This is a genomic window from Streptosporangium sp. NPDC001559, from assembly GCF_042893955.1.
In the GTDB taxonomy this organism is placed as follows: domain Bacteria; phylum Actinomycetota; class Actinomycetes; order Streptosporangiales; family Streptosporangiaceae; genus Streptosporangium.
In genome coordinates, this window is record NZ_JBIAVG010000004.1 from 415696 (window position 1) to 471522 (window position 55827).

Below are 55827 nucleotides of genomic sequence, written 5' to 3' on the forward strand. Positions count from 1 at the left end.
CCCGTGCGCGAGAACCTCGCAAAACACAACACGTCCGCCGACCATCCCAAGTTATCCACAGCCGTTATCCACAGACTGTGTGTTCGAGTGTCGCCTTCCGCCGAAGAATCACCCTTGAAGAGGACTGCAAGACCAACCAGAAATACGTATTCTTCGCCACATGTCCCACCAGTACGGTGCCCCGTGGCACAACCAGCCGCCACCTCCTCGATCGAATACGGGGCTGAGTGTGGTGTGGGCACTGGTCCCCCTGTTCACCTGTGGCATGGGGACGCCCCTGATCATGGCGCACGCCGCCCGCAGACTGCGCAGCCCGCTCCACGCCCTGGCCGCGGTCTTATACGCCCTGGGCATCGGGGTGTTCATCGTCGCGATCTCCATCTACGACGACACCGACCTGATGCCGGGCTGGCTGGACGCCATCACGACGATCGGGCTCTTCGGCAGCTGGCTCGGCGGCATGGGGCACGCGCTGATCATCAGAGGATCGGTCTTCAGGCAGGACCCCCACAACGCGCAGGGCCCGCGGAACATGCCGAACTACGGCGTGCAGTCCTTCAACGCGCCCCCGCCTCCCGTCCAGGCCGTGCCGTACCCGACCGCCCCGACCGTCGCCTCGAACATCCACCCGCCCGTCCACCGGCCGGTCCAGCACGCCGTACGGCCCCAGCCCCAGCCTCACCTCCAGCACTCCCAGCCGTCCCGCCCGCAGCCGGCTCCCACCCAGCAGCAGAACCCGACCAAGGGCTGGCTGGGGCCGTACCGGCTGATCGGGGAGCTGGGCAAGGGCGGGCAGGGCACGGTCCACCTGGCCCTCACCCCGCAGGGGCAGAAGGTCGCGATCAAGCTCCTGCACCAGCACCTCACCGGCGACCAGATGGTCAGGGAGCGGTTCCTGCGGGAGGTCGAGGCGACGCGCAAGGTGGCGACCTTCTCGACGGCCAGGGTGCTCGACGTGAACATCACCGACGACCAGGCCTACATCGTCAGCGAGTTCGTGGACGGCATCTCGCTGGAGCAGCTCGTCCGCGACCAGGGTCCCCGCAACGAGGACGGCCTGACCCGGCTCGCCCTGGCCACGGCGGGCGCGCTCGCCGCGATCCACCGGGCGGGGGTCGTGCACCGTGACTTCAAGCCCGCGAACGTGCTGATCGGCGCGGACGGCCCCCGGGTGATCGACTTCGGCATCGCCCGCGCCCTCAACCAGGTCACCGCGACCTCGGGCAACATCATGGGCACCCCCGCGTACATGTCCCCCGAGCAGCTCGCCGGGGGGAACATCGGCCCGGAGACGGACGTGTTCAGCTGGGCGGCGACCATGATCTTCGCCGCGTCCGGGCGTGTGGCCTTCGGCGAGGACACGATCCCGGCGATCCTCAACCGGGTGATCAACCAGCAACCCGACCTGTCGGCGCTGCCCCAGTCGTTGCGCCCGCTGGCCTCGGAGTGCCTGGACAAGCAGCCGGGCAACCGGCCGACCGCCGCCGACATCATGCTGCGCATCGTCCAGTGAACACGGCACCGGACATACCGATCTATGTCCGGAAAACGCATTAGGGTTGCGCCATGGCACCCGGGGACGGCCTGAACGGCGGAGACGGATACTGACATGTCCAACCTGATCGCTGTTTTCGCCACGATCGTCAACGCCTATCTCGTCGCGCTCTTCGCCAGGAGGACGCTCGGCGTGCCGGTCGGCTGGCCGCGTGCCCTCGTCATGGGCGTGGTCCTGGGCCTGAGCGTCGCGTGGGCGGCCACCGAGGTCGGCACGCTGACCGGCGTCTACGCCAACGGCAGGATCAACGCCCCGCTCAGCGTGGTCTTCGCCGTCATGGCGCTGGTCACCGCGTGGACCTTCGTGATCGGCCTGATCGTCCTGGTCCTGCTCGAACTGTTCGTCCCGACGGGCACGCTTCCCTCGCCCTCGGTGCTCCTGCGCGGCTGGAAGGCCCGCAGAAGCAGGGCTCGGCGCTACACCCAGGTCATGCGGATCGCCGCCAAGCACGGACTCGGCGGCTACCTCGGACGGCGCAGCAGGGCCGGGGAGAGGCCGGCCGCGGTCGCCCGTTCGCTGCGCGACGCGCTCAACGAGGGCGGCGTCACCTTCGTCAAACTCGGGCAGATGCTCTCGACCAGGCGCGACCTGCTGCCCGAGGTCTTCGTCGACCAGCTCGCCACCCTGCAGACCAGGGCGGAGCCCGAGCCGTGGGAGCAGATCGAGCGGGCCATCGAGGAGGAGCTCGGCAGGCCGCTCACCGAGGTCTTCCAGACGGTCGATCCCACCCCGCTCGCCTCGGCCTCGGTCGCGCAGGTCCACTCCGCCCGGCTGCTCGACGGCAAGCCCGTCGTGCTCAAGGTGCAGCGCCCCGGGGCGCGCAAGCAGGTCACCTCGGACGTCGAGATCATCCTGAGGCTGGCCGCGTGGCTTGAGCGGACGACGCCGTGGGGCAGGTCGCTGCGGGTGTCCCGGCTGGCCGAGGGCTTCGCCGCCTCCCTCGACGAGGAACTCGACTACACCGTCGAGCTGGACAACCTGCGGGGTGTCGCGGCCACCCTGGGCGACGGGATCAGGGTGCCCGTCGCCCACGAGGGGTACTCGACCGGCAGGCTCCTGGTCATGGACCGCCTCGACGGCACCCCGGTCGGCGAGGCGGGCGAGCTGCTGGCCGCGCTGCCCCCGGCCGAGCGGGAGGAGATCGCCGGACGGCTGCTCGGCGAGATCCTCAGGCAGCTCGTGCACACCGGTGTCTTCCACGCCGACCTGCACCCGGGCAACATCCTCCTGACCGAGGACGGCAGGCTCGGGCTGCTCGACTTCGGCTCGGTCGGCCGTCTCGACCAGTCGACCCGTAACGCGCTCGGCATGCTGCTGCTGGCCATCGACAACAACGACGCGATCGGCGCGACCGACTCCCTCATCGAGATGCTCGACCGGCCGGACGGGCTGGCCGAGCGGGAGCTCGAACGCGACCTGGGCCAGCTCATGGTCCGCTACCGCTCGGGGTTCGGCAGGAACGGCAGCGCGGGCCTGTTCGCCGCGCTGTTCAAGCTGATCCACGCGTACGGCTTCGCCGTACCGCCGCAGATCGCGGCCGCCTTCAGGGCGCTGGCCGCGCTCGACGGCACGCTCACCCTGATCAGCCCCGACCTCGACGTGGTCGGCGCGGTCAGGAGGCAGGGCAGGGAGATGATGCGCGAGTCCCTCTCTCCCGAGGCGGTGCGCGCCGACCTGGAGAGCCGTCTCGCCGGTTTCCTGCCGATCCTGCAGCGGCTGCCCAGGCGGCTCAACAAGCTCACCGAGGACCTCGAGCACGGCAGGATCTCGATCAACATCAGGCCGCTGGCGGACGAGGGGGACCGGCGTTTCCTGACCGGCCTCGTGCAGCAGGTGGTCGTCGCCGTCCTGGCCGCGGCGGCGACGCTGGGGGCGATCGTGCTCATCGCGGCGGACTCGGGACCGATGGTGACGCCCGAGCTGCGGCTGTTCGCGCTGGTCGGCTTCGCGTTGCTGCTGGTCGGCTTCGTGCTCGCGCTGCGCTCACTCGCGCTGGTCTTCCGCCGGGAGTGACCCGGCCGACGCGTCAGAGGACCCTGACGACCCCGGTCAGCGCGAGCTGGAGCAGCGCCAGCGGCACCAGGGCGACCCAGGCGAGCCGTTGCAGCTGGTCCTCACGGAGTCTGGGGTAGCTCACCCGCACCCAGATCACCACGAACACCAGCAGGGCCGTCTTCAGCAGCGTCCACACCGGCCCGGGCAGCAGGGGGCCGTGCCAGCCGCCGAGGAACAGCACCGTGGTCAGCCCGCAGAGCACGATGATCCCGGCGTACTCGGCCAGCATGAACAGCGCGAACCGCATGCCGGTGTACTCGGTCATCGGGCCCATGATGATCTCGGAGTCCGCGATCGGCATGTCGAACGGCGGGCGGCGCAGTTCGGCGAGCCCGGCGACGAAGAAGACCACCGCGCCGATCGCCTGCCAGGGCAGCCACCACCACTGCCAGGCCTCCACGATGCCCGGCAGGGAGAGCGTGCCCGCCGCCATCGCGACGCTGGAGGCGGCCAGGACCAGCGGCAGCTCGTAGGCCATGAGCTGGGCGGCCGAGCGCATCCCGCCCATGAGGGAGTACTTGTTGCCCGAGGACCACCCGGCCATGATCGAGCCGAGCACGCCGACCCCCATCACGGCCAGCGCGAAGAACAGGCCCGCGTCCAGGTCGGCTCCGACCAGGCCGGGACCGACCGGGATGACGACCATGACCAGCAGGTACGGGATCAGCGCGACCGCGGGCGCCAGGCCGAAGACCCGGCGGTCGGCCGCGGCGGGGATCACGTCCTCCTTCTGGGCGAACTTGACGCCGTCGGCGATCAGCTGGGCCCAGCCGTGGAAACCCCCGGCGTACATGGGGCCGAGACGGGACTGCATGTGCGCCATGACCTTGTGCTCGGCCTGGCCGGCGACCAGCGGCAGCACCAGGAAGGCGGCGACGACCAGAAGGAGCCTGAGGGCCGCCTCCAGCACCTCAGCCATCGCGCCCCCAGTCGGCGGGCACGCCAGGGGGGAGCGTCTTGCGGCGGCTCGGCGAACCGTGTTCGGACTCGCCGGGCTCCTTGGCCCCCGGCCACGCCTTGGCGACCCTGGCGGCCAGCACGAAGTCCTTGCGCAGCGGGTGGCCCTCGAAGCCCTCGGGCAGCAGCAGCGGGACGAGGTTCGGGTGCCCGTCGAAGACGACGCCGAACATCTCGAAGGTCTCCCGTTCGTGCCAGTCGGCGCCCCTGAAGACGCCGACCGCGCTGGGCAGGCGGGGGTCGGCGCGCGGCACCCGGGTGCGGGTCAGCAGCCGCCGGTGCGAGACGGGGTCGAGGAGGTGGGCGACGACCTGGAAGGCGTCCGGCGGGTCGTCGACCGCGGTGAGCCAGTCGAAGAACTCGTATCCTCCGGCGCGGGCGAAGGCGAGCAGGTCGAGCCAGTCGCCCGGCTCGACGTCGGCCGTGGTCTCGCCGAAGGACTCGGAAAGCCGCACGCGCGGGCCGTACCGTTCCACGAGGGCCTCACGCACGGTGGTCCTCCATGCCCTCGGCGGCGATCTTCTCCTGGAGGAGCATGATGCCGTTGAGCAGCGCCTCGGGGCGGGGCGGGCAGCCGGGCACGTAGACGTCGACCGGGATGATCTGGTCCACCCCCTTGGTCACGCAGTAGGAGTCCCAGTAGGGGCCGCCGGAGTTGGAGCAGGCGCCGAAGGAGATGACGTACTTGGGGTCGGGCATCTGCTCGTAGAGCCGTTTGACGGCCGGGGCCATCTTGTCGGTCACCGTGCCGGAGACGATCATCAGGTCGGCCTGTCTCGGGCCGTTCGCGAACGGGATGACCCCGAACCTGATGAAGTCGTGACGGCTCATCGAGGTCGCGATGAACTCGATCGCGCAGCAGGCCAGCCCGAAGTTGAACGCCCACAGCGAGTAGCGCCGTCCCCAGTTGAGAATGAAGCGCATGGGTTTCGGGGCCAGCCGTGAGGCCGGTCCGACGGTGGGTGCCCGGGTGGGCATCGGAAGGTCCGCCATGTTGTTCATTGTCCCCCACCTGCTCGGCGGTTCTCAGGCCCAGGCGAGCACGCGTTTGCGCCAGGCGTACAGCACGCCGAGCGCGACGAAGCCCAGGAAGACGAACATCTCGGCCAGCGCGGCCGTACCGAAACCGGGGTCGGCGAAAACCGTCGCCCACGGAAAGACGAAGACGGCGTCCACGGCGAAAACGACATAAAGGTAGGTGAAGACGTAGTAACGCACCTGGGACTGCGCCCAGCCCTCGCCGACCGGGTCGACGCCGCACTCATAGGTCGCCAGCTTCTCCGGGGTGGGACGGCTCGGGCGCAGGAGGCGGTTGACCAGCAGCGCTCCGGACACGATCACGACGCCCAGCGCGAGCAGCGCGCCGACCACCGCGTAGGGGCCGTAGTAACCGTGCATGACTCCCCCTCTCCACGGGGTTTCCCGAAGTCTCTCCGAGTACGGCGAGGCCTTCCCCAACAGCTATAGCAGCACCGTCTTTCCCCGTCATGCGACCCTGCCGTCAACCCCAAACTCTGCACCCTTTAACACCAAGCATCCGTAAATACCCCACTTTTTCAAGTAATGTGCCGTTTATGCCTAAAATCCGGTTTTCCGGAGGGATCGCGCTTATCGCCGTGCTGGCCGCAGGGTGCGGCACCGCGACAGCGACACCCAGGGCGCAGGAGCCGATCCCCTCGGAACCCACACTGATCGATTCCGTGGACCCGGCCGACGTCCCCGGACTCACCATGCACACCGTCACCGAAGGGGAGACCGGCGGCCTGCGTGCCCACGCCGTCTACCCGTCCGTCAGCGACGCGCCACGCCTGACGGAGAAACTGCACCGCACGATCACCGAGCATCTGCGGTCGTTCAACCAGGCCTACAAGGGCGGTGCCGGAACCGGCCCCGAGCCCGAGTTCAATGTGGACTGGCAGCTGCCGACGGTCTCGACCCAGATGATGGGCGTGAACCTCACCATCGGCAGAACCGTCGACTCCCGCTGGTCGGAGGAGCGCACCACCGTCTGGTACGACCGGGTGGACAAGCGTGTCCTCGACTCCGCGGACCTGCTGAAGGACAAGGCCGCGCTGGGCGAGCTCGCCAGGCTCACCCGTGACCGGCTGGGCCGGTCGGGATCCGGGATCGACCCCGAGGCGATCACCGCAGACGCGACGCTGTTCGACTCGCTGGCCTTCAACCGCCGCGGCGACCTCGTGGCCGAGTTCGACGACCGGCAGGTGGGGGGCGCCTCCCTCAGCAGGGTCGCCGTACCGGCCGCGAAGGTGAAGGGGCTGCTGTCCCCCGCCGGTGAGCGGGCACAGCGCTCCGCGGTCGAGTTCGGCGCCGGGGTCGACCACCGGGCCGAGCGGATGGCCAAGTACAAGGAGTACGCCGCCCTGCCGGTCGCCGAGAGCACCGCCTACGGCAGCGTGGACTGCGCCAAGGTCAAGTGCGTCGCGCTCACCTATGACGACGGTCCCGGCCCGGGCACCGGGAGGCTGCTGGACGCGCTGAACGCCCAGCGTGCGAGGGCGACGTTCTTCGCCGTCGGCACCAACTCCATCGCCCACACCGCGCTGCTGCGGCGGATCATGCGGGAAGGTCACCTCGTCGGCGACCACACCTGGTCGCACCGTGACCTGACCACCCTGGACGACAGCAGGATGGGCGACCAGTTCGGCCGCGCCCAGTGCACGCTGGGACGGGCCATCGGACGCCATCCCGGCCTGGTGCGCCCGCCGTACGGGGCGGTCAACGACCGGGTGCCGCCCGTCGCCAGGCAGTACCGCCTGGCGCTGGTGCGCTGGAACGTCGACGCCAAGGACCTGCAGACCCGGGATCCCAAGGCCGTCGCCGACCGGGTCGTCTCGCAGACGAGGCCCGGATCGATCGTCCTCATGCACGACGTCGGCGGCACCGCCGCGAAGGCGACCCCCGAGATCCTGCGACGACTGCGCGACAAGGGCTACACCTTCGTCACCGTCCCCGAGCTGTACGGCAAGGCCGGCATGAGGCCGGGCGAGGTCTACGACTCGGGCGAGGGCCCGCGCGACGTGGTCTCGGCCGGCGGCTCACAGGGCTGAGGAGCTGGGCGAAGACGCCCTCCGGAGGACGCGAGGACCGGCGTCCCCGGAGGGCGTCTCCATGTCACCCCATAGCCGCCGGCTATGAGTACATAGCCATCGGCGATGAGGCCGCCTTCCTGGCGGGACATATAGTTAGGCATCGTGACCCTTACCGTCCTGTTCGGCCGCCTGCACGTGGATCTGTGTCGGCTTGCCGCCGGGCTGTGTCGGGCCTGCCGTTCGCGATCATGACCTCCTTCACGGCCGCCGCCAGGCCGCCACGCGCGTCTTCACCGCGCCCGGACTTCGACTCGGCCTCCACCGAGGGATCTGCGACATGCGTCACACTCCTCCGCCGAGTGGAACGCGAAGCCACTACGGGTTATCCCCAGGGATCTAGCATGGAACTGAGAACATGCCACCATCAACGGCGCCTTTTCGCGTCGAGGAGGACTGAGCTGTGACCAAGCAGGTTCAGCAACTCGATCGCGTCATCATCCGCTTCGCCGGTGACTCCGGCGACGGTATGCAGCTGACCGGTGATCGCTTCACATCGGGCACGGCGGAGTTCGGCAACGACCTGTCGACCCTCCCCAACTTCCCGGCGGAGATCCGCGCCCCCGCAGGCACACTGCCGGGCGTTTCGAGCTTCCAGCTCCACTTCGCCGACCACGACATCCTCACCCCCGGTGACGCGCCGAACGTCCTGGTGGCGATGAACCCCGCCGCGCTGAAGGCCAACCTCGGCGACCTGCCGCGCGGGGCCGACATCATCGCCAACACCGACGAGTTCACCAAGCGCAACCTGCAGAAGGTCGGCTACGACGCCAGCCCTCTTGAGGACGACTCGCTCGCCGAGTGGCGGCTCCACCCGGTGCCGCTGACCTCGCTGACGGTCAAGGCGCTCGAGGGCTTCGACCTGTCGAAGAAGGACGCGGAGCGCTCCAAGAACATGTTCGCCCTCGGCCTGCTGAGCTGGCTCTACCACCGGCCGACCGAGACCACGATCAAGTTCCTCGAGACCAAGTTCGCCAAGCGGCCCGACATCGCCAAGGCCAACATCGCGGCCTTCCAGGCGGGCTGGAACTACGGCGAGACCACCGAGTCCTTCTCGGTCTCCTACGAGGTCAAGCCCGCCCAGCTGCCGCCGGGCGTCTACCGCAACATCTCCGGCAACCAGGCGCTCGCCTACGGCCTGATCGCCGCCTCGGTCCAGTCGAAGCTGCCGCTGTTCCTGGGGTCCTACCCGATCACCCCGGCCAGCGACATCCTGCACGAGCTGTCCAAGCACAAGCGCTTCGGCATCCGCACCTTCCAGGCGGAGGACGAGATCGCCGGTGTCGGCGCGGCGCTCGGGGCCTCGTTCGGCGGCGCCCTCGGCGTCACCACGACCTCCGGGCCGGGTGTCGCGCTGAAGGCCGAGACCGTCGGCCTGGCGGTGACCACCGAGCTGCCGCTGATCGTGGTCGACGTGCAGCGGGCCGGGCCGAGCACCGGAATGCCCACCAAGACCGAGCAGACCGACCTGCTGATGGCCATGTACGGCCGCAACGGCGAGTCGCCGCTGCCCATCGTGGCGCCCGCGACCCCGTCCGACTGCTTCGACGCCGCGATCGAGGCGGCCCGCCTGGCGGTGAAGTACCGCACGCCGGTCATGCTGCTGTCCGACGGTTACCTGGCCAACGGCTCCGAGCCGTGGCGGGTGCCCGGCAGCGCCGAACTGCCGGACATCTCCACCGAGTTCGCCGACGGCCCCAACGGCGAGGACGGCGTGACGTTCCTGCCGTTCAAGCGCGACCCGGAGACCCTGGCCCGTCCCTGGGCCATCCCGGGCACCGCGGGTCTCGAACACCGCATCGGCGGCATCGAGAAGGCCGACGGCACCGGCAACATCTCCTACGACCCCAACAACCACGACAAGATGGTCCGGCTCCGCCAGGCCAAGATCGACGGGATCGCCCAGGACATCCCGCCGCTCGACGTCGACGACCCCGACGGCGACGCCCGGGTGCTCGTTCTCGGCTGGGGCTCGACCTACGGGCCGATCGCGGCGGCCGTACGGCGGATCAGGAGGGCGGGGGGCAAGGTCGCCCAGGCCCACCTGCGCCACCTCAACCCGCTGCCCGCCAACACCGGCGAGGTGCTGCGCGCCTACGACAAGGTGCTGCTTCCGGAGATCAACCTCGGCCAGCTCGCGCTGCTGCTGCGCGCCCGTTTCCTGGTCGACATCATCAGCTACAACCGCGTGCGCGGGCTTCCGTTCAAGGCCGAGGAGCTGGCCGGCGTGATCCAGGACGTGATCGACAGTGAGTGAGATCCAGAACGGCAGGGGCCTGTCCCTGGTGCCGAAGTCCGACGTCAAGCTGGGGATGAAGGACTTCAAGTCCGACCAGGAGGTCCGCTGGTGCCCGGGGTGCGGTGACTACGCCATCCTGGCCGCGGTCCAGTCCTTCGTTCCCGAGCTGGGCCTCAAGCGCGAGAACATGGTGTTCGTCTCGGGCATCGGCTGCTCGTCCCGGTTCCCGTACTACATGAACACCTACGGGTTCCACTCGATCCACGGGCGTGCCCCGGCGATCGCGACCGGCCTGGCCGCCTCCCGGCCCGACCTGTCGGTCTGGGTGATCACCGGTGACGGCGACGCGCTGTCCATCGGCGGCAACCACCTGATCCACGCGCTGCGCCGCAACGTCAACCTGAACATCCTGCTGTTCAACAACAGGATCTACGGTCTGACCAAGGGCCAGTACTCCCCGACCTCCGAGGTCGGCAAGATCACCAAGTCCACCCCGATGGGCTCGCTGGACAAGCCGTTCAACCCGATCTCGCTGGCTCTGGGCGCCGAGGCCTCCTTCGTGGCCAGGACCATCGACTCCGACAGGAAGCACCTGCACTCGGTGCTGCGCCAGGCGGCCGAGCACAGGGGCACCTCGCTGGTCGAGATCTACCAGAACTGCAACATCTTCAACGACGGGGCCTTCGACCAGCTCAAGGATCCCGACCAGCGTGACTCCATCACGCTGCGCCTTGAGCACGGCCAGCCGATCGTCTCGGCCACCAAGGCCGTACGGCGCAGGCCCGACGGCGGCATCGAGGTCGTCCCGCGCGCCGAGGCGAGCGAGGAGGAGATCCTCGTCCACGACGTCAGCCGGCCTGACCCGACGCTGGCCTTCGCCCTGTCCCGGCTGGACGAGCCCGCCTTCGAGCACGTCCCGATCGGCGTCTTCCGCAGCGTGGACCGCCCCTCCTACGACGAGCTGATGGCCGGCCAGCTGGCCGAGGCGGCCGGCAAGGGCGGCCCCGGTGACCTGGACGACCTGCTGCTCGCGGGAGACACCTGGCGCATCGGCTGACCCCGGCTCCCGGGACCTCCCGGACGGGGGCGTACCGGAGGAGTTCCGGAAAGCCCGGAAAGCAGGAAAACGGGGTCGCTCACCTGAGCGACCCCGTTTGCTTTTCCGGAAATCCAGGTTAGTTTCAGGTGAAGTTGATATCTTCCACATTTGCCTGTCAGGCGAGGTATGGGGACAAAGACCCGTACACAACGTGTCACCGTGTTTCGGGAGACATACCCTATGTGGCAGGGTCTGACGGAAAGCATCCGACGAACTCGTCCCATGCGAGGAGAACGCCAATGCTCACGGTTCCGTTAGCCGGAGATCGACTCACCTCCGGGCAGGAGGACTTCAGCCGGTACAGCGGATCACGCGTCCTGGTCACGGGTGCGACCGGCTTCATCGGGACCCATCTGGTGCGGCGCCTGGGCGAGCTGGGCGCTCGGGTGCACGCCGTGAGCCGTACCCCGAGGCAGGACTCCGACGATCCCGCGACCTGGCACGTCGCCGACGTCGGGGACGCCGAGACGATCGGCGCCCTCATCGCCTCCCTGCGTCCCTCGGTCGTCTTCCACCTGGCCAGCGAGGTCACGGGCACCAGGGATCCCGGTGTCGTGCGCGCGATGCTGGACAGCAACCTGGCCAGCGTGGTCAACCTGCTGACCGCGGTCGCCGAGCATCACCCGGAGACCCGGACGGTGCTGGCCGGGTCGCTTGAGGAGCTCAGGCCGGAGGAGGGCGGCAAGGCTCCCTCCTCCCCCTACGCGGTCGCCAAGTGGGCGGCCAACGGCTACGCGCGGATGTTCCACCAGTTGTGGGACGTGCACGCGACCACTCTGCGCGTCGGAATGGTCTACGGCCCCGGGGACATGAACCACCACAGGCTGGTGCCGTACGTCACTCTCTCGCTGTTGCGGGACGAGGAGCCGGCCATCGGCAGCGGGACGCGCCTGATCGACTGGATCTACGTGGACGACGTCGTCGACGCCTTCCTGGCGGCGGGCAGGAGCCCGGGCTCGGCGGGTCTGAGCCTGGACGTGGGCACCGGGACGGCCACCTCCATCCACGACACCGTCGAGGCGCTGGTGCGGATCACCGGCAGCCCGCTGCGCCCCCGGTACGGCGCGCTCCCCGGCCGCCCGCTGGACGGCGCCAGGATCGCCGACATCGCCCCGACGACCGAGGTGCTCGGCTGGCGTCCCACCGTCGGCCTTGAGGAGGGGCTGGAGCTGACCGTGGAGTGGTACGCGAAGCATCTGTAACGGTCCAACCAAAAATACGATGTCTACCAAGACACCGGACATAAGTCAGCACCCTTCTACGATCAGGGTGCCGAGTCAGAAACGAGGCAGTCGGTGCATTCGGTCGTCAATCTCACGGTGCACGGCATCGGTCCGACCGACCGTGAGCTCGACCCCGGCGAGGACCAGACCTGGGTCAGCGTCGAGCAGTTCGAACAGGTGCTCGACGCCGTGGTCGGCCGGGAGGACGTCCGCATCACCTTCGACGACGGCAACGCCTCGGATCTGGAGATCGGCCTGCCCCGCCTGCTCGAACGCGGTCTCACCGCGGAGTTCTTCGTGCTGGCGGGGCTGCTCGGCGAGCCGGGAAGGCTCGACGAGGCCGGAGTGCTGGAGCTGCAGGCCGCGGGCATGCGGATCGGTTCGCACGGCTGGGGGCACCGCGACTGGCGCAAGCTCGACGCGGAGCAGGCCGTCCAGGAGATCGCCGAGGCCAACCGGTTCCTCGGCACGCTCACCGGACGGCCGGTCTCGCGGGTCGCGATCCCCTTCGGCTCCTACGACAGGCGCGTGCTCAGCAGGCTGCGGCAGGCGAACGTGACGCGCGCCTACACCAGCGACGGAGGCCGCGCCAGGCCCGCCTCCTGGCTTCAGGCCCGCAACAGCCTGCGCCACGACATCGACGCGACATGGGCTCCTCGTGTCCTGGACGGGACCCCCCCTTTGCCTGTTCGTGCGCGCCGCATAGCCTCTCGGACATACAAACGCGTTCGCGGCTGAACACGTCTGTAAAGGTCATCTACTGATGACCTGAACGTGAGTGCGAAAAGGGGAATCCGGCCGCCAAAGCGGGCGCCGGGCCAGGTGCTGGACAGGCGGGAGCGTGATTTGGAACGTAGTAACGGCGTCACGCCGGTCGACGATGACCCGTGTATGACGCCTGGTCCCCCCCGGATCGCCATAGTGATCGTCACCTACAACAGCGCTCAGGTGATCGAAGGCTGTCTGCGATCCCTCGGTGAGGGCGCGCGCGGCGTCAACCTCGCACACGTGGTCGTGGCCGACAACAACTCCAAGGACGACTCCCTCAAGGTCGTCGGCGAGGTCACCGACCTTCCCGTCCAGATCGTCCAGGTCGGAAGGAACGCCGGATACGCCGCGGCGATCAACGCGGGCGTCGAGGTGCTGGACGTCTCCTCCCTCGACGCCGTCCTGGTGCTCAACCCCGACTGCAGGCTGCGCCCCGGCTCCCTGCTGCCGCTCGCGGAGTCGCTGCGACGGCCGGGACGCGGCATCGCCGCCCCGCTCCTGGTCAACCCGGACGGCAGCCTGCAGCCCTCGCTGCGCCGGATGCCCGCCGTCGGCAGGGCCGTGGTCGAGGCGGTGATCGGAGGCAACCTCGCGGGCCGGATCGGCACTCTGGGCGAGATGGTCACCCACCCCCGTGAGTACGCCAAGGCGGGCGAGGTGGCCTGGGCGACCGGTGCCGCCATGCTCATCTCGACCGACGTCATCAAGAAGATCGGCGCCTGGGACGAGTCGTTCCTGCTCTACAGCGAGGAGACCGAGTTCTCGCTGCGCGCCCGCGACCACGGCTGGATCACCTGGTACGAGCCCGCCTCGGTCGTCGAGCACATCGGCGGCGACTCCGCGATCAACCCGATGCTCGCCTCCCTGCTCATCGTGAACAAGGTGAAGCTCTTCCGCAGACGAAGGAGCACCCCCGCCTTCCTCGCCTACTACCTGGCGGTCGTCCTCGGCGAGGCGCTTCGCGCGCTCATGGGACGCCGCATCTCCAAGGCCTCGGTGGTGGCGCTCCTGCGCCCCTCACGCCGCGTCCACAAGCTCGCGGACTGACCCCGCCGCCTTCGAGAAGAGAGACGACGATGAGCATGCCCGCGAGCACGGAGCCCGCGCGGGTGCACGCCGTACGGACGGTCCGCTTCGACGCGCTCACCGCGGAGGAACTGGAGACCTGGCACCGGCTGCGGGAGGCCAACCCCGCCCTGGACAGCCCCTACTTCCACCCCGGCTTCGCGCAGGCCGTACACGCCAGCGGGCGGCAGGTGACGGTCGCCGTCGGCAGGGACGGGACGGGCGCGGTCAGGGCGCTGCTGCCCCACCACCGTGAGCGGTCGTTGATCAGGCCCGCGGGCTGGCCCGCCGCCGACTTCCAGGGGCCCGTGCTCGCTCCCGGCACCGGCTTCCCGCCGCTCGGGCTGCTCACCGACGGGGTGCGTGGCTTCGCCTTCGACCACCTCGTCGAGGGCTGCGCGGACTTCGAACCGTGGATCGAGTCCCGCAGGCCCTCGCCGTTCCTGGACGTCTCCGGCGGCCTCGACGGCTATCTGGGACGCGCCTCGCGCAGCGGCAAGGACAACATGGGCCAGGCCCGCCGCCGTGCCGCCAAGGCCGAGCGGACCCACGGCCCGGTGCGCTTCGTCGCCGACAGCACCGACCAGGACGTCCTGGAGAGGGTGATCGAGCTCAAACGCGCGCAGTACGCCGCGACCGGCGCCAAGGACTACTTCGCCGCGCCCGACCGGCACGAGCTGATGGGCGGGCTGCTGCGCACCCGGGGCACCTCCTTCGCGGGCGTGCTGTCCACGCTGCACGCGGGCCCGCACCTGCTCGCGGCGCACTTCGGCATCCGCTCGGGCTCGGTGCTGCACTGGTGGTTCCCTGTCTACGACCCCGACTTCGGCAACCTCGCCCCCGGCTGGATGCTGCTGCGTGAGCTCGCGATCGCCGCCCCGGCGATGGGAATCACGCGCATCGACCTCGGACGAGGCGACGATGAGTACAAAAGGCGTGCCAAAACCGGCGAAACGCTGGTATGCCAAGGAATGGTGACACGTAGCTCGGCCCGGCAGACACTGCGGCGGGCGCGCGACTCCGTGGTCGAGACGGCGAAGTCGTCCGCTCTCGGCCCCGGCCTGCGAAAGATCGTCCACGGCCTCCGGAACCTGAACCGCTAGCCACGCCGGGACCCTGACGATGAACCACCACACAGAACGCAACGACCACAAGGAATCATCCGGCCGTCGGGTGAGTCGGGCGAGGCTTGGCAAGACGCCTCCTGCCTCGCGCCCGGCCGCACATGACGCGATGGAGGCAGCGCACAAATGAGAATCAGCGTGTTCGGGCTCGGCTATGTGGGCTGCGTGTCCGCGGCCTGCCTCGCGGCCAGCGGGCACGAGGTGGTCGGCGTCGACGTCAACCCCGTGAAGGTGGACCTCATCTCCCGGGGCAACGCCCCGGTGGTCGAGGAGCGGATCGGCGAGCTGACCGCGGAGGTCGTGGCCAGCGGCGCGCTGCGGGCGACCACCGACGTGGCGGAGGCCGTCGGCGCGACCGACATCTCCCTGATCTGCGTCGGCACCCCCTCGGCCCAGAACGGCAGCCTGTCGACCGTCTACCTGGAGCGGGTCTCCGAGGAGATCGGCCAGGCCCTGACCGCCAAGAGCGGGCGGCACACGATCGTCTTCCGCAGCACCATGCTGCCCGGCACCTGCACCGACCTGCTCATCCCGATCCTGGAGAAGGCCTCGGGCTACCGGGCGGGCGCCGACTTCGGCGTCGCGGTCAACCCGGAGTTCCTGCGCGAGGGCACGAGCGTGCGCGACTTCTTCGAGCCGCCAAAGACCGTCATCGGCGAGTTCGACGCCGCCAGCGGTGACGCGGTCGCCGCGCTGTACGAGGGCATTCCCGGCGAGGTCTTCCGGGTGCCCGTCGCGGTGGCCGAGATGACCAAGTACGCCGACAACGCCTTCCACGGCCTGAAGATCAGCTTCGCCAACGAGATCGGGGCGATCTGCCAGGCGCTGGGCCTCGACTCGCACCGGGTCATGGACGTCTTCCTCGCCGACCGCAAGCTCAACGTCAGCCCGGCCTACCTGCGCCCCGGCTTCGCCTTCGGCGGCTCCTGCCTGCCCAAGGACCTGCGCGGCCTGGTCTACGCGGCCAGGCGGGCCGACGTCTCGGTGCCGCTGCTGTCGCACGTGCTGCCCTCCAACGAGGACCACCTCAGGCGCGCCTTCGACCTGGTGACAGCCGCTGGCAGCCGCAAGGTCGGCCTGTTCGGGCTGTCCTTCAAGCCCGGTACGGACGACCTGCGGGAGAGCCCGCTGGTCGAGCTGGCGGAACGGCTCCTCGGCAAGGGCTACGACCTGCGCATCTACGACGCCAACGTCACCCTGTCGCGGCTCATGGGCGCCAACAGGGAGTACATCGACGGCAGGCTCCCGCACCTGGGCGACCTGCTGACCAACTCCGTCGAGGAGGTGCTCGCGCACGCCGACGTCTGCGTCGTCGGCTGCAAGGACCCCGCGGTGCTGAGCGCGCTCGACAACGCGGGGGACCGCACGATCATCGACCTCGTCCGCCTTCCCGACGCGGAGACGCGCCGGGCGCACCCTGGATACGTTGGCCTTGGCTGGTAAAGCACTCATCCTCGTCGAGAACCTCTCCGTCCCGTTCGACAGGCGGGTGTGGCAGGAGAGCACCACGCTGCGCGACGCCGGGTGGGACGTGCACGTCATCTGCCCGCAGGGCACCAAGCGCGACACCGAACCGTACGCCGAGATCGACGGGGTGAAGATCCACCGCTACCCGCTGAAGGCGGCGACCGGCGGCCCCCTCGGCTACGTCCAGGAGTACGGCTCGGCGCTGTGGCACACCTTCCGGCTGGCCAGGCGGGTCGGCCGGGTGGACGTGGTGCACGCCTGCAACCCGCCCGACCTGCTCTACCTCGTCGCCAAGCGGCTCAAGCGGCGGGGCGCGCGGTTCGTCTTCGACCAGCACGACCTGGTGCCCGAGCTGTACCTGTCACGCTTCGACCGGGGTGAGGACTTCCTCTACCGGGCGGTGTGCAGGCTCGAACGGCTCACCTATCGGACCGCCGACGCGGTGATCGCCACCAACGAGAGCTACCGCGACGTGGCGGTCAGCCGGGGCGGCAAGCGGCCGGAGAAGGTGTTCGTGGTGCGCAGCGCGCCCGCGGTCGAGCGCTTCCGTCAGGTCCCCGTCGAGGAGGGCCTCAAGAAGGGCAAGCCGTACATGCTGTGCTACCTGGGGGTCATGGGGCCGCAGGACGGCGTCGACTACGCGCTGCGGGCGCTGGCCAAGCTCCGCGACGAGGTCGGCCGCAAGGACTGGCACGCGGTCTTCCTCGGCGGCGGCGACACCTTCGACGAGATGGTCGCGCTCTCCCACCGGCTCGGCCTGTCCGACCAGGTGGAGTTCACCGGGCGTGTCTCCGACGAGGACCTGCTGCGCTACCTGTCGGCGGCGGACGTGTGCCTGGCCCCCGACCCGCTCAACCCGCTCAACGACGTGTCCACCATGAACAAGATCATGGAGTACATGGCGATGTCCCGCCCGATCGTCTCCTTCGATCTGAAGGAGGCCAGGGTCTCCGCCGGGGAGGCCGCGCTCTACGCCCCGGCCAACGACGAGTCGGAGTTCGCCAAGCTCGTCGCGCACCTGCTCGACAACCCCGCCGAGCGCAGGCGGATGGGCGAGATCGGCAGGGCCCGTGTCGCGGGCCCGCTGTCCTGGGAGCAGTCCTCCAAGGCGCTCCTGGCCGCCTACGAGGCCGCCGTCTCCTGACGCCGGGAAAGACAACGAGAGAGGAGCACCCCCGATGAGCGGGCTTCTGCTGAGCGTCACCACCGGCGAGCTGGCCTCCTTCGTGGAGGCCGGTGTCGAGGCCGCCACCGAGACCGCCGTTGAGATCACGGCCGGGGCCGGCGCCCTCCTCGGCGGGGTCGCCGGTGGGTTCAGGCGCCACTACCGGTCCCTGCGCAGCGGCGCCGTACGACTGCTGTTCGAGCGCCGGTACGGCGTGCGGACCTCCGACGTCGTGAGCCTGGAGAAGTTCGGGCTCGCGCACGAGGAACGGGTCTACTACTCGGCCGCGAACTGGCAGACCCTGCGCCGCACGCTCCCCCGCGACGCCGTCGGCCCGGACGACGTGTTCGTCGACCTCGGCTCCGGCATGGGACGCATGGTGCTCGAGGCGGCCTGGCGCTACCCCTTCAGGAAGGTGATCGGGGTCGAGCTGTCCGCCGAGCTGAGCGAGATCGCCAAGCAGAACGTCGCGGGCACCCGGCTGCGCCTGCGCTGCGCGGACGTCGAACTGGTCAACTCCGACGTGCTCGACTACGAGATCCCCCGGGACGTCACGGTCGTCTTCCTCAACAACCCCTTCAGGGGCGAGACCTTCGCGACCGTGATGCGCAGGCTGATCGCCAGCGTGGACGACAACCCGCGCGAGGTCACGGTGATCTACTTCAACCCCACGGAGGACGAGTTCCTGATGAGCACCGGACGCTTCCGGCACCTCAGGACCGTCAACCGGGGACGCCGGGACAAGCAGGACGGACCTTTCGGCACGATCAGGATATACACCATCACCGAGCGTGCCGGTGCCTGACGGGCCACGCCGTACGGCGGGGCGGCCTCTCGGGCTACCCCGCCTCGGAGCGGCTGCCGGTGTCGGTGCCCCACTGCACCTGGCCGCCCCGGGAGGTGCGCGCCTTGGTCATGGCACGGTCCATCACCAGGACCGCGAGGTAGCAGCCCGCGTCGAGCGGGCTCACCTTCCTTCCGGTCAGCAAAGCCCCCAGGGAGCCCAGGCGCAGACGTCCCTCGGGGGCGGAGCGGCCGAGTGCGGCGAGCTGGCGGTTGCCCAGGCGTACCCGCACCCGCCGCTTCAGGTGCGCGGACACGGTCCTGGCCGGGCGCACGAGCGACCTGGCCTGCGGCACGACGACCCGCTCGTGGATCGCGAAGCTGCCGTGCGCCCAGCCGTCGTCGGACAGCACGTCCGGGATGGGGAAGACCTTGGCGTGCCCCTCCTCGGTGAGCACGTAGACGCCGACCCCGGCCAGCGCCCTGAACGGGGCCACCAGCTCGTTGTGAACCTTGTGCATGCGCCTGGCCACCCAGCTCACCCCCGTCATGTCCCACACCGGGACGGGGGCGCAGGCCAGCACGCCGGGACGGTCGAGGGCGGCGACGAGCGCGCGCACGGAGCCGGAGTCGAGTTCCACGTCGGCGTCCAGATAGATCCTGGGGAAGGTCGCGCAGAGCTCGTCTCCGAGGCGCAGCGCGTTGGCCTTGCCGGGCACCGGGGTCTCGACGACACGCACGCCGGGCCGTACGGCCACCTCGGCGGTGCGGTCGGAGCAGGCGTTGGCCACCACGATCACGTCGAACTCGCCGGGTTCGGTGCCCGCGAGCAGCCGGTCGAGGTTGCCCGCGAGGACGGCCTCCTCGTTGTGGGCCGGGACCACGATGCTCACGATCGGCCTGGTGACGTCGTTCACCGGCCCGCCTTCCGCCTCTCGAAGGGATTCACAGCATGAGAGTAGAACGAACCGCCATCGACGGGGTGTTGTTGTTCATTCCGACGCCACACCGTGACGACCGGGGGCTGTTCACCAGGACCTTCGACAACGTCGTGGCCGAGAAGGCCGGGCTCGACCCGGCCCGCTTCGTGCAGGACAGCCAGTCCCGCTCACGGCAGGGGACGGTCCGCGGGATGCACGGCCGTTCCGGGCGGGGAGAGGCGAAGCTGGTGCGCTGCGCCCGCGGCGCCGTACAGGACGTGCTGGTCGACGCCCGGCCCGGTTCGCCGACCTTCGGCGAGCAGGTCTCGGTGCTGCTCGACGACGAGACGTTCGTCACCCTGTACGTGCCGCCGGGCATGCTGCACGGTTTCCAGGCGCTGACCGAGCAGACGGACGTCTGCTACCGCATCGACAGGGAACACGACCCCGCCGAGGATCTCTCCGTCCGGTACGACGACCCCGACCTGGATATCCGCTGGCCGCTTCCGGTCTCATCGATCAGCGGGAGAGACCTTTCCGCCGGTTCGTGGGCACAATTGCAGAGGCGGCTCATCGGCCCTGACGTTGCCCCTACCGCGACGGAGTGAAGATGCGACGGCTCATCCCGCTCGGTGTCCTGTCGGCGGCCGCACTGGCCCTGGTGACGGGGTGCAGCCCGTCGGGGGACACCCCGCCGGGGGCCGCGTCGCCGACCCCCAGCGACCTCTCCCGCCCCGCGGCCCGCTGCCCCGGCTATCCCACCCCCGCCTGCACCGGTGTGCCGCCGGGCACCAAGCTGGAGAAGCTGACGCTGACCGAGCCCGGCGCCTACCGCGTCACCGAGCCCGGGAGCGTGCTCGACGGCGTGCACATCACCGCCGACCTGCTGGTGGCCGCCAACGATGTGACGATCAAGAACAGCCGGATCGACGGGCTGGTCATCAACGCGATCGGCCCGAAGACCTTCAGATACACCATCGTCGACTCGACCGTCGGCCCGGAGACCGGCTGTCAGTCGCTGCCCGGTGTCGGCCAGGACAAGTACACCGCCCTGCGGCTGCACGTCCGCAACCACGGCGACGGCTTCCGGGTCGGGGGCGACGACGTCGTCATCCGCGACTCCTTCGTACGGCTCTGCTCCAACCCCAACGACCACTCCGACGGCATCCAGACCTACGGCGGGGGCAAGGGCCTGGTCTTCAGCCACAACACCGTCGACCAGCGAGGCGTCAAGGACATCACGGCGCCGATCTTCATGACCGACCCGAGGATCCTCAACGCGGAGGTCACCGACAACCTCGTGATGGGCGGCACCTACAGCATCCAGCTGCGCAACGGACGGGGCAGGCTCGTGATGCGGGGCAACAAACTCGTCGACGGATCATGGGTCTACGGGCCGGTCGACTCCGAGTGCAAGAAGATCGACTGGGCGGACAACACGCTGGTCACGATCGACTCCGAGTATCGCGTCACCTCGACCGTCGGCCCGCTGAAGTGCGTGGGGTGACCGTTTTCGATCTTCGTTTTCGGCCCCCGTCGTATACACGAAAACTTTGATCTTCGCATCGCCATCAGACCGATATGTCATAACACTTACGGATAATCATCTGAAAATGATGCGTATCTGTGGCCTCTGTCGTAACAATGTCCTCTGCACGAGGACCAAGCAGACATGTCGTCGAGCCGACCTCAGGTCGGTGCGGAGGTCAGAGAGATGGCCAGTACACACCCCCCACGCCGGGGTGAGGAACCCCAGAGTGGCTTATCCCCTCGCAAACGGATGCGGCCCGGTCTGGTGGCAGCCCTGATCGTCGCCCTGGTGGGGGTGTCCGTCCCGGTCGCCTGGGTCGTCACCCACAACGACGAGGTCACCGTCACGCCCGCGGCCGCGGCCAGGCCCGCCGCCCCCGAGGAGCCGGAACAGCCTCAGGAGACCAGTCTCTGGTCGTCGGAGGAGACGGTGAAGGCGCCCACGCACACCGACCGCTCCCCTGTCGAGCTCGGCACCCGCTTCACCGCCGCCAAGAGCGGCTCGGCGACCGGCGTCCGCTTCTACAAGGCCTCCGGCGAGAAGGGACGGCACACCGGCAGCCTCTGGGACGCCCAGGGCCGCCGCCTCGCCCAGGTCACCTTCCCCAAGGAGACCGCCTCAGGCTGGCAGGAGGCCCGGTTCGCCTCCCCCGTGCAGCTGCGGGCCGGCCAGGTCTACACCGTCTCGTACCACAGCGCCAACGGCACCTACGTCGGCTCCCAGGGAGCGGGATCGGCCACTTCCGGCCCGCTCAGCACGACGTCGCGCAACACCGGGGTGTTCGGGTACGGCACCAGCGCCTTCCCCAAGCGGTCCAACCCCAAGGGCTACAACTACTGGGTCGACGTCATCTTCCGCTGGCACGAGCGTCACCCCAGGCCGGGTGGGAGCAGGCCCCCGAAGCCGGTTCCGTCCTGGACCTCGACGTCCGTCCCGACGCCCACCCGCACCTGGACCCACCGGCCGACGCCCACGCGGACGTCCAGCCCCCGCCCCACCTGGACCGACTGGCCGACCGACCGTCCCACCAGGACGCCGACGGCGCTCCCCACGTGGACCCACTGGCCGACCGAGCACCCCAGCCCCCGGCCGACCTGGACCCACTCCCCCCGCCCGACCCGGACGCACTCTCCGCGCCCGACCTGGACCCACTCTCCTCGGCCCACGCGGACCCCGACGCCGACCCCGACCGAGACCCCGGAGCCGACGGAGAGCCCCGAGCCGACCGACCCGCCGGGGCCGGGGAACCGTACCTGTGACGGCCACCCGACTCCCGCGTGCACCGGTGTGCCGCCGGGCACGAGGCTGACCACCAAGCGCCTGAACGACGACGGCGCCTACCGGGTCACCGTCCCCGGGACCGTGCTCGACTCCGTGCGCATCCCCGGTGACCTGCTGATCACCGCCAACAACGTGGTGGTCAGGAACAGCCAGATCGACGGGCTGGTCATCAACGAGCTCGGCCCGAACACCTTCAGCTTCAAGATCTTCGACTCGACCGTCGGCGTCGAGGACACCTGCCAGAGCCTGCCCGGCGTCGGGGAGAGCAAGTTCACCGCCGAGCGGGTGTACGTCAGGAACCACGGCGACGGCTTCCGGGTCGGGGGCGACAACGTCATCATCCGCGACTCCTTCATCGACCTGTGCTCCAACCCCGATGACCACTCCGACGGCATCCAGACCTACGGCGGGGGCAAGGGCCTGGTCTTCGACCACAACACCGTCGACCAGCGGGGCGTCGAGGACATCACGGCGCCGATCTTCCTGACCGACCCGAAGATCGTCGACGCGGTGGTCACCAACAACCTCGTCATGGGCGGCACCTACAGCATCCAGCTGAAGAACGGGCGTGGCAGGCTGGTCGTCCGGGGCAACCAGATCGTCGACAAGACCTGGGAGTACCGGCCGGTCGAGGCCGACTGCGACAAGATCGACTGGGCGGACAACTCGATCGTGACCATCGACAGGAACTACAACGTCACCTCCGTCGTCGGTCCGCTGGACTGCGAGAAGTGACACGGGCTCATCGGAACCCCTAGACGGGGCTCCTGGTGACGGGGCGGGCGCGTACGCGCCCGCCCCGTCGTCGTGTCGCCGTCGTGTCAGGCCCCGGACGTCCTGACCGTCCGACGGCCGTACCGCCCGCGGGCGGCGCGGCCCCCGGGCTCAGCCCTGGGCCGCCGAGCGCCTCGACCGGCCGAACAGGCGCCGCATCCCCAGCTGCGCGGCCTCCCGCCAGGTGAGGCGGTGCGTACGGGGCCGTGGTACGGCGGTGCTCGCCGTGGAGCGCAGCAACGCGCCCGTCGCGCCGATCAGCACGAAGGACAGGCCGGTCACCGTCGCGAAGGACATCAGGTCGAAGGTCGCGGCCCCGATCAGCGGGACCACCAGGCAGGAGGCCAGGGTCAGCGCGAGGTCCCGGACCGCGGGGTCGGTGCTGAGGTAGCGGGCCCTGAGCGCCGAGTAGACGCCGCACGCGAACATCGCCACGACCGCCCCGATGCCGAGCAGTCCCGTCTCGACCGCGGACAGCAGGTACTGGTTGTCGAAGACCTGGTGCTTGGGGGCGTACCAGGTGCCCATCCCCCGGCCCAGCCACAGGTGCTTGGCCAGCTCGTAGGCGGCCACGTCGTAGTCGTGCGTGCGGTACTGGATGCTGTCGTCGCTGCCGGCGTTGGCGAACAGGTTGTAGAAGGTGTTGATGAGGCCGGGAACCGCGATCCGCATGCCGATCAGGAACACCAGCGCGACCAGCACCGCCTGGACACGCCGCCGGGCGGGCCAGCCGAGGAACAGCACGAAGGCGACGCCCGCCAGGCTCAGCACCGCCGAACGGGAGACCGAGAACATCAGGCCGAGCGCGATCAGGCCCGCGCACGCCCACCAGCGCAGGGCGGCCTGGGCGAGCTGGCGGGCCTTGAAGCCGTAGTGGGCGGCCAGCGGCAGCACCATCGCGCAGATGACGCCGAACTCGATGGGGTGGCCGGTGGTCGCGGCCACCCGGCGGAACTCGGACCTGGCGATGATGGAGGCGTCCTCCGAGGTGTACCGCAGGCCGGGCAGCGCGAGATAGCGGGTGAGGTCGAACTCGATCAGGAACTGCAGGGCGCCGACCAGCGCGACGGCGGCGCCGGTCACCACGACGGTCTTCAGCACGAAGTCCAGGCGGTCGGCGCCCCGGACCCCGTCGCACATCATCAGCCCGATCCCGGCGTTGGCCACCAGCAGGATCAGCGCGTGGTCGGCGAGGTTGAGCTCGTCGGAGGGCAGGTAGCCGTACGTGGAGTAGCCGAACGTGGCGATCATCGCGGTCAGGAAGACGAACAGCGCGGTGCGCACGGGGGTTCGTCCCTTGGCCATGCCCAGCGTGGTGGTGAAGTGCGCGAACACCCAGCAGAAGATGGCCAGCAGGGCCATGAAGTTGGCCGGGGTGAGCGAGAGCGGGATGCCGCGGAACACCAGGCGGGCCGGGATGATCGTCAGGGAGATGACGAAGAAGCTGACGAGGGTCGCGCCGTCGGCGTGCCTGGGCAGCGGCGGGGCGAGGTCGCGGGAGACGGCTCTCACGCTTCTGGTGGAGGTCGAGGAGGTCGCCACGGGTTCACGGCCTCGTGACGGGCGAGCCCGCGGGCAGGCGGCCGTTGAGCCGGCCCGCCACCGGCTCCGCGGGGGGCGTCGCCTTCCTGGAGGTCTCGGGCGGGGTGCCCGGGTCTCCCCCGGCCTTCGTCTCCGCCTCCTCACGGCGCCGCCTGCGGTTGGTGACGAAGCTCTCGACGGTGAACGCCATGAACAGGCTCGCGATCACCCCGACGCCCGCCGCCGCGGCGACGGCACGCATCTTGCGTCCGCGCTGGGCCAGCGGCTCGGTCGGCGGCACCGCCTCGTAGGCGCTGATGTAGGTCGCCTTGGGCGCCTTCACCGCCTCCTGGCGGTTGACCAGCTCAAGCTTCGTCCTGGCGATGACCCTGACCACGATGTCCTTGGCGGCCTGCGGCGTCGAGCTCTCCCCTTCGATGAACACGTACGGCCCGGTGGCCAGCGACTCGATGTTGCTGCTGCCGTTGTTGACCTTGAAGGCCGTGTCGCCGCCCTCGACCGCGCCCAACTGGGTCGCCATGTCGGGGGTGCCCATCGCGGCGATGAGGATGGAGGCCGAGATGCTCAGCCCCCGGTCGAAGTTCAGCATCGGGTTGGTCAGGCCGTTGGGCATGCGGGGGTTGGACGGCAGGCTGCCGCCGGTGGTCGGCGTGGTCAGGATGAGGACCGCTGAGGAGGTGTAGGTCGTGGGAACGGTCGAGTAGATCGCCGCCGCCGCGACCAGCGAGAGAACGAAGGTCGGCAGGACCACGTACCAGCGCCGGAACAGAACAAGGACTGTTCCCCAGAAGTCCACGCGCGCCTCCCCGAACCGGATCGCGGCCGCCGTGGCCGTGATCCGTCAATGTCATCGCCCGCACCGGCGGGCCGTTACTGTCCCGGCCTGCCGTACGGCGGGACCCCGTGGCCCCGGGCTTCCGGAGATGTCATTTCCGCTCGTCCCGCCAGCCGACCCGGGTGAAGACAACCGTGTCCGAGGCCTGGTCGTGCTGGTCCTCGTCGTCGACCACGACCACCAGACCGGCGGACTCGTCTTGGAACGGTCCTTCACCGGAGTCGGAGACGACGGGCGCGTGCGGCACCACCACGGGCGGGTCGGCGACCGGGGTCCTGCTCTCACGGCCCGCTCCCGCGGCCTCCCAGGCCTGCTCCTCCTGGGCCTCACGCTCGTCGCGCGCGGCCCCCGCGGAGTCCTGCGGAGGACGCCTGCGGCCTCCCCTGATCTGGGTCACGCCGTACACGATGCTCAGGCCGCCGAAGAGCACGAGGAACATCGTCGCACCCGCGGCGGTGAGCTTGCCGGAGATCTTCGCCGTCGGGACGGAGGAGGGCACGACGTCGACGACCGTGATGAAGGTCGAACGCGGAGCCTTGAGCGCCTGCTGACGGTCGGCGAGTTCCTTGCGGATGCGCTGCTTGGCGCGCAGTACGACGTCCTGGGCCGCGACGGCCGACCTGCTCTGCACCTCGACGTAGACGAACGGGCCGTTGGTGCTGATGCCCAGCAGGTCGGGGTTGGTCCGCCCGTCGTTGATCACGATCTGGGTGGGGCCGTTCGGGACGACGCCGAGTTCGGCCGCGACCTCGGGGGTGTTCATGGACAGGATGAGAATGCCCGAGGTGACGCGCAGGCCGTCACTGAACTGCAGGAGCGGGTTGGTCAGGCCCAACGGCTTGGTCGGGTCGGCTGAGAGCGTTCCACCGGTGGCCGGGGTCGTCAGGACCATCGACGCCGTGGACACGTAGTAGGTCGGCAGCAGGAAGAAAACCAGGCTCGCGGAGATGATGGACAGGACCGCCAGGGGCGGGCCGATGGCCTTACGTCTGGCGAGACCGAAAATGGTCTTCCAGAAGTCCATATGCCTCCGCCCCTCATTCACACCGGGGCACAGCGAACCCCCGAGACAACACAGTTACCCATCGCCGAGTGCGTACTTCCTGTTACATGATCGAAAGGAGGCCGAGCCTTCGGCGTCCTCTGGGGATGTTACGTCTGGGGACCATACAGCGATAGACCCGTTGATAGGCCAAGATAGGGTAGATATCAGGAGCCCGTGTGGGCCCGAGACGGGAGTTGATCGGATGGGGTCGTCCCACCAGGACGCCCAGGAAAGCCGGCCAGAGACTCCCGCCGAGACGCTCGCGGGTCGCGGTAGGCTCGCGGGACTGGACGGTATCCGAGGCGTGGCCGCCCTGTTCGTCATGCTCCACCACTGCTGGCTGATGGCCTTCCCGGGATTCCCGGCAAGCGCCGGACCGGTTTGGCTTGGTTTTCTCCTTTACGGACACTTTGCCGTAGTGGTATTCATTGTACTGTCCGGTTTCTCCCTCGCGGTCTCCCCCGCCCGGTCCGGATGGCAACTGGGCAGCCTACGGAGATTCGCCCGGCGACGCGCCTGGCGCATTCTGCCGCCTTACTGGGCGGCCCTGGTCTTCAGCCTGGTGATCGCCTGGACACTGGCCGCCCAGCCGGGTGAAGGAGCGCCGACCGCCAAGTCCGTCCTTATTTACGGTCTCCTGCTGCAGGACATTTTCGGCGCGCCGAGCCCCAACGGAGCCTTCTGGTCCATCGCCGTCGAGGCCCAGCTCTACCTGCTCTTCCCGACGATGCTGCTCCTGCTGCGCAGGGCGGGCGCGGTCGTGATGCTCGCCGCCGTCACCGCCGTCGTCGCGGTGATCGGGCTGCTGGCGCCGAGCGTGCACGTGGTGAGCATGCTGCTGCGGCTGACCCCCCAGTTCGCGGTGCTGTTCGCGATCGGCGTCGTGGCCGCGGGCGTCCTGGCGGCGGGCGAGCGGGTACGGCGACTGCCCTGGCAGTGGCTGGCCCTGGCGGCCGCGCTGCCGGTGCTCGCGGTGATCCTCGCGCGCGGCTCGGTGTGGACGGTCGGGAACTTCTTCTGGATGGACATCGCGCTCGGCCCGGCCGTCGGGCTGACGCTGGCCGGGATCGCCACCGGCCGGGCGAAACTCCTGATCAGGCTGCTCGACCTGCGGCCGATCCGGCGTCTCGGCTCCTTCTCCTACACGCTGTACCTGATCCACGCGCCCATCGTCGTGACGGTCTTCCTGCTGGTCGTCGCCCCGAACGTGCCCACGGGGCTGCCCGCCTTCCTGGTGGGCACGGCGCTGGTCGTACCGCTGTCGCTGGTCACGGCCTGGCTGTTCGCGGCGGTCTTCGAGCTGCCGTTCCAGCGTCACCGGAGCTGGCCCGCGCTCCGTACGGCGATGCGGGCCAGGATGTCGCGGACGCACGCGGAAGTACGCCCCGCGCCCTGACGGCGGGGGCGTACGGCCGGCGCGGTCCTCAGCTCACCCGGGCGCGAGCCTCGGCCTCGTACTCCAGCGCCAGTTCCTCGGGCATCGGGTCGAGGTCGGCGCAGCGCACGAAGTCGCGCAGGGTGGTCCCGGTGCACGCGGCGTCCACGTTCACCGCGCCCCTGCGCGCCCGGACGTCGTCGATGTTCACGGTACGGAAGTCGATGCTGAAGCGGGTCCTGCCGGAGGTGTTCGGGACCGTGGAGTGCAGCTGGGCTCCGGAGAACAGCATCACCCCGCCCGGCTCCGGCACGACGCGTACCTGCGGGTCGAGCTCGATCGGCTCCTCCGGCTTCGGCTGGTCCCTGGTGTCGTTGCGCACGTGCTGGGCCGCGGAGAGCCTGCTGCTGCGGTTCCACTCGGCGTAGTCGTAGCGGGCGCTGCCGTTGCGCACGGGGGCGTCGAAGTAGGCCGGGTGGAAGGCCATCACGTTCTCCGGCACCACCGGGTAGATCGGGATCCACCAGTTGACCTGGTTGAACGGCGCCGAGTACCAGCAGTCCCGGTGCGGGTGGAAGGCGTAGGAGATGCCGGAGGTGAGGTAGTCGTTCGAGGTCGAGGTACGCATCCTGGGGACGTCGAAGTAGGTCCGGTCGAGCCGGCAGCCCAGCTCCTCCAGCACGGCGGGCAGGAGCTTCTTGCACTCCGGGTGGTGGATGAACCGGGGCTTGAGGTCGGCCAGCAGCGCCGCGAACTCCTCGACCGGCATGTCGTACTGGGCGGTCTCCGGGTCACGGTCGCCGAAGGCGTCGGCGATCAGTTCCTGGGCGAAGGCGATGAGGTCCCTGGAGGCGGGCGTTGAGGAGTAGACGAACACCTTCCCCTCGTAGAGCAAGCCGCGCCGGGTGTCGTCGTCCACCACGCTGTTGGAAAAGACGGTGGTCATCTGGGTCTCCTTGTCCGCGACGTTGGGGCCTTGCGGGGTCCGCTGGGGTGCGCGGGTCTCACGGCGGTCAGTTCCCGGGCCTGAGCGCCCCGGTCGCCAGCCGTACGAGCTTGCGGCTGCGCCGGGACACCACCCGTCGCTGGCGGCGGGTGTACATCTGACGGGCGGCGGCACGCGCGCGGCGCCGCTGTTCCTCGGTCAGCCCGAGGTCGGCCTCACGCAGCCAGTGGAGGATCTCCATGTACTGCAGGGTCGTCGAGAAGTGCACCTGCCAGCCGGGGACACCGAGACGGCCGCTGATCACGTTCATGCTCTCGTGCTTCCAGTGGCGGTGGGCGAGCACCTCGTGCACGTGGCCCCACGGCCCGGCCAGCGCGAGTTTGGTGGCGAACACCTCGTCCTCGCGGAGCATGTTCCGCCGGGGGATGGACATCACAGGCTCGCGGCGCATGAGGCCGTACAGCGGGTCGATCAGCAGGTGGCTCTCGTTGAGCAGGCGCAGCATCTCGGCGAACCGCTCGACCGGGTCGTCGGAGAGCAGCCCGCTGCCCTCGTAGGCGCTGGTCCTGGTCGTGCCCTCCGGGTCGGTGTAGGACATCTGCGTGGTGACGAGGATGAGCCGCTCGTCCTCCGCGAACGCCCCGAGCGTGCTGGAGACGTAGTGGGACTCCAGCCGGTCGTCGTCGCCGATCCACCGGAAGAACGTCCCCCGCGCGTTCCTGCCCGCGTACATGAAGTTGTTGAGCAGCCCGATGTTCTCCGGGTGCCGCCGGTAGACGATCCGCTCGTCCGAGCGGGCCAGTTCCCTGCAGAGTTCCTCGGTGCCGTCCGTCGAGGCGTTGTCGCAGATCAGCAGTTCGATGTTCCGGTGGTCCTGCGCCAGCACCGACCGGATCACGCCTTCCAGCCGATCGACGCCGTTGCGTACCGGAAGTCCGATGGACACCAGTGTGTCGGAATCAACCATCCGATTTCCTTCTCGGGTCAACGTGAACGTGCCGGGATCAGACCGGTCACCCGGCTGCCCAGTTGCTTGAGTACCGCCTGCGGTACGACGACCAGGACGTAGACGAGCAGCCCCGCGCCACCGGCCACGGCCAGGTGGACGAAGGGAATGCCGTCGCTGATGATGGTGACGAGCGCCACCGTGACGGCGGCGCAGAGCACCCCGCCGAGCACCGGACGCCCCAGGGCGGAGACGACCGGGCCCAGGACGACGCCCGCGCGGCGCATCGTCAGCACGGAGAGCGGCACGGCGACCACCAGCGCCACCACCGCGTGGGCGATCGCCGCGCCGCGGATGCCGTCCAGCTGGGCGCCCAGGATCAGGCTGGGGATCAGCGCGACCGCCCAGCCGAGGTTGAGCCACATGGTGGCCTTGGTCGCGCCCATGGCGGCCAGGATGTCCACCACCAGCGCCGTCATCATCCGCACGACCATGAGGACCGACAGGAAGCTCAGCACCTCGGCGGCCGGTTCCCAGCGCGGGATGTACAGGAAGGCGATCACCGCGGGCGCGAGCACGCCCAGCAGGACACCGAACGGCAGCACGATGGACAGCAGCAGCGGTATGGCCCGCTGCACCCCCTCGGAGACCGATTCGCCGCCCTGCTCGGCGAGCCTGGAGAAGCTGGGCAGCGCGACGTAGCGCACCGCGGTGCCCACGAGCCCGGGGACCCAGCTGGAGATGTTGAAGGCCAGCAGGTAGAAGCCGAGTTGCTCGGCGCCGAGGGCGTCGCCGACGATGACGGAGTCGACGTTGAGCAGCAGGCCCTCGATGCCGAGGGTGACACACAGCGGCAGCCCGAAGACCAGCAGCTTCTTGGCCATGGCGCGGTCGAGGCCGAAACCGACCTTGACCCTGGCGTACAGGACGACCAGCACCCCGGTGGCGACGGCGCCGAGGAGCTGACCCCAGGCGAAGCTGTAGGCCCCGGCGCCGTTGGCGGCCAGGGTGATGGTGACCGGCGCGGTCACCAGGAAGCCGACCAGGTTGGCCTTGGTGAGCTTGTCCTGCTCGAACCTGCGCAGCAGCGCCGCACTGCGCACGGCGGTCAGGCCGTAGACCAGGTTGACCGCCGTGAGGACCCGGATCACCCCGGTCGCGCTCTCACTGCCGGACATCTCAGCGAAGTAGGGGGCGAAAACCCAGAAGAACGCATACAGGAGGGTGCTCGACGTGATCGCGACGACCGTCGCCGTGGGCGCCATCTCCTCAAGCTTGCCCCGCCACTGCACGGTGGCCGCGATGATGCCCGCGTCGTTGATGTAGATGACGAACTGGCTGGCGGCCAGGGCGATGGCGAAGATGCCGAACTCCGCCGGCACGAGCAACCGGGCCATGACCAGGCTCATGGCGAACGAGCCCGCCTTCATCACCATGTTGCCCAGCACGCTCCACCGCAGCCCCCGGCCGGCCTGGCGGCCGATCTCCCCGAGCTGGGAGGCGGGCGTGTCCGGCCCGCCCTCCGGATCGGGGGTGCCGGGCTCCGCCTTCGTCACGACCGGCCCGGAGTCCTGCGTGTGTTCCATCTCTTACCTTTCACCGTTCGCGCCGAACCGCCGTCGCCGCAGCGCCCGGTCCGATCAGGCGGGCTCGTGGACCCGCTCAAGCCAAATCTCCCGCCAGAACGGGAGGAACTGCCGGGGGCAGCTCACGCTGTACGCGCCCGCGCAGACGATGTCCTCAAGGATGATGCAGGAGCTCTTCATCGTGAGCATGCGACCGGTCTTCTCGTCGAGGCACCGGTCGACCCGGGAGAGAACCCGCGCGGTCTTCCCGCAGTACCGCGACATCTCCTCCTCGAACCCCATCCCCCGGTTGAGCAGGTCCTGGTTGAGGGTCTTGAGGATCTCCTCCTTGGACTTGATACGGACGAGCTCTCCCGGCTGGAGGTCGAGCGTCATGCTCGGCGTCGCCCCGGTGAGCCGCCCCTTGACGAAGCCCCATTTCAGGCCGCCCCTGATCTGCAGCCACGACGGCAGGAACCGCCGGCTGCGCTCCTGGTAACGGTTGAACAGGCCGACCAGGAGGGCGCGGAGCGTGAAGAACACGCTCGCGTTACCCGTCTTCACGTCCGTGACGTACTGCCCGAAATCCTTCAGCGGCAGGCAGGTCGGCGCGGCGCGCAGCAGCTCGGTCGCCTGGCAGGAGTAACGCTCCTCCCCGTCCTCCCCCGGCTCCCTCCTGGACGCCACCTCCAGGATGGGCAGCAGCGCCCGTCCCTTCGCCAGGCCCTCAGGTTCCTTGGCCGGTTCCGGCTCCGGGGAACCCGGATCGACCCGCTTGAGCCAGGACTCCTTCCAGTACATCAGGCAGGCCGTCTGGCATCCGCCGTGCGCCGACCCGTCGCAGCGCGCCCCGGTGAGGTGTACGGCACGCTCCATTCTGCGCATGCCGCTGCGGCTGATGGTGTCGCACAGTTTGTAGGCGACCTTGTGCACGGTGAGCCGCTTCCCGCAGAAAGCCAGCATCTCCGGCATGAAGGGCAGCTCGTCGAGCTCTCCCCTCTCGTCCAGAGTGGCCATGATCTCGGCCTCGCTCAGGACCTCAACCGTCTCCCCCACCCGGAGGTTGAGCACCCCGGGCTCCGTGACGGCCTGCAACCGCGTCATCTCCACTACTCCTTGAGGAGTCCTGCACCACGCAGGGCCTGTGCCGCTTCCGCCACGATGGCGAAGGGCAGGTCTGACTTTTCGGCGATGTCGAGCAGGGTGTGCTCCCCGTCGGAGAGGTTCAGCACCCACAACATCGCCATCTGGGCCTGCTTGGTGTCGCTACGGCCCCCCAGCGAGCCGTACAACCCCCGCCGGCCGAGCTGCGGCTCGCCGTACGGGCTGAGATTGAGGTAACGGCGGTTGCCTTCGAGCACCCGCGTCACCTCCCAGCAGGTCTCCAGCGTGTCGGCCATCGCCTCGGGCGAGACGAAATCCGGGTTGTCGCCCGAGGTGTGGTACTCCGGGTATCCGGCGTACGGCGTCCTGGTGAGAGAGCCGACGGGCAGGTTGAACCCGGGCGAGCAGTACTGCCGCTCGTCGTAGCCGTACGGGGAGAAGTCCACGACCGTGTGCTCACGCCCCGAGGAGCGCAGAACGTGCCGGACCGCCCTGTCGATCTCGGCGTCGGCGCGCCTGCTGCGCTTGTAGGTCAGCGATCCGCTGTCGCCCGCGCAGGCCAGCACCAGGCCGTGCTTGACGCGCCCGGCGCGCTCCCTGTTACGCGCCAGCCAGGTGATGGCGCCGACGGTGCCCGGTGCGAACACGAACCGGTAGGTGTAATACGGGTCGCTCCGCGCGAGCCGCCGGGCGAGGCGGGTGGCGACCGCGACGCCCGCGAGGTTGTCGTTGGCCAGTGAGGGGTGGCAGACGTGGCAGGAGATGAGTACCTCGTCGGTGCTGCGCCCCGGCACGACGTGCTCGCCGTAGGTGAGGTGACCGTCGGCGAGCGCCGAGTCGATCACCACCTCGTACGGCCCCGGCCCCATCGCCGCCAGGGTGTTCTCCCTGAGACAGAAACCCCAGGTCTCGGCGTAGTAGCTGGTGCGGTACGGAATCAGATCCGGCTGCTCGGGCAGGGTGTGCAGGTGCCCGCGCAGCTCGTCGAGGGTCATGGTCGCCGAGACCGGCACGCTGTAGCCGACCACGTGCAGGTTCGACTCGGCGAAGTCGATCACCCGCTCGCCCGAGGGGTCCTTGACGTAGGCGTCGCGGATGTTCCACTCTCTGGGCACGGTCCAGTCGAGGACCTCGGTGCCGGTCGGCACCTCGCTGATCTCCAGCGGGATCTCCCCGGAGACGATCTCCAGCGTACGGCGCAGCCCGTCGCCGGTGATGCTCCTGCAGAGCGGGTAGAGCCGCTCGACCAGGGCGTGCATCTCGCGGCCCTCGGTCTCGCGGCTCTCCCCTGCTGCCGTCTGGGGGACGTCAGTTGTCACCGACGCCCGCCTCACGTGGTCTCATCGTCTCGTCCACGGTGCCGTCGGCGCTCCTGGCGGCCAGCTTGGCGAGCCGGGTGAAGCTGTTCTTGAACAGGTCCTCGGTCATCCCGAACCTCCGGTAGGCGTCGACCAGCTCGGCCGCGCCCGCCTTGACGCTCCAGCTCGCCTCGTAGCCGGGCAGCGCCTCACGGATGCGGGAGAAGTCGACCCGGTAGGAGCGCGGGTCGGCGCCCGCCTCACCGGTGATCACGAGCTTGGAGCCGGGAACCGCCTCGACGACCTCGGCCGCGATGTCCGCGACGGTCACGTTGTTCTGCTCGGTGCCCACGTTGAACGCCTTGGCGTGTACGGCCTCCCGCGGGGCGGTCAGCGCCAGCACGAACGCCTCGGCGATGTCCTTGGCGTGGACCAGCGGGCGCCAGGGGGTGCCGTCGGACAGCACCCGCACCTCGTTGGTCAGCAGGGCGTGGCCGACCAGGTTGTTCAGCACGATGTCGGCGCGCAGCCTGGGCGAGAACCCGAAGGCGGTGGCGTTGCGCATGAAGACGGGGGTGAAGTCGTCGTCGGCCAGCGCGGTCAGGTCGTCCTCGACCCGGACCTTGGACTCGGCGTACGGCGTCACCGGGCGCAGCGGCGCCTCCTCCCCGACCAGTCCGTCGCCGCCGGAGGCGCCGTAGACGGAGCAGGTCGAGGCGTACAGGAACCGCCGCACCCCGGCGTCCCTGGCCAGCTTGGCCAGTCGCACCGAGGCGTGGTGGTTGATGTCGTAGGTCAGCTCGGGCGCCAGCGACCCGAGCGGGTCGTTGGACAGCGCGGCCAGGTGCACGACCGCGTCGATCCCGGCCACGTGTTCGGCGGTGACGTCACGCAGGTCGACCCGGTGCCCGGCGGGGTCGGCCGGAGCGGGTCCCAGCAGGCAGTCGGCGAACAGCCCCGAGTCCAGGCCGATCACCTCGTGGCCCGCCTCGGTGAGTGCCGGGGCCATCACAGTTCCCAGGTAGCCCTGGTGCCCGGTCAGCAGCACGCGCATCCGGTTCATCCTCCAGCCAGGTCGAGAGTCATCTTGCTTGTGTAGAACGCCTCCGCGTAGCGCGATTGGCACTCGATGCCGCGGATGCGGGCCAGCCCCAGGAAGGCCTCACGGTCGTACCAGGGGCGTTGCCGTTGTGAGGGGTAGTGCTGTTGGAGCAGGGTCACCTTGGCCTCGGCCACCTCGGGCGTCAGCGGCTGGTAGACCGAGGGCCGCCCGAGGTCGCCGTCCCATTTGACGATCTCGTAGCCGAGTGCCTGGTGACCGCGGAAGGCGGTCGGCACCAGCTTGGCCAGGCCCCGGTGGTCCTGGTGGGCGTCGGCCGGGTTGGGGGCGAAGACCAGGTCGGGGTCGGTCCCGGCGCGCAGGTCCTCCACCGCGGCCTTGGCCTCCTCCCAGTTGGCGGGCAGCCGCCCGTCGGGCATCTTGAGCACGGTCAGCCGCAGGTCCGCCCCGGGACAGAAGGCGGTCAGCGCCGCGTGCTCCTCCTCCTCGCGCTCGGTGCCGCCGCCGGAGAGCACCAGGGCGTCGACCCTGAGGCCGGGACGCGCGGAGCAGAGGGTCAGCAGGCTGCCGCCCGCGCCGATGGCGAGGTCGTCGCAGTGGGCGGCCAGCAGGACGACGCCGCCGACCGCCGCGGGCCGGAATCCGATCATCTGGACCGCACCTCCGGTTCGCGTTCCCACAGCGCCCACGGCCGGTCGCCCCTGGAGTAGGCCTCGTCGAGCGCGATGCGCTCCTTGACCGTGTCGGTCGGCTTCCAGTAGCCCCGGTGCGGGTAGGCCAGCAGCCTGCCGCGCTTGGCGAGCTGACCGCAGCCGTCGGCGACGAGGTCACCACCCGGCGGGATGTGGTCGAAGACCTCCTGGCGGAGCACGAAGTAGCCGCCGTTGATCCACAGGGGCATGTCGCTGACCGGGGTGATCCCGCCGACCATGCCGTCCTCGCCGAGTTCGATGCAGTGGAAGGTCTCCGCGGGCGGGACGACCATCATCGAGGCTCCGGCGTCCGAGGCGGCGAAGCGGTCGATGATCTCCGGCAGCGGCGCGTCGGTGAGCACGTCCGCGTAGTTTGCCAGGAAGATCTCGTCTCCGTCGAGGTGGTCCCGGACCCTGCGCAGCCGTTCGCCGATCGGCGAGTCGATCCCGGTCTGCACGAACGAGATCGACCAGTCGGAGATGTCGGTGGACAGCAGTTCCACCTCGCCCCCGCGCAGGACGAAGTCGTTGGAGGTCGTCTCCTGGTAGTTGAGGAAGAAGTCCTTGATGTGGTGCGCGCCGTACCCGAGGCACAGGATGAACTCGGTGTGCCCGAAGTGGGCGTAATAGCGCATCACATGCCAGATCAGCGGCCGGGGGCCGACGAGCTGCATCGGCTTGGGCACGTCGCCGGGGGTACCGCTGCGCATCCGCGTGCCGTACCCGCCGCAGAAGAGGACGACCTTCACGGGTTCACCTCGACTGTCTCCAGGTTCGGGATGGGGAAGACCAGGCGACCGCCCCACTCGTGGACGTAGGCCAGCTGGGCGGAAAGCTCCTCGCGCAGGTTCCAGGGCAGCACCAGCACGTAGTCGGGCCGGTCCTCGGCGATCCGCTCGGGCGCCACGATCGGGATCCGCGTGCCGGGGGTGAACCTGCCGTGCTTGTACGGATTGCGGTCCACGGTGTAACGCAGCAGGTCGGGCCGGATCCCGCAGTGGTTGAGCAGCGTGTTGCCCTTGCCGGGGGCGCCGTAGCCGACCACGGTCTTGCCCTGCTCGGCGGCCTCGACCAGGAACCTCAGCAGGTCCCGCCGTACCCGGGCGACCCGGGCGGCGAACTCCGCGTACCCGGACAGCTCGTGCAGCCCGGCCGCCTTCTCCGCCGCGAGCACCTCGACCACCCGGGAGGTGGGTTCGCCCGCGACCTCCTGGGGACGCGCCCACAGCCGGATCGAGCCGCCGTGTGTGGGCAGCAGTTCGACGTCGACCAGCGCCAGCCCGCCGGAGGCGAGGGCGCGCTGCGCCGAGGCGACCGTGTAGTACTGGAAGTGCTCGTGGTAGATGGTGTCGTACTGGTTGAGCTCCATCAGCGTCAGCAGGTGCTGCACCTCGATGGAGACCCAGCCGTCGTCGGCCACGAGCGCGCGCAGCCCCTGGGTGAACCCGATGACGTCGGGAATGTGGGCGTAGACGTTGTTGGCGACCACGAGGTCGGCGGGACCGTGCTCGGCCCGCACCTCGGCGCCGGTCTCCGGACCGAGGAAGGCGGTCAGCGTCGGCACGCCCCTGTCCCTGGCGGCCTGGCCGACGTTCTTCGAGGGCTCGACGCCCAGGCAGCGGACGCCCCGGTCGACGACGTGCTTGAGCAGGTAGCCGTCGTTGCTGGCCACCTCGACCACGAACGAGTTCTCGTCGAGCCCGAGCCGGTCGGCCGCCCCGTCGACGAACCGCCTGGCGTGCTCGACCCACGAGGTCGAGTAGGAGGAGAAGTAGGCGTACTCGGTGAAGGTGTCCTCGGGAGTGATCAGCGGCGGGATCTGTGCCAGCCAGCATCCGGTGCACACCCTCAGGTGCAGCGGGTAGGTCGTCTCCGGCTCGTCGACCTGCTCGGCGGTGAGGAACAACTCGCAGGGCGGCGTCGCCCCGAGGTCGACCACGCTGGCAAGACTCGTGGACCCGCACAGGCGGCACGTTGTCATCAATACGCTCCCTCGCCGCGCGACGCGGCTCGACCGGTGGCTTGCAAGATCGTTCCAATGAGGGCGAACCCTAGGATTTCGCCCCGCGGTCCTGGGGTGTTACAGCCGCGCGCTGTGTCATGCTTCCGCCCATGGAACCCCTGAGCATCGACGGAACCTGGTGCCACACCCCGCGTGTCCACACTGACCCGCGCGGCGCCTTCCTGGAGACCTACCGTGCCCATGACCTGCGGGAAGCCGTGGGTCACGCGATCGATCTCGCACAGGTCAACTGCTCGGTCTCCCGGCGCGGCGTGCTGCGCGGCATCCATTTCGCGGACGTGCCTCCTGGGCAGGCGAAGTATGTCACATGCCTTTCCGGGGCCATCCTCGACGTCGTCGTGGACATCCGCGTCGGCTCGCCGACCTTCGGCCGCTGGGAGGCCGTACGGCTGGACGAGGAGTCCCGGCGCAGCCTCTACATCGCCGAGGGGCTGGGACACGGGTTCATGGCGCTCAGCGAACAGGCCACGGTCTCCTACCTGTGCTCCGAGCCGTACGCCCCGGGCCGCGAACACGGCCTCAACCCCCTGGACCCCGACCTGGGCATCGAGTGGCCCGTCGGCTTCGACCCGGTCCTCTCCGACAAGGACGCCGCCGCCCCCACCCTCAAAGAAGCCCTCGAAGCCGGCCTTCTCCCGACCTACGAGGCGTGCCAGGCGTATTACCGGAAACTCGCCACCCAAAGCTGATCCGGTGTCGTGCGTGAGGAGCGTCGGCTTGGGCGCGTCGGTGCTTGGACTGAGGAGCGAAGGAGCGCAGCGGATGAGCGACGAGGGAAAGCATCGACTCAGGGCGCCCAAGCCCCGCGACGCCGAAGGCGGAGCAAAGAAGCACAGCTTAATCACTGACCAGGACTTTCGACTCTCGCAGGGCCTCTCGCCAGTCGCGCATCGGCGGTAGACCGGCCGTGGCCCAGCGGTCGTGGCCCAGCACGCTGTAGGCCGGGCGGGGCGCGGGGCGCGGGAACTCCGTTGAGGAGACCGGCCTGATCCGCCCCGGGTCTGCGCCGAGCAGTGTGAAGATCTCCCGGGCGAGTTCGTACCAGCTCGCCCGCCCCGAGCAGGTGGCGTGGTAGACGCCGGGCTCCGGGGCGATCTCGGCCAGTTCGATGATCCGGGCCGCCAGGTCACCCGCCCAGGTCGGCTGGCCGAGCTGGTCGTCGACGACGTCCAGGGTCGGCCTGCTCCCCTCCAGGCCCGCGATCGTGCTGACGAAGTTCCCGCCCGCCGCGCCGTACAGCCAGGCGGTGCGCAGGACGTAGCCGGTGTGCGGCAGCGTGTCCAGCACGGCGCGTTCCCCGGCCAGCTTGGTCCGCCCGTAGGCGTTGACCGGCGAGGTCGGCGCGTCCTCGGCGTACGGCTCGACCCCGGTGCCGTCGAAGACGTAGTCGGTCGAAGGCTGGACCATGAGCGCGCCCAGGCGCTCGCACGCCTCGGCCAGCACCCGCACACCGTGCCCGTTGACGGCCAGCGCCTCGTCCTCGTGCGTCTCGGCGTCGTCGACCGCCGTCCAGGCCGCGCAGTTGACCACGACGCCGGGCCGGTGCTCGGCGACCACGTCCCGTACGGCCCGCTCGTCACGCAGGTCGAGATCATCCCTGGTGAGGGCGACGACCGACTCGTCCCGCGCGCGCAGCAGGCCGAGCAGTTCGGCGGCGAGCATGCCGGAGGCGCCGGTGACCAGCCACCGGCTCATCCGTTCTCCCCGGCGACGGCCCGCTCCAGGGCGATCTTCTCCTCGGGGGTCCTGTCCTGGGCCTCGGCTGCGGCCTTCCACCAGTCGGGGTTGTCGGCGTACCAGCGGACGGTCGCGGCCAGGCCCCGTTCGAACGGCACCGAGGGCCGGTAGCCGAGGGCACGCAGCCGGGAGTCGTCCAGGGAGTAGCGGCGGTCGTGTCCCTTGCGGTCCTCGACCCGCTCGACCATGTCCCAGTCCGCGTCGCACGCCTCAAGCAGCAGGGTGGTCAGCTGGACGTTGGTCAGCTCCGCCGTACCGGCGATGTGGTAGACCTCGCCGGGTTCGCCGCGCTCGGCGACCAACCTGATGCCCGCGCAGTGGTCGGCGACGTGGATCCAGTCCCTGACGTTGCCGCCGTCGCCGTACAGCGGCACCTTGCGCCCCTGCAGGAGATTGGTGACGAACAGCGGGATGACCTTCTCCGGGTACTGGTTGGGCCCGTAGTTGTTGCCGCAGCGCGTGATGGAGACCGGCAGGCCATGGGTGACCGCGTAGGCCTGGGCGATCATGTCGCCGCCCGCCTTCGCCGCCGAGTACGGCGAGCGCGGCCGCAGCGGCGCGTCCTCGGCCCAGGAGCCGACGTCGATCGAGCCGTAGACCTCGTCGGTCGAGACCTGCACGACCTTGGGGGTAGAGGCTTCGAGGCAGGCTTGCATGAGGGTCTGCGTGCCCAGCACGTTCGTCCTGACGAACTCCCCGGCGCCCGCTATGGACCGGTCCACATGCGATTCCGCGGCGAAGTTGACGACGACGTCGTGCCCGGGGACCACCTTGGCGAGCAGTTCCGCGTCGCAGATGTCACCGAGCACGAACCTGTGCGGGACGCCTCGCAGGTTCGCGAGGTTGCCCGCGTAGGTGAGCTTGTCGAGCACCGTCACCGAGACACCGTCCGCCGCGAGCGTGCGGACGTAGTGGGAACCGATGAAGCCGGCCCCACCGACGACCAGGACCTTCATGAGCTGATCTGCACCTTGCTGTGATCGCCCAGCACGAGGCGGTGGGCTCTGGGGGTGTTGGGAGCGGGGGTGACCTCGACGTCGTGACCGATGAGCGAGGCCTCTATCCGGGAGACCCCGGAGATCGAGGCCCTGGGCAGCACGATCGAGTATTCGATCTCGCTGCCGTCGACCACGCAGTCCGCGGCGATCGAGGTGAAGGGACCGACGTAGCTGTCCAGGATTCGCGCGCCCGCGCCGATGATCGCCGGGCCGACGATGCGGGAGCGTTCGACCACGGCCCCCGGTTCGACGACCACCCGGCCGATCAGCTCGCTGACGTCGTCCACCCGGCCTTCCAGGCGGGTTTCGAGGGATTCGAGCACCAGCCGGTTGACCTCAAGCATGTCGGTGACGTTGCCGGTGTCCTTCCAGTAGCCGGAGATGACGGACGACTCGACCCGGTGGCCTCGTTCGATCAGCCACTGGATCGCGTCGGTGATCTCCAGCTCTCCGCGCCACGACGGCTTGAGCTCGGCGACGGCCCGGTGGATCAACGGGGTGAACAGGTAGACGCCGACGAGCGCGAGGTCGCTCTTCGGCTCGGCGGGCTTCTCCTCAAGGCCGACGACCCGGCCGTCGCCGTCCAGCTCCGCGACGCCGAACTGCCTGGGGTCGCCGACCTGGGTGAGCATGATCTGCGCGTCGGGCCGGTCCTGGGTGAACCGGTCGACGACGCCGCCGATGCCGCCGACGATGAAGTTGTCGCCGAGGTACATGACGAAGTCGTCCTCGCCGAGGTAGTCCCGGGCGATCAGCACCGCGTGGGCGAGCCCGAGCGGTGCCTGTTGCCGCAGGTAGGTGACCTGCAGGCCGAGAGCGGAGCCGTCACCGACGGCCGCCTCGATCTCCGCCTGCGTGTCGCCGACGACGATGCCGATCTCCCTGATCCCGGCCGCCGCGATGGCTTCGAGCCCGTAGAAGAGCACGGGCTTGTTGGCCACCGGGACGAGCTGTTTGGCCGAGGTGTGGGTGATGGGCCGGAGCCGGGTGCCCGACCCCCCGGCGAGCACGAGAGCTTTCACAGCTAGTAAGCCCCTTCTCCGCCCATGACGGCGCTCCATGTCTTCCACAGGATCTGCAGGTCGAGGAAGAGCGACCAGTTCTCGACGTAGCGCAGGTCCAGGCGGACCGACTCCTCCCAGCTGAGGTCGGAGCGTCCGCTGACCTGCCACAGTCCGGTCATGCCCGGTTTGACGACCAGGCGGCGGCGCACGTCGGCGCCGTACTGCGCGACCTCGCTCGGCAGCGGCGGGCGCGGGCCGACGAGGGACATCTCCCCGCGGACCACGTTGAGCAGCTGCGGCAGCTCGTCGAGGGAGTAGCGGCGCAGGAACGCCCCCACCCGGGTGATTCTTGGATCGTTCCTCATCTTGAAGAGCACACCGTCGAACTCGTTGCGCTGCTCAAGGTCGACCTTGAGCCGTTCGGCGTTGTTGACCATCGTGCGGAACTTCACGACGTTGAACTCCCGGCCGCCCCGGCCGACCCTGACCTGCCGGAACAGCGCGGGCCCGGAACTGGTCGTCCTGATCAGCAGGCAGATGACCAGCATCGGCACGGACAGCAGCAGCAGCGCGAAGCCCGCGGCGGCCTTGTCGAACAGGCTCTTCGCGAGCTGTTTGGCGCCGTCGAACTCGGGGTGCTCCACGTGCAGCAGCGGCATTCCGGCCACCGGCCGGATGCTGATCCGAGGTCCGGCGACCTCCATGAGGGCGGGCGCGACGAAGAGGTCGGTTCGCGCGTCCTCAAGGCCCCAGGCGATCCGGCGCAGCGCGACGCCGTCCAGCTCGGGGCAGGCCAGGATGGCCACGGCGTCGGCGTCCACCTTGGCGACGACGGCGGGGACGTCGCTGAAGCCGCCGAGCACGGGGATCCCGTCCACGTCCATGTCGTCGGGACCGGAGGGCAGGCAGGCCGCGGCCACGGTCATGCCGTGGTGGGGTTGCCTTCTGAGTTGCATGACCAGGTCGAGCACCGACTCCCGGTGCCCGACGGCGACCACCTGACGCATGTACTCGCCGAGGGCGCGCCTGCGGTGGAGCCGCTTGCGCATCCAGTAGCGGAAGGCGACCGTGAGCACCAGCGCCAGCGGGAGCATGGCCATCACGAAACTTCGGGCGATCAGGGCCTGTGTGGCGTACGCCCCGATCGCGACGGCGGCCGTCAGTCCTACCCCGCCGTCGAAGACCGCACGGAACTCCTCCGTCCCCTCGCCGTGCGCGCGCTTGCGGTAGGCGCCGCCGACCGCCAGGAACAGGGGCCATGCCAGGGCGAGACCGAGCCCGAACAACGCCTCCGTCCTGGGGATGAAGGCGCCGAACCAGAGTCGAACTCCAAGGACGGTCTCACACGCGACAACCGCGCACGCGAGATCGCCGGCCAACAGAATCCGCGCATAGGACCGCGTCCAGATACTTGGAGCGGTCCGCACTGAATCGCCGAGGAGCGTAGCAGCGGGCTCCTCTGTCCCCACTCTCATACCACCCCACCCAGATGCCCCATCGTTACCAGGTAACGGGACGCGCATCTCATTTCATTGGTTGACAGCTTTCCCGAATGCACCAGGAGCGTGGAAACCCACTGAAATCCTAGTGATCACCTCTGGGCAGGGGAATACAGCCTTACTGTCCACTACTGGCCGAAGAGGGACAGAAGGAACGCCTTGACGGAACGGTCCACGCGTGCACGATTACCACCTGGTTGGCTTGGGGGCGCGCCGGACCGCACGACGTCAGTCGTACTCGAAGTCGGGCAGCGGATTGGGAGGATCAGGGCTGCGCCAAACCACGACATGACCCTCACCGAGGCTCTCGACGGCCTCACCGAGCCGCTCCACGTCGAAGTCAGGCAGGTACCGCAGGCGCGCGAGGAAGGTGGTGTCAATTGCCGATTGTGGCACCACACATCCCTGTCCACCCCGGTTAAGTAAAATGTACAGTATGTCCGACTCGGTTTCCGAGTCACCCTCCACACGAACTTCGACGACGTCCTCCCAGGCGAGAGCGTCGACGCTGCCGTCCGCGTAGTGACGGGCCACGCCTTCCTCCGTGACGTACACGTAGGAGTCCGGCACTGAATTGCCGTGCATGGCCGCGATTGTGACGACTACCGGGCGCCGGGTGCAAGCCTCATTCGCCCCAGCCGTGATCCAGATGCGCCGCCACCGCCCGCCTCGCCTCCTCCGGCGACCCCTCTCCGATCGCGTCGAGCAGCTCCCGATGCTCGGCCACCAGCACCTCCCGGTCGGGATAGACCGCGCGCAGCCGTACCAGGCCGAGACGGGTCTCCGCGGCGAGCGAGGTGTAGAGCCGCTCAAGACGCGGGCTGCCGACCGCCACGACGAGGGCCTGGTGCAGCGCCATGTGCTCGGCCACCATCTCCGACCAGGGCGCGTCCGCCGGCAGCGCGGCCATCCTGCCCAGCGCCGCGTCCGCCTCCTCGACCCTGCGCCCGGCCAGCGTGACGGCCATCAGATCCTCAAGGGGGCGCCTGACGAACATCAGGTCGTCGAGATCGGCCACGGTCACCTCGACGACCTGCGCGCTGCGGTGCCGTTCCCGCCTGAGCAACCCCTCGTGCACGAGTACGGCCAGCGCCTCCCTGACGGTCGGGCGGGCGACGCCGTACAGGGCGGACAGCTCCTGCTCGGGCAACGGGGTCGCCGGGGGGATCTCCCCGGAGAGCACCCGCCTGCGCAGCGCGTCGGCGAGGGCGTTCACAGCGGAGACAGGGCGCAGGGGAACGGTCACGCGGAAGACCCTAACGCCGCCACGCGTTCGGGAAGGGCGACCACCACCAGGCTCGCGCCGAGCAGGACCAGGCCGCAGGCCGAGACGAGCGTGAGCCGCTCACCGAGCACTACGACACCGAGCAGCGCCGCGACCGCGGGCTCGGCCAGGGCGAGGGTCGCCGCGGTGGCCACGGGCGTCACCCGCAGGCCCCTGCCGTACAGGACGTAGGCGAACGCGGTGGAGACGCAGCCGAGATAGACGGCGGTGAGCAGACCACGAGGTTCGGCCAGCCAGGCGGTGCCCGTCCACAGCAGGACCGGCAGCATCACCACGGCCGCGCCACCGAACATCGCGGCCATCACCGCGTCGGAGGGGACCCCGGTGGCGATCACCCTGGCCGCCGTCACCGCGTAGAACGCGTACAGCAGACCGCCGAGCAGCGCCAGCAGCACCCCGTCAAGGCGCACCTGCCCTCCCCCACCGGTCAGTACGGCGCAGCCCGCCACGGCCGCCGCCGTCGCCGTCGCCCAACGCCCCGAAGGCACCCGCCTGTCGAACAGCCAGGACAGCAGGCCGGTGAAGACAGGGCCGCTGCCGATGGCGACCACGGTGCCGACGGCCACCCCGGTCCTGCCGACGGCGGCGAAGAAACAGAGCTGGTAGGCGGCCACGGCCAGGGCGGCGAGCGGGAGCATCCCCCCTCGGGGCAGCCGGGGCAGGAGCTTGCGCGCGGCGACCACCAGCACCAGCCCTCCGAGGACCAGTCGGGCGGCGGCCAGGGAGACCGGATCGACTCCGGCGGCGAGCATCCCCACGGTGCCCGCGGTCCCCCAGAGCACGGCTGCGGCGACGACGGCGAACTTCATTCGGACATTGTCTGACAACTAGACAATATCTGTCCAATCCTTGCGTCGGCCACACAACCCCGGCCGTTTTTCCTGACGTGGTCACGGGTACCTTGGCCAGGTGACACCTCGGGGAACCGCCGCTCTCGTCTCGTCCGCAGTGCTGTCCTTGGTGATGGCGCTGTCCGGATGCACGACCACCAAGCAGCCGGCCCGCGCCAGCAGCGCGCCCGCGGCGAGCCCGACCAAGCGCCCCGGCTCACAGGCCGAGGGCACGATGCCCACCAGGACGCTGTCGGCGCTGCCTCCCGAGGCCGCCGCCACCTGGAAGCGCATCCGGCAGGGCGGCCCCTTCCCCTACTCCCGCGACGGGGTGGTCTTCCAGAACCGGGAACGCCGCCTGCCCATCAGGCAGCAGGGTTACTACCACGAGTACACCGTCCCGACCCCCGGCAGCCGCGACCGGGGAGCACGGCGCCTGATCAGCGGCGACGGGACCCGGGAGCTCTACTACACCGGCGACCACTACCGGACTTTCGTCATCGTCGACGTACGGAGGTGACCGACGTTGCCCAGGGGAACGTTCGAGGAGGGGCCGGCCGCCCAGGAAAGCCTGCGCACCCTGCGCGCCATACGCGGACCGCAGGACCCCACGGTCGCGAAGGCGACGGAGATCACCGAGTCGTCCTCGGGGGCGCCGCGAGTCTCCAGGGTCACGGAGGTCCCCGAGGTTCCCGGGGTCGCCGAGCAGGTGGAGACCGACCACGGCGACGCCGTCGCCCACCGGGTCGACGGCTCCGGGATCACCACCTCGGCGGAGGCCATGTCGGCGATCGCCGAGGCCCTGTCGTTCCCCGACTACTTCGGGCACAACCTCGACGCCCTCTACGACTGCCTCACCGACCTCGAATGGCTGCCCGCCGGTGAGCACCTGCTGGTCTGGACGCGTTCCTCGACACTGCGCGAGGCCGACCCGCCGGCGTTCGAGTCGATCCGCTCCGTCCTCTCCGACGCCGTCGCCGACGACACCGCCTCAGCGGCGTTCCTCTCGGTCCTCCTCCCCGACTGACCCACGTCTTTCGCGGCTTTTCTGGATGCCGGATCAGCCGACGTTGAGCAGGGCGTTGATGTCACTCTCCCGATAACGCCGCTGCCTGCTGGGCGTCCTGACCGAGGGAATCTTCCCCGTGAGGGCCCACCGGTTGACGGTCTTGGGGTCCACACCGAAGATCCGGGCGACCTCACCGGGAGTCAGGAGACGTTCGGTGGTGCCGGGCCCGGTGGCGAAGGTGCCGTCAGGGGCGACGGCCTTGAGGGGGGACATTGGAGGGACTCCTTCAGTAGCGGCTGCGGTGGATGATCTCGTCGTGCCGGGCCAGTGCTCCGGCGAGGCGGCGCAGTGTCGTACGGCCGAGCATGTCTCTGGCTCCGGCTTCGCGCTGGTCGAGGCGCAACGGCCGGTACCGGATGGCCCACCATCTGGGCAGGCCGGGCAGGTGGAGGTGTTCGTACCGCCAGCCGGGGTGGGTGCTGACGAGCAGGTCGATCAACCGTCGTTCGTCGTCGGTCATGGTCGTCCCTGGGTGCGGGAGTGGTTGGGGGCGGCCCTTTTCAGGGGGCGGGTGCCCGGCCCCGAGCCGGGGAGCACGACGGCCGGGCACCCTGGAGGAGGACCGGCCTTCCGCAGCGGAGACCGGTGCGCCAGACGGCTCCCTCTTCCCCAGCACACTCGGCGTGTGCGGGAACCGTCTCGCGACGGGTGTGCGACCCAGGTCCCTCCCACCTGCAGCCGCACGTTCACGAGGTACGGCGAGCGACGGGTGGGATGACGTTCCACCGCCCGCCGTACCGGCTTTCAGGAACGCAGCAACCTGCGCAACGCCGTAGCCCGACCCGGCGCAACGGCCTGACCAGGACATACGGCCTGAACGGTCCGGGAGACCCGGGCGGCCCGAATCTGGATGGCACGGGCGACGGCAACGGCCTGAATGCTCGGCGGCACCACCGGAGGCACCTGGGCGCTCAACTTACGGTCCAGCTCCTCGACGGACTCCGCCCGAACCAACAACACGTCCCCGGCGTACGGCCTGCCGAACAGGACACTCCGGTAGGCGCTCCACAGCCCGGTCGTCGAGCTGTGGAGCACCAGCCACCCCGGGTGGGCCGCCTGCACGGAGTCACAGGTTCGATCGGAAAACCCAGAACCTTGACGAGGAACCCAGGCCGTCATGCCGCCCTCCCATCCGGCGAACGCCCTCCGGCGGACACCGTCTCCCCGCCGGACACCTCAGCGACCGTCGCCACGGAAGTCTCTCCCCGCCTACGGGAAACCCCGCCACGAACCGACGCCGGGGAAGACCGCACCGCGAGCCGCATCGCCTTGATCATCTCCGCCTCCCGCATCCGCTCCTCCAACCCCTCACCCGTGACGTCCTCGACGATCACCGGACGCGGGCCGTCCCAGACGGCCATCGCGTAGAAGCAGCGGCGCCCCAGGCTGTAGAGCACCGTCCAGTCCGCCCACGCCCGATCGATCCGCTCGGCCTCAGCGCGGGCCGGACCGTCCCACACCCGCCGATACACCACCGCGTACGGCAGCCCGTCCCGATGCCGCCCGGTCACGACGGCACCCCCTCAGCGATCTCCTCCTGACGGGCCACGGCCTCCCGGACCTCCTCGAAGGTGTCGGCGTCCACCGTCGGCTCCGCGCCCGCCCGCAACGCCGTACGCGGGAACGCCCGGTTGCGGATCGCCCAGAACCGTCCGGCGTCACTGATGATCAACCGCCATCCCGGGATCGACTGAACGGGTCTGGCGTTCTCCATGGGTCTCACTCCTTTGTGATCAGAAACCCGTCCGGGCGTCGTGAATGCCGGGTGGTCGGCGCGCATCAAGAAGCGACCTCTCGAAGCACGAACATGATGCGGTCGGCTGCTTCGGCGGGATTGACGACCGGTCCGATGAGCCCGCCCCATGCCCACTGGAAGGTGCCGTCCTGGCACACGACCTCGTCGTGCATCTCCGCCTCGGCGGGGTTGTTCACGCGCAGAACCGGCTGCTTCGCGGTGCCGAGGATGTCGGCGGCCCATGAGTGGCCGATGAGTTCGGCGCGCAGTCGCTCAAGCTGGAAGGCGGCGTCAGTGCCGCGTCGATCCCCATGGACACGGAACGTAGTCGCGTGGGAACAGTCGGAGTTCACAGATGTGAACTCCGACGGGATTGGCCGGATGCGGTCAGTGAGGGAGGCCCATACGAGCAGCCATGCCCCGGACTTCCCGCCCCTGAGAAGTGGACAGCGGACGCCCGAGCAGATGGAGCACCGTCTCCTGCACGACAGGGTTGTTACGAATGATCTGCGGGGCGATGTGCTCAGCCTTCCTCAGTTCGGTGACCGCACCGGGAAGTTCGCCCTTCAGATGAGCGAACGCCCGCCCACGGTCGGCGTGGAAGACCGCACGCCGCTCCATGTTCGGCATCGGCCCGAGCACCACCCCGGACGAGACCGTAACGGCCTGACCGTAGTCACCGTGCTCCATGGCGATGGCGATGTCCCACAGCGCCACATTGGTCGGGCCGAACGTGCCGAAGGCGTTCTGACGCTCGCCCAGCCGTACCGCCACGCTCCGCGCCTCGGCCAGGTGATCCGCAGCCAGGCCGGACCTGCTGATGGCCGCAGCCGACAGCGCCGCCGTCAGGTGCAACATGCCGTACAGCTCGCCCGCGTCCCTCGACCCGGTGTGCGGCTCAAGGCGGTCGGCGGCGGCCGAGGCGATCCGCAACGGCCGATCCCAGTCGCCCTTCGGCATGGCCCTCGCCCGCAGATACGCGGCATAGGCGGTCGTCAGGGGCTCATCCAGCAGCGTCGCCGCCTCATTCGCCCGAGCCGCCGCGAGATAGGCCAGGTCCTGATGGCCGAGCGACTTCAGGGTCGTCACCCCGGTCTCGTGGCACGCCTCGATCAGCAGCCGCAGCGCACGGCGGCGGTTCGCCTCGCCGCCTGTGGCCGCGTGCCAGTGCAACTCGTCGATGACGGGAGCCACGAGTTGCGCACGGCTCACGTAGTCCGCGGAATCCCGCATATCGGCTATCTCACGGAAAAGGACGGTGTGCAGGACGTCGAGAGGACGCGCCTGATCCGTGGCCGGGTCGTTGAGGGTGTTACCGGTCAGGGCCGCGCGCACGATGGGCACCACCCGGTGCGGGCCGGACTGCTCGGGGTCCCTGCCAAGATGCGGAGCACCCACGAGTTCGGTCTCCGAGACCCGAAGGGCCGAAGCCAGCGCGGCGATATGGGACCGGCGATCGAGAATCCGCTGTCCACGCTCGGCCATCGACAGAAAACTCTTGCTCAGTCCGGCCTGCCCGGCGACCTGTTCCAGGCTCATCCTCCGCCAACGGCGCAGCGCCCTCAGCCGGGCTCCGATGGTGGCTTGATCGTGCATACGCCCAGCACCTCCGGGAGTGTCAACACCTCCCTCAGGCTACGGTGCGCACCCTTCACCACGAGGTGACAACGCCTTTCCAACCGCCGGAACCATGACATGAATCTCCGGCAGGGAAGCACCGTGCGACCTTCTTGAGTGGAAGTCCACGCCGACGTCCACGAGGCCTTCCTCAAGGAAGGCCGTGCCCTGATCTGTCGACGCCGTCTCAGCTCGTCCCGTCAGGAGATCCATGAGTGTCGGCGGCTAAAGAGTACTTGAAATTAGCGGTGGAAAACAAATCTATTCCGGATATCGCGACCGATGATGTCGAGCCCGGTCGCAGTGCGTCCACTTATGGGTGCGCAACGTTGACCGGGATGCATCAGGATGGTACAGGGAAGTGCGATATGGAGGCCCAATACCCCAGTAAGGGCGCTTATCTAAAGAGTTACCGGTTGCTTAGATATGGGAATGATGATGAAATCATTCCTGGCAATAGCTGCGGACGCCAGTCCTGACAAGAAGCGACGCCCGCAGCGCATCGGAGATGCAGGGAAAGGATACATCCCATAAAGTTCACAGTCGGCCTCAAACGGGCCGGAGCCACCTTGGCAGTGGCTGCGGTCGCGCTCACCGGCATGTCCTCCACCGCCAGCGCCGGCGGCACGTCTCCCGCGTATGCAGGTTGTTACGCTCAGTGGTGGAACACGGCCTTTACTGGGAGGTGCGTGAGTGCCGACTACTACCTCAAGATCTGAGTCTACGCCGACTGCAATAACGAGCTGGACAAGGAGCTCGGCCCGTACAATATCGCGCAAGGCGCAACGAAAGACTTCGGCAGCGGTGACTGTACGTTTAAGGTGAACAGCGCAGACCTTCTCTTCAACTGACCCGCAAATGCATCCCGCGGGAAGCCACGCAGGCTCTGATCAGATTCACGGCTGAAACCGGGGAATTCGTTTGATCTGCGGGTGTCCGCCCATGGCGGGCACCCGCATTGAGTGAGGATTGCATTGGACCATATCGTCGAGCTTCGCGGAATCCGGCAGGGGTACGGCACCCGTGATGTCATCGCCGGCCTGGACATGGATGTCAAGCCGGGAGTGCTGGGCTTACTGGGGCCCAACGGTGCCGGTAAGACGACTCTCCTGCGGACGCTGGCCACTGCGATTCCACCACGGCAGGGAACCGTACGCATCTGCGGGTCGCTGGTTGACTCATCACGCGCGGCGCGACGGGTGCGGCATAATATCGGATATCTCCCTCAGCATTTTGGGTTCTATCCGAGTTTTTCCGTATATGACTTCGTACGGTACTGCGCGTGGCTGCGCGGCGTTCCCGGGTCCACGGTGGATGCGGCGGTGCACGAAGCCATCGAGTTCGTCGACCTCGCAAGCCGGCGGAAGGACACGCTGAAGTCCCTGTCGGGAGGCATGGTTCGCCGCTGCGGCATCGCTTCGGCCATCGTGGGGTGGCCGAGGCTCGTGCTGCTCGACGAGCCGACCGTCGGCCTCGACCCCGCGCAGCGACTTGAGTTCCGTTCCGTCATCCGCAGGCTCCGTGAGGCCGGAACCGCGGTCGTCCTCAGCACGCATCTCGTGGAGGACGTGGCGGCGGTCTGCGACACGGTTTCGGTGCTGCACGAGGGACGGATGATCTGGCAGGGGCCGCCTGACCGCCTGGCCGCCTCCGCCCGCCCGGAGGTGGAGGCCGACACACCACTGGAGCGGGGTTACATGAGCGTCCTCACCAGGCGGGGGGCTACACCGTGAGACGCGCGTTCTGGATGGAGGTCCGCCGCTCTCCTTTACGGTGGTGGCTGCCGGTCCTCGTCGCGCTGGACGTCGCCATGCTCTTCGGCAGGAGCACCTGGTGGATCGGGGTGTGGCCGGAGGCCAGCGCCGCAGCCCAGGTCCCCGCTCAGTTCTTCGGGATGATCCTCGGCGGTGGCGCCGCGTGGGTGGCCGGACGTACGCGCCGGACGAGCATGACCGAGCAGTTCGCCGTGTCGGTCAGGCGACGTTGGCGGATCGAACTCCTGATGCTGGCAAGCACGGTGTGCTACGGGTTCGCGGCGTACACGCCGGGCCTCGTCCTGGCCGCCGTCGTGAGTTTTCCCGAGGCCGGGCCGGGATTCCTGTGGCCCTCCTATCTCCTGCTCGGCGCCTGCCTCATCCTCCTCAGCGCCTCCGTTGGGCATCTGGCGGGGAAGCTGTTCGCGTCTCGCATCGTGCCGCCTCTGGCGACGGCGGTGATCCTTTTCGGCCTTCAGATGAACGGCCTGGTGAGCTTCTTCGTACTCTCCGGCCATGCCAATCTTGAGGTCTCCGCCTCCGCGCTCGTCCTGCGGTTGTCTTTCGCTCTGTTCGCCGCGGCGCTGGCCGTCGTGCTCCCATCGGGACGACCCGTGGTTCAACTGTCCGCGGCACTCACCGGAGTTCTCCTTCTGACCGTCGTCGCAAGCTCGGGCCCGGTGCAGGTTCCGCGGACGGCCACGGAGCAGCCGCTGTGCTCCTCCGGTGCCCCCAAGGTGTGCGTGTGGCCGGAGGACCGCAAGCACCTTGACTCCGTTCGCGCGATGGTCACCCGTCTACTCTCGCTGCCCGGCGGTGTGGTCAGGTTTCCCGATGCCGTCTACCAGGAGGGATTGCGCGCCCGGGATCAGCAGGGGGTGGGAAACGGATTTCAGTTCCTCGCCGGAGACATGTCCGTTCCCATGTACCTGTCCGGCGTGGTGCTCGATCACACGCTGCCGGACTGTGACATCCCCGCGCGGAACAAGGCGCGTTACTACCACGAGGTCTTCAGCCTCGACGCCTACTTCCAGGTGCGGGCGTACGGAGACACGAGGGCGCTGGGGGACGGCGGTGGCCCTCCGGGGGTGGACATGAAGGCAATCGTCCGGGTCGCCGGGCTGCCGGTGGAGAACCAGGCGGCCTGGGTGCGCGAGAGGATGGCGGCCATCCGGGGTCTCGGGGTCTGCCATGGATAGGACGGACCTGCGGAGATACGCACAGGCACATCACCTCGGTCCTGTCGCCGTGGGTTGTCTGGCGGCGACGGTCGTCGCGGCCTGGGCGGGCGCTCACACCCTCGTCATCCCCTCCGCGAGCAGTCAGGGATGGACCGAGATGGCGAGCTCCGTCGCGACCCCCCTGCCGTTCGCCTTTCTGATCGGCGGCGGTCTGCACAGCGCCATGGCGTCGTTGGAGCAGACGGCGGGCTCCCGTCTGATCAGGGCGGAGATCGAGCACATCGCGGGCGCGATCCTGTTCGCCGGCCTCCTGCTCGGTTCGGCGACATCGGTGACCGGTTCCGCCGTGGGCGCCGTGGAAGCGGTGCGCAATCTTCTTCTCTACGCCGGTCTGGCCCTTGTCTCCGGCCGGGTGTTCGGGCGGGCGCTCTCCTGGATCCTGCCGCTCGCCGACTTCGTCGTGCTCGACTTCTGGGGAATGGTCGGGCCCCACCCTGCCTGGTGGGCGTGGCAGTACCAGGCCTACGACCACGCCGTGGCATGGATCGCGTCGGTGGGGTCCTTGACGATCGGCGTCGCGGCGTTCTGCGTTCGTGGGGTCCGTTCCGGACTGTGGCCATCACCCGGAATCATGGGCGTCCGGGCCAAAGCCGAGAGTAACCGTGCTGAGATACAAGGCTCGGCGTCGCGTCACGGCTAAGGGTCCTGACGACGGCGACCTTTCATGGCTTCAGCCGGCCACCCGTGACCTCTCATTCGACTACGGCGAGAGATCAAAGCACAGCTCATCAACCCCCGGAGGGGTCCCGTCCCGCCCCGGACCACGATCCTGGCACCGGTGCGGGTGCCAGGGGTGTGCGTCAGGGGCTGCTCACACGGCCATCGGGCGTGAGCTGTTGCGGGGCAGGAGTGCCTCGGTGCGTCGGACGGCTCCGGCGACCGAGTTGGCCGTCGCCACGCAGTGGGCGCAGAAGTTGCCCTTTCTGCCTGGCTCGCAGGTGCAGAACCAGCGCAGGTCCTCGTCGATGATCTGGAACCGTACGCATGCGGCGTCGTCGTCGACCTCCGCTGTGATCAGCGTCGGGCAGAACCTGACGAGCTGGACGGCGCCCGCGCTCTCCAGGTCGCCGCCGTGAGCCAGCGCCTCCTGTGACGCCAGCTTCGCCTCGAAGCCGATCAGCCTCGCGATGTCATCCACCGTGGATCGCCTCCCCCTTTCTCAGTGTGGACGCGCCTTAGAAGCCAAAGGTTCCCGTTTCCGAGAAAACTCTATATTTCCCGAAAAATGATTAGCTTCCGCCCCCCATGTTGTTCATCAGCTGTTGGTACGGCGCCCACTCCGGCACCCGTCTCCCCGCCCCGACCAGGGCGTCAAGCACAGATATTGCAGCTATCGACAAACTCCCCTATAGCGCGAAAAATCCTGCTTTGGGGTCCGTATTTTGGCCCGTACGGTCCACTGGATCAGTCCGTGGCCAGACGCGCGTGCCGTTCCACGTCGTGCCGTACGCCCCCGTAGTTCAGTTTGGCCCGCTCGACCCCCTCGGCCGGGAAGCCCGCCCGGGTCGCCACCGTACACGAGGCCGGGTTGTTCATCCGGTGCCCGAGTTCCAGGCGGAACAGCCCCCGTTCGGCGAAGGCCCAGCGGGCCAGTTTGGTGACGGCCGCGACCGCCACTCCCCGGCCCCTGGCCTGTGGAACCGTCCAGTAGGACACCCAGCCGGTGTCGTGCGCGTCGATGTTGCTCACCGCGACGTTGCCCACCACCTGGCCGCCGGAGACGACCGCGAAGGCGTGGGCGTCGTCACGGAAGCCCCACGTCCCCATCCATTCGAGCGCGGCCCGCCGCGTGTCGATAGGCCGTGCCGCCTGGTCGGCCATGTCGGGCGACCCGAACGCGCCGATCACGACCCCCACGTCGTCCGGGCCCCAGCCGCGCAGCTCCACCTCAATCATGCCGTGCAGGGTATTTCCCCCGGTCCTTCGCGAAAAGGCCTCAGACCGCGAAGCGGTAGATGTCCCTGAGCCAGCCCTCGTGGTGGGAGCAGACCCCGGGAAGACCGCCGGACATGCTCACCCTCTCGTCCTGGCACATGACCAGGTAGCCCCGGCCCTCGGAGAAGTTGTCGATGCAGTCGAACACCTGGCAGGCCTCCGCCACGGGCGTGGTCACCCTGGCGCCCGACGTGCAGTAGGTGAAGCCGTAGGTGTTGACGGGCGCGCCGCACAGCGTGTCCCCGGTCCCCGGCGGAGGAGCCGTGACGGTGACGGTGACGGTGGGGGTGGCCTCGGCGACGGGAGCGAGGGTGACCGTCTCCCGCACGGTCTCCCTGACCGTCACGGTCACCGTCGGCGTGGCGACGGGCAGCGGAGCGGCGGGTACGGCGGGCGGAGCGGTCACCGCGACACGGGGGGCGCCGCTCCTGCGGTAGGAGCCGGTGCCGAGATATCTCTCCTGCCAGCCGGTCATGCCCGCTCCGACGGTCAGGGCGACGTCGACCGTTCGGCAGACGCGGGCCGCGCAGACGCGCTGCTTCACGGCGAACCGCCTGGCGACGCCGTACGTGCTGGTCACCCGAGCGGAGAGGTAGGACTTCCCGCCGACCTTCAGGATCGAGGTCTTCACCGTCTTGGTCCCGGTGGCGACCGCCCGAGCGCCCGCCGCCCGCACTCCCTCGGCCGAGGCCGCCTCGCGCACGTCCGCCGCCGAGCTCACCGAGCTTACCGATGAGGTGGAAAAGCCACTTTCTCCACTTAACTCACCAAGCACTCCAAAAGCCACTAAAACCGCCATGGCGACCCCGGCGATCAGTGCGAAAATTCTCATATCACCACGAATATTCTGTTCATCGAGGTTTCACGAAACGACAATTCTCGCCACTTATATCACGCTTTGTAGTGCTTTACCGTCGAAACGGTCACCCCTCAGGGATGAGGCGCTCAACCGCGCGTTCGACCAGCTCACGTGCCTGTTCCTCACCGAAGACCCCGGGCAGCGTGAGCCGTTCCACGATCAGCCAGTTCATGGCCAGATAGAGCAGGGTCACCGCCGTGGCGTCGCCGGGAAGTCCCGAGTTCAGGTGATAGCCGATGTTCGCGTCGACGTCCGCCCTGATTCTCGGAGTGAGCACGTCACACAATCCGGGCCTGCGGGTCGCCTCAAGACGCAGTTCGAGCAGGGCCAGATAACCCGCCCGATAGGTGCTGACCCGCTCGACCAGCTCGTGCATGAGCTGCTTCACCCGCTCACGGTCACGGGCGCCCTCAAGGCTCCTGGCCACGGTCTCGGCGTCCGGCTCAAGGTGCTCGTAGACGCGTACCCCCGCCTGGGTCAGCAGGTCGTCGCGGTTGGCGAAGTAGTTGGAGGCCGTACCGCCCGGCACCCCCGCCTGGGCGTCCACGGCACGGAAGGTCAGGCCACGCGCGCCCTCGCGGGCCAGTACGTCGATGGCGGCGTCGAGCAGCGCGGCCCGTCTCGCCTGGTTCTGTCGCATCTCGGTTGACACCACTCCACATGTAGTACTACGGTCCAAACCACTACGAACATAGTACTTCAAACGGAGTGAATGTATGC

Annotated in this window: 59 protein-coding genes (1 of these 59 only partly in view); 24 read left to right on the forward strand and 35 right to left on the reverse strand. The window is 69.0% G+C overall.

Features of this window, described 5'->3' with window-relative positions; all coding sequences use genetic code 11:
• The first annotated feature begins 229 nt into the window (after positions 1-229).
• Positions 230-1513: a protein kinase gene (locus tag ACFYY8_RS11985; protein ID WP_390039837.1), complete on the forward strand. Its 1284-nt coding sequence runs from the start codon at positions 230-232 to the stop codon at positions 1511-1513.
• A gap of 96 nt (positions 1514-1609) precedes the next feature.
• Complete coding sequence (locus tag ACFYY8_RS11990; RefSeq protein ID WP_390039839.1) at positions 1610-3568, forward strand: ABC1 kinase family protein; 1959 nt, start codon at positions 1610-1612, stop codon at positions 3566-3568.
• A 13-nt stretch (positions 3569-3581) separates the two neighbouring features.
• Here ACFYY8_RS11990 and nuoH read toward each other — a convergent pair whose 3' ends face one another.
• The 4 genes from nuoH to ACFYY8_RS12010 all read right to left on the reverse strand — a co-directional run bounded on the left by nuoH (position 3582) and on the right by ACFYY8_RS12010 (position 5965).
• Positions 3582-4529 (reverse strand): NADH-quinone oxidoreductase subunit NuoH, encoded by a 948-nt coding sequence (gene nuoH / locus ACFYY8_RS11995; protein ID WP_390039841.1) that lies wholly within the window; start codon positions 4527-4529, stop codon positions 3582-3584.
• Positions 4522-5058 (reverse strand): NADH-quinone oxidoreductase subunit C, encoded by a 537-nt coding sequence (locus ACFYY8_RS12000; protein ID WP_390039843.1) that lies wholly within the window; start codon positions 5056-5058, stop codon positions 4522-4524. The genes nuoH and ACFYY8_RS12000 overlap by 8 nt, the downstream gene beginning before the upstream one ends.
• Positions 5051-5491, reverse strand: a complete 441-nt coding sequence (locus tag ACFYY8_RS12005; protein ID WP_352011275.1) for an NADH-quinone oxidoreductase subunit B family protein — start codon at positions 5489-5491, stop codon at positions 5051-5053. The genes ACFYY8_RS12000 and ACFYY8_RS12005 overlap by 8 nt, the downstream gene beginning before the upstream one ends.
• 102 nt (positions 5492-5593) lie before the next feature.
• The gene (locus tag ACFYY8_RS12010) at positions 5594-5965 is read right to left on the reverse strand and encodes an NADH-quinone oxidoreductase subunit A (protein ID WP_390039845.1); all 372 of its coding nucleotides are present in this window, start codon (positions 5963-5965) and stop codon (positions 5594-5596) included.
• Between the two features lie 218 nt (positions 5966-6183).
• On the opposite strand from ACFYY8_RS12010, the gene ACFYY8_RS12015 reads away from it, so the two are divergent.
• The 11 genes from ACFYY8_RS12015 to ACFYY8_RS12065 all read left to right on the forward strand — a co-directional run bounded on the left by ACFYY8_RS12015 (position 6184) and on the right by ACFYY8_RS12065 (position 18629).
• Positions 6184-7635: a polysaccharide deacetylase family protein gene (locus tag ACFYY8_RS12015; RefSeq protein WP_390039847.1), complete on the forward strand. Its 1452-nt coding sequence runs from the start codon at positions 6184-6186 to the stop codon at positions 7633-7635.
• A gap of 144 nt (positions 7636-7779) precedes the next feature.
• A complete protein-coding gene (locus ACFYY8_RS12020) occupies positions 7780-7869 on the forward strand; it encodes a putative leader peptide (RefSeq protein WP_352001834.1) in 90 nt (29 codons plus the stop codon).
• Positions 7870-8077: 208 nt separating this feature from the next.
• Complete coding sequence (locus ACFYY8_RS12025; RefSeq protein WP_390039849.1) at positions 8078-9931, forward strand: 2-oxoacid:acceptor oxidoreductase subunit alpha; 1854 nt, start codon at positions 8078-8080, stop codon at positions 9929-9931.
• Complete coding sequence (locus ACFYY8_RS12030) at positions 9924-10970, forward strand: 2-oxoacid:ferredoxin oxidoreductase subunit beta (protein ID WP_390039851.1); 1047 nt, start codon at positions 9924-9926, stop codon at positions 10968-10970. The genes ACFYY8_RS12025 and ACFYY8_RS12030 overlap by 8 nt, the downstream gene beginning before the upstream one ends.
• 281 nt (positions 10971-11251) lie before the next feature.
• Positions 11252-12214 carry an NAD-dependent epimerase/dehydratase family protein gene (locus ACFYY8_RS12035; protein ID WP_390039853.1) on the forward strand — a complete coding sequence of 321 codons (963 nt, stop codon included), beginning with the start codon at positions 11252-11254 and terminating at the stop codon, positions 12212-12214.
• A 93-nt stretch (positions 12215-12307) separates the two neighbouring features.
• Positions 12308-12973 carry a polysaccharide deacetylase family protein gene (locus ACFYY8_RS12040; protein WP_390039855.1) on the forward strand — a complete coding sequence of 222 codons (666 nt, stop codon included), beginning with the start codon at positions 12308-12310 and terminating at the stop codon, positions 12971-12973.
• Between the two features lie 153 nt (positions 12974-13126).
• Positions 13127-14050, forward strand: coding sequence for a glycosyltransferase family 2 protein (locus ACFYY8_RS12045; protein ID WP_390039857.1), 924 nt, complete (start codon positions 13127-13129; stop codon positions 14048-14050).
• Between the two features lie 29 nt (positions 14051-14079).
• Complete coding sequence (locus tag ACFYY8_RS12050) at positions 14080-15171, forward strand: GNAT family N-acetyltransferase (RefSeq protein ID WP_390039859.1); 1092 nt, start codon at positions 14080-14082, stop codon at positions 15169-15171.
• 147 nt (positions 15172-15318) lie between these two features.
• Positions 15319-16635 carry a nucleotide sugar dehydrogenase gene (locus ACFYY8_RS12055; protein ID WP_390039861.1) on the forward strand — a complete coding sequence of 439 codons (1317 nt, stop codon included), beginning with the start codon at positions 15319-15321 and terminating at the stop codon, positions 16633-16635.
• Positions 16625-17803, forward strand: coding sequence for a glycosyltransferase family 4 protein (locus ACFYY8_RS12060; protein WP_390039863.1), 1179 nt, complete (start codon positions 16625-16627; stop codon positions 17801-17803). Before ACFYY8_RS12055 ends, ACFYY8_RS12060 begins: the two co-directional genes overlap by 11 nt.
• 34 nt (positions 17804-17837) lie before the next feature.
• On the forward strand, positions 17838-18629 hold the full coding sequence (locus tag ACFYY8_RS12065) for a methyltransferase domain-containing protein (RefSeq protein WP_390039865.1): 792 nt from the start codon (positions 17838-17840) through the stop codon (positions 18627-18629).
• A 34-nt stretch (positions 18630-18663) separates the two neighbouring features.
• Here ACFYY8_RS12065 and ACFYY8_RS12070 read toward each other — a convergent pair whose 3' ends face one another.
• Positions 18664-19524, reverse strand: a complete 861-nt coding sequence (locus ACFYY8_RS12070) for a glycosyltransferase (protein ID WP_390039867.1) — start codon at positions 19522-19524, stop codon at positions 18664-18666.
• A gap of 35 nt (positions 19525-19559) precedes the next feature.
• Between ACFYY8_RS12070 and ACFYY8_RS12075 the strand changes: the two genes are divergently transcribed.
• From ACFYY8_RS12075 to ACFYY8_RS12085, 3 genes are all read left to right on the forward strand, one after another.
• Positions 19560-20135 (forward strand): dTDP-4-dehydrorhamnose 3,5-epimerase family protein, encoded by a 576-nt coding sequence (locus ACFYY8_RS12075; RefSeq protein ID WP_390039869.1) that lies wholly within the window; start codon positions 19560-19562, stop codon positions 20133-20135.
• 2 nt (positions 20136-20137) lie between these two features.
• Positions 20138-21034, forward strand: coding sequence for a hypothetical protein (locus tag ACFYY8_RS12080; protein ID WP_390039871.1), 897 nt, complete (start codon positions 20138-20140; stop codon positions 21032-21034).
• Between the two features lie 288 nt (positions 21035-21322).
• On the forward strand, positions 21323-23074 hold the full coding sequence (locus ACFYY8_RS12085) for a DUF4082 domain-containing protein (protein WP_390039873.1): 1752 nt from the start codon (positions 21323-21325) through the stop codon (positions 23072-23074).
• Positions 23075-23224: 150 nt separating this feature from the next.
• On the opposite strand, the gene ACFYY8_RS12090 is transcribed toward ACFYY8_RS12085, so the two are convergent.
• The 3 genes from ACFYY8_RS12090 to ACFYY8_RS12100 form a co-directional block, all read right to left on the reverse strand.
• Positions 23225-24625 (reverse strand): O-antigen ligase family protein, encoded by a 1401-nt coding sequence (locus ACFYY8_RS12090; protein WP_390039875.1) that lies wholly within the window; start codon positions 24623-24625, stop codon positions 23225-23227.
• Positions 24626-24659: 34 nt separating this feature from the next.
• Entirely contained in the window at positions 24660-25451 is a 792-nt protein-coding gene (locus ACFYY8_RS12095) for a hypothetical protein (RefSeq protein ID WP_390039877.1), read from the reverse strand.
• A gap of 130 nt (positions 25452-25581) precedes the next feature.
• Positions 25582-26514, reverse strand: coding sequence for a hypothetical protein (locus ACFYY8_RS12100; RefSeq protein WP_390039879.1), 933 nt, complete (start codon positions 26512-26514; stop codon positions 25582-25584).
• 223 nt (positions 26515-26737) lie between these two features.
• Here ACFYY8_RS12100 and ACFYY8_RS12105 point away from each other — a divergent pair, with 223 nt between their 5' ends.
• Positions 26738-27931 carry an acyltransferase family protein gene (locus tag ACFYY8_RS12105; protein ID WP_390039881.1) on the forward strand — a complete coding sequence of 398 codons (1194 nt, stop codon included), beginning with the start codon at positions 26738-26740 and terminating at the stop codon, positions 27929-27931.
• A 28-nt stretch (positions 27932-27959) separates the two neighbouring features.
• On the opposite strand, the gene ACFYY8_RS12110 is transcribed toward ACFYY8_RS12105, so the two are convergent.
• From ACFYY8_RS12110 to ACFYY8_RS12150, 9 genes are all read right to left on the reverse strand, one after another.
• Complete coding sequence (locus ACFYY8_RS12110) at positions 27960-28856, reverse strand: hypothetical protein (protein ID WP_390039883.1); 897 nt, start codon at positions 28854-28856, stop codon at positions 27960-27962.
• 67 nt (positions 28857-28923) lie between these two features.
• Complete coding sequence (locus tag ACFYY8_RS12115; RefSeq protein ID WP_390039885.1) at positions 28924-29823, reverse strand: glycosyltransferase family 2 protein; 900 nt, start codon at positions 29821-29823, stop codon at positions 28924-28926.
• A gap of 17 nt (positions 29824-29840) precedes the next feature.
• A complete protein-coding gene (locus ACFYY8_RS12120; RefSeq protein ID WP_390039887.1) occupies positions 29841-31388 on the reverse strand; it encodes an oligosaccharide flippase family protein in 1548 nt (515 codons plus the stop codon).
• Between the two features lie 54 nt (positions 31389-31442).
• A complete protein-coding gene (locus ACFYY8_RS12125) occupies positions 31443-32471 on the reverse strand; it encodes a hypothetical protein (RefSeq protein ID WP_390039888.1) in 1029 nt (342 codons plus the stop codon).
• A 5-nt stretch (positions 32472-32476) separates the two neighbouring features.
• Positions 32477-33790 (reverse strand): DUF4910 domain-containing protein, encoded by a 1314-nt coding sequence (locus ACFYY8_RS12130; protein ID WP_390039890.1) that lies wholly within the window; start codon positions 33788-33790, stop codon positions 32477-32479.
• Positions 33780-34823, reverse strand: a complete 1044-nt coding sequence (locus tag ACFYY8_RS12135) for an NAD-dependent epimerase/dehydratase family protein (RefSeq protein ID WP_390039892.1) — start codon at positions 34821-34823, stop codon at positions 33780-33782. Before ACFYY8_RS12135 ends, ACFYY8_RS12130 begins: the two co-directional genes overlap by 11 nt.
• Before the next feature lie 5 nt (positions 34824-34828).
• Positions 34829-35479: a PIG-L deacetylase family protein gene (locus ACFYY8_RS12140; RefSeq protein WP_390039894.1), complete on the reverse strand. Its 651-nt coding sequence runs from the start codon at positions 35477-35479 to the stop codon at positions 34829-34831.
• Positions 35476-36270, reverse strand: a complete 795-nt coding sequence (locus ACFYY8_RS12145) for a sugar phosphate nucleotidyltransferase (RefSeq protein ID WP_362912586.1) — start codon at positions 36268-36270, stop codon at positions 35476-35478. The genes ACFYY8_RS12140 and ACFYY8_RS12145 overlap by 4 nt, the downstream gene beginning before the upstream one ends.
• On the reverse strand, positions 36267-37502 hold the full coding sequence (locus ACFYY8_RS12150; RefSeq protein ID WP_390039897.1) for a class I SAM-dependent methyltransferase: 1236 nt from the start codon (positions 37500-37502) through the stop codon (positions 36267-36269). The genes ACFYY8_RS12145 and ACFYY8_RS12150 overlap by 4 nt, the downstream gene beginning before the upstream one ends.
• Positions 37503-37633: 131 nt before the next feature.
• Here ACFYY8_RS12150 and rfbC point away from each other — a divergent pair, with 131 nt between their 5' ends.
• Positions 37634-38233, forward strand: a complete 600-nt coding sequence (gene rfbC / locus ACFYY8_RS12155) for a dTDP-4-dehydrorhamnose 3,5-epimerase (protein WP_390039899.1) — start codon at positions 37634-37636, stop codon at positions 38231-38233.
• Between the two features lie 148 nt (positions 38234-38381).
• On the opposite strand, the gene rfbD is transcribed toward rfbC, so the two are convergent.
• From rfbD to ACFYY8_RS12190, 7 genes are all read right to left on the reverse strand, one after another.
• Complete coding sequence (gene rfbD / locus ACFYY8_RS12160; RefSeq protein ID WP_390039901.1) at positions 38382-39239, reverse strand: dTDP-4-dehydrorhamnose reductase; 858 nt, start codon at positions 39237-39239, stop codon at positions 38382-38384.
• Positions 39236-40237 (reverse strand): dTDP-glucose 4,6-dehydratase, encoded by a 1002-nt coding sequence (gene rfbB / locus ACFYY8_RS12165; protein WP_390039903.1) that lies wholly within the window; start codon positions 40235-40237, stop codon positions 39236-39238. Before rfbB ends, rfbD begins: the two co-directional genes overlap by 4 nt.
• A complete protein-coding gene (locus tag ACFYY8_RS12170) occupies positions 40234-41301 on the reverse strand; it encodes a glucose-1-phosphate thymidylyltransferase (protein ID WP_390039904.1) in 1068 nt (355 codons plus the stop codon). Before ACFYY8_RS12170 ends, rfbB begins: the two co-directional genes overlap by 4 nt.
• Positions 41302-41303: 2 nt before the next feature.
• On the reverse strand, positions 41304-42758 hold the full coding sequence (locus ACFYY8_RS12175; RefSeq protein WP_390039906.1) for a sugar transferase: 1455 nt from the start codon (positions 42756-42758) through the stop codon (positions 41304-41306).
• A 252-nt stretch (positions 42759-43010) separates the two neighbouring features.
• Positions 43011-43367: a hypothetical protein gene (locus ACFYY8_RS12180; RefSeq protein ID WP_390039908.1), complete on the reverse strand. Its 357-nt coding sequence runs from the start codon at positions 43365-43367 to the stop codon at positions 43011-43013.
• Between the two features lie 40 nt (positions 43368-43407).
• Complete coding sequence (locus ACFYY8_RS12185) at positions 43408-44028, reverse strand: GntR family transcriptional regulator (RefSeq protein ID WP_390039910.1); 621 nt, start codon at positions 44026-44028, stop codon at positions 43408-43410.
• Positions 44025-44876, reverse strand: coding sequence for a DMT family transporter (locus tag ACFYY8_RS12190; RefSeq protein ID WP_390039912.1), 852 nt, complete (start codon positions 44874-44876; stop codon positions 44025-44027). The genes ACFYY8_RS12185 and ACFYY8_RS12190 overlap by 4 nt, the downstream gene beginning before the upstream one ends.
• 100 nt (positions 44877-44976) lie before the next feature.
• Between ACFYY8_RS12190 and ACFYY8_RS12195 the strand changes: the two genes are divergently transcribed.
• Both ACFYY8_RS12195 and ACFYY8_RS12200 read left to right on the forward strand, forming a co-directional pair.
• Positions 44977-45417 (forward strand): ribonuclease domain-containing protein, encoded by a 441-nt coding sequence (locus ACFYY8_RS12195; protein ID WP_390039914.1) that lies wholly within the window; start codon positions 44977-44979, stop codon positions 45415-45417.
• Between the two features lie 6 nt (positions 45418-45423).
• Positions 45424-45924, forward strand: coding sequence for a barstar family protein (locus tag ACFYY8_RS12200; RefSeq protein WP_390039916.1), 501 nt, complete (start codon positions 45424-45426; stop codon positions 45922-45924).
• Between the two features lie 33 nt (positions 45925-45957).
• On the opposite strand, the gene ACFYY8_RS12205 is transcribed toward ACFYY8_RS12200, so the two are convergent.
• The 7 genes from ACFYY8_RS12205 to ACFYY8_RS12235 form a co-directional block, all read right to left on the reverse strand.
• Positions 45958-46179, reverse strand: a complete 222-nt coding sequence (locus ACFYY8_RS12205; protein WP_390039918.1) for a BldC family transcriptional regulator — start codon at positions 46177-46179, stop codon at positions 45958-45960.
• A gap of 13 nt (positions 46180-46192) precedes the next feature.
• Positions 46193-46426: a hypothetical protein gene (locus ACFYY8_RS12210; protein ID WP_390039920.1), complete on the reverse strand. Its 234-nt coding sequence runs from the start codon at positions 46424-46426 to the stop codon at positions 46193-46195.
• A 284-nt stretch (positions 46427-46710) separates the two neighbouring features.
• The gene (locus tag ACFYY8_RS12215; RefSeq protein ID WP_390039922.1) at positions 46711-47028 is read right to left on the reverse strand and encodes a hypothetical protein; all 318 of its coding nucleotides are present in this window, start codon (positions 47026-47028) and stop codon (positions 46711-46713) included.
• A 53-nt stretch (positions 47029-47081) separates the two neighbouring features.
• The gene (locus tag ACFYY8_RS12220) at positions 47082-47477 is read right to left on the reverse strand and encodes a hypothetical protein (protein ID WP_390039924.1); all 396 of its coding nucleotides are present in this window, start codon (positions 47475-47477) and stop codon (positions 47082-47084) included.
• Positions 47474-47680 (reverse strand): hypothetical protein, encoded by a 207-nt coding sequence (locus tag ACFYY8_RS12225; protein WP_390039926.1) that lies wholly within the window; start codon positions 47678-47680, stop codon positions 47474-47476. Before ACFYY8_RS12225 ends, ACFYY8_RS12220 begins: the two co-directional genes overlap by 4 nt.
• Positions 47681-47745: 65 nt before the next feature.
• Complete coding sequence (locus ACFYY8_RS12230) at positions 47746-48054, reverse strand: hypothetical protein (RefSeq protein ID WP_390039928.1); 309 nt, start codon at positions 48052-48054, stop codon at positions 47746-47748.
• Positions 48055-48088: 34 nt separating this feature from the next.
• Complete coding sequence (locus ACFYY8_RS12235) at positions 48089-49297, reverse strand: helix-turn-helix domain-containing protein (protein ID WP_390039930.1); 1209 nt, start codon at positions 49295-49297, stop codon at positions 48089-48091.
• 1067 nt (positions 49298-50364) lie between these two features.
• On the opposite strand from ACFYY8_RS12235, the gene ACFYY8_RS12240 reads away from it, so the two are divergent.
• Genes ACFYY8_RS12240 through ACFYY8_RS12250 form a run of 3 tightly spaced genes read left to right on the forward strand, consistent with a single transcriptional unit; the run spans position 50365 to position 52953 of the window.
• Positions 50365-51051, forward strand: a complete 687-nt coding sequence (locus ACFYY8_RS12240) for an ATP-binding cassette domain-containing protein (protein WP_390040092.1) — start codon at positions 50365-50367, stop codon at positions 51049-51051.
• Positions 51048-52271 carry a hypothetical protein gene (locus ACFYY8_RS12245; RefSeq protein WP_390039932.1) on the forward strand — a complete coding sequence of 408 codons (1224 nt, stop codon included), beginning with the start codon at positions 51048-51050 and terminating at the stop codon, positions 52269-52271. The genes ACFYY8_RS12240 and ACFYY8_RS12245 overlap by 4 nt, the downstream gene beginning before the upstream one ends.
• A gap of 49 nt (positions 52272-52320) precedes the next feature.
• Positions 52321-52953, forward strand: coding sequence for a hypothetical protein (locus tag ACFYY8_RS12250; RefSeq protein ID WP_390039934.1), 633 nt, complete (start codon positions 52321-52323; stop codon positions 52951-52953).
• Between the two features lie 171 nt (positions 52954-53124).
• Here ACFYY8_RS12250 and ACFYY8_RS12255 read toward each other — a convergent pair whose 3' ends face one another.
• The 4 genes from ACFYY8_RS12255 to ACFYY8_RS12270 form a co-directional block, all read right to left on the reverse strand.
• Positions 53125-53451: a hypothetical protein gene (locus tag ACFYY8_RS12255; protein ID WP_390039936.1), complete on the reverse strand. Its 327-nt coding sequence runs from the start codon at positions 53449-53451 to the stop codon at positions 53125-53127.
• 266 nt (positions 53452-53717) lie between these two features.
• Positions 53718-54209, reverse strand: coding sequence for a GNAT family N-acetyltransferase (locus ACFYY8_RS12260; RefSeq protein WP_390039938.1), 492 nt, complete (start codon positions 54207-54209; stop codon positions 53718-53720).
• Between the two features lie 40 nt (positions 54210-54249).
• Complete coding sequence (locus tag ACFYY8_RS12265; RefSeq protein WP_390039940.1) at positions 54250-54969, reverse strand: hypothetical protein; 720 nt, start codon at positions 54967-54969, stop codon at positions 54250-54252.
• A 202-nt stretch (positions 54970-55171) separates the two neighbouring features.
• The gene (locus ACFYY8_RS12270) at positions 55172-55747 is read right to left on the reverse strand and encodes a TetR/AcrR family transcriptional regulator (RefSeq protein ID WP_390039942.1); all 576 of its coding nucleotides are present in this window, start codon (positions 55745-55747) and stop codon (positions 55172-55174) included.
• A gap of 76 nt (positions 55748-55823) precedes the next feature.
• Between ACFYY8_RS12270 and ACFYY8_RS12275 the strand changes: the two genes are divergently transcribed.
• Positions 55824-55827: the start of a dihydrofolate reductase family protein gene (locus tag ACFYY8_RS12275; protein WP_390039944.1), read on the forward strand. It continues 566 nt past the right edge of the window; 4 of the gene's 570 nt are visible here — the first part of the coding sequence; its start codon is at positions 55824-55826; its stop codon lies beyond the right edge, outside the window.

What these genes read in the sequence shown, in the direction of transcription:
- ACFYY8_RS12140 (WP_390039894.1), bottom strand. Translation starts at nt 35,479, where the DNA reads ATGATCGGATTCCGGCCCGCGGCGGTCGGCGGCGTCGTCCTGCTGGCC.
- ACFYY8_RS12010 (WP_390039845.1), bottom strand. Translation starts at nt 5,965, where the DNA reads ATGCACGGTTACTACGGCCCCTACGCGGTGGTCGGCGCGCTGCTCGCG.
- ACFYY8_RS12065 (WP_390039865.1), top strand. Translation starts at nt 17,838, where the DNA reads ATGAGCGGGCTTCTGCTGAGCGTCACCACCGGCGAGCTGGCCTCCTTC.
- ACFYY8_RS12205 (WP_390039918.1), bottom strand. Translation starts at nt 46,179, where the DNA reads ATGTCCCCCCTCAAGGCCGTCGCCCCTGACGGCACCTTCGCCACCGGG.
- ACFYY8_RS12190 (WP_390039912.1), bottom strand. Translation starts at nt 44,876, where the DNA reads ATGAAGTTCGCCGTCGTCGCCGCAGCCGTGCTCTGGGGGACCGCGGGC.
- ACFYY8_RS12005 (WP_352011275.1), bottom strand. Translation starts at nt 5,491, where the DNA reads ATGCGCTTCATTCTCAACTGGGGACGGCGCTACTCGCTGTGGGCGTTC.
- rfbC (WP_390039899.1), top strand. Translation starts at nt 37,634, where the DNA reads ATGGAACCCCTGAGCATCGACGGAACCTGGTGCCACACCCCGCGTGTC.
- ACFYY8_RS12120 (WP_390039887.1), bottom strand. Translation starts at nt 31,388, where the DNA reads ATGGAACACACGCAGGACTCCGGGCCGGTCGTGACGAAGGCGGAGCCC.
- ACFYY8_RS12105 (WP_390039881.1), top strand. Translation starts at nt 26,738, where the DNA reads ATGGGGTCGTCCCACCAGGACGCCCAGGAAAGCCGGCCAGAGACTCCC.
- ACFYY8_RS12225 (WP_390039926.1), bottom strand. Translation starts at nt 47,680, where the DNA reads ATGGAGAACGCCAGACCCGTTCAGTCGATCCCGGGATGGCGGTTGATC.
- rfbB (WP_390039903.1), bottom strand. Translation starts at nt 40,237, where the DNA reads ATGAAGGTCCTGGTCGTCGGTGGGGCCGGCTTCATCGGTTCCCACTAC.
- ACFYY8_RS12050 (WP_390039859.1), top strand. Translation starts at nt 14,080, where the DNA reads ATGAGCATGCCCGCGAGCACGGAGCCCGCGCGGGTGCACGCCGTACGG.
- ACFYY8_RS12080 (WP_390039871.1), top strand. Translation starts at nt 20,138, where the DNA reads ATGCGACGGCTCATCCCGCTCGGTGTCCTGTCGGCGGCCGCACTGGCC.
- ACFYY8_RS12235 (WP_390039930.1), bottom strand. Translation starts at nt 49,297, where the DNA reads ATGCACGATCAAGCCACCATCGGAGCCCGGCTGAGGGCGCTGCGCCGT.
- ACFYY8_RS12210 (WP_390039920.1), bottom strand. Translation starts at nt 46,426, where the DNA reads ATGACCGACGACGAACGACGGTTGATCGACCTGCTCGTCAGCACCCAC.
- ACFYY8_RS12035 (WP_390039853.1), top strand. Translation starts at nt 11,252, where the DNA reads ATGCTCACGGTTCCGTTAGCCGGAGATCGACTCACCTCCGGGCAGGAG.
- ACFYY8_RS12270 (WP_390039942.1), bottom strand. Translation starts at nt 55,747, where the DNA reads ATGCGACAGAACCAGGCGAGACGGGCCGCGCTGCTCGACGCCGCCATC.
- ACFYY8_RS12260 (WP_390039938.1), bottom strand. Translation starts at nt 54,209, where the DNA reads ATGATTGAGGTGGAGCTGCGCGGCTGGGGCCCGGACGACGTGGGGGTC.
- nuoH (WP_390039841.1), bottom strand. Translation starts at nt 4,529, where the DNA reads ATGGCTGAGGTGCTGGAGGCGGCCCTCAGGCTCCTTCTGGTCGTCGCC.
- ACFYY8_RS12115 (WP_390039885.1), bottom strand. Translation starts at nt 29,823, where the DNA reads ATGGTTGATTCCGACACACTGGTGTCCATCGGACTTCCGGTACGCAAC.
- ACFYY8_RS12045 (WP_390039857.1), top strand. Translation starts at nt 13,127, where the DNA reads ATGACGCCTGGTCCCCCCCGGATCGCCATAGTGATCGTCACCTACAAC.
- ACFYY8_RS12100 (WP_390039879.1), bottom strand. Translation starts at nt 26,514, where the DNA reads ATGGACTTCTGGAAGACCATTTTCGGTCTCGCCAGACGTAAGGCCATC.
- ACFYY8_RS12240 (WP_390040092.1), top strand. Translation starts at nt 50,365, where the DNA reads ATGGATGTCAAGCCGGGAGTGCTGGGCTTACTGGGGCCCAACGGTGCC.
- ACFYY8_RS12180 (WP_390039908.1), bottom strand. Translation starts at nt 43,367, where the DNA reads ATGCACGGCAATTCAGTGCCGGACTCCTACGTGTACGTCACGGAGGAA.
- ACFYY8_RS12175 (WP_390039906.1), bottom strand. Translation starts at nt 42,758, where the DNA reads ATGAGAGTGGGGACAGAGGAGCCCGCTGCTACGCTCCTCGGCGATTCA.
- ACFYY8_RS12135 (WP_390039892.1), bottom strand. Translation starts at nt 34,823, where the DNA reads ATGCGCGTGCTGCTGACCGGGCACCAGGGCTACCTGGGAACTGTGATG.
- ACFYY8_RS12055 (WP_390039861.1), top strand. Translation starts at nt 15,319, where the DNA reads ATGAGAATCAGCGTGTTCGGGCTCGGCTATGTGGGCTGCGTGTCCGCG.
- ACFYY8_RS11990 (WP_390039839.1), top strand. Translation starts at nt 1,610, where the DNA reads ATGTCCAACCTGATCGCTGTTTTCGCCACGATCGTCAACGCCTATCTC.
- rfbD (WP_390039901.1), bottom strand. Translation starts at nt 39,239, where the DNA reads ATGAGCCGGTGGCTGGTCACCGGCGCCTCCGGCATGCTCGCCGCCGAA.
- ACFYY8_RS12150 (WP_390039897.1), bottom strand. Translation starts at nt 37,502, where the DNA reads ATGACAACGTGCCGCCTGTGCGGGTCCACGAGTCTTGCCAGCGTGGTC.
- ACFYY8_RS12125 (WP_390039888.1), bottom strand. Translation starts at nt 32,471, where the DNA reads ATGACGCGGTTGCAGGCCGTCACGGAGCCCGGGGTGCTCAACCTCCGG.
- ACFYY8_RS12110 (WP_390039883.1), bottom strand. Translation starts at nt 28,856, where the DNA reads ATGACCACCGTCTTTTCCAACAGCGTGGTGGACGACGACACCCGGCGC.
- ACFYY8_RS12075 (WP_390039869.1), top strand. Translation starts at nt 19,560, where the DNA reads ATGAGAGTAGAACGAACCGCCATCGACGGGGTGTTGTTGTTCATTCCG.